The organism is Stenotrophomonas sp. YJH_SMC_94-11 (assembly GCF_059370435.1).
In genome coordinates, this window is the sequence record NZ_JCAFTR010000002.1 from 391,511 (window position 1) to 447,625 (window position 56,115).

At 67.6% G+C, this 56,115-nt stretch carries 49 protein-coding genes and 2 pseudogenes (2 of these 51 only partly in view); 25 read left to right on the plus strand and 26 right to left on the minus strand.

Annotated features, from left to right (window positions below; genetic code table 11):
• Positions 1-2,190: the 3' portion of an Orn/Lys/Arg family decarboxylase gene (locus AC5P74_RS06100; protein ID WP_053499657.1), read on the plus strand. Its footprint begins 99 nt before the window's first position; the window shows 2,190 of its 2,289 coding nt (coding positions 100-2,289); the start codon falls outside the window, past its left edge; its stop codon occupies positions 2,188-2,190.
• A 29-nt stretch (positions 2,191-2,219) separates the two neighbouring features.
• Positions 2,220-3,122, plus strand: a complete 903-nt coding sequence (locus tag AC5P74_RS06105) for a cation diffusion facilitator family transporter (protein ID WP_346607848.1) — start codon at positions 2,220-2,222, stop codon at positions 3,120-3,122.
• Between the two features lie 216 nt (positions 3,123-3,338).
• On the opposite strand, the gene AC5P74_RS06110 is transcribed toward AC5P74_RS06105, so the two are convergent.
• The 7 genes and pseudogenes from AC5P74_RS06110 to AC5P74_RS06140 form a co-directional block, all read right to left on the minus strand.
• A complete protein-coding gene (locus AC5P74_RS06110; protein WP_070490004.1) occupies positions 3,339-4,052 on the minus strand; it encodes an energy transducer TonB family protein in 714 nt (237 codons plus the stop codon).
• A 52-nt stretch (positions 4,053-4,104) separates the two neighbouring features.
• A pseudogene (locus tag AC5P74_RS06115) lies at positions 4,105-4,215 on the minus strand (ChaN family lipoprotein); the annotation flags it as partial.
• A 1-nt stretch (position 4,216) separates the two neighbouring features.
• A pseudogene (locus AC5P74_RS06120) lies at positions 4,217-4,423 on the minus strand (RNA polymerase sigma factor); the annotation flags it as partial.
• A gap of 125 nt (positions 4,424-4,548) precedes the next feature.
• Entirely contained in the window at positions 4,549-5,055 is a 507-nt protein-coding gene (locus AC5P74_RS06125) for a hypothetical protein (protein ID WP_346607849.1), read from the minus strand.
• Between the two features lie 108 nt (positions 5,056-5,163).
• Positions 5,164-5,388 (minus strand): hypothetical protein, encoded by a 225-nt coding sequence (locus tag AC5P74_RS06130; RefSeq protein ID WP_346607710.1) that lies wholly within the window; start codon positions 5,386-5,388, stop codon positions 5,164-5,166.
• On the minus strand, positions 5,385-6,086 hold the full coding sequence (locus tag AC5P74_RS06135) for a glutamine amidotransferase (protein WP_053499654.1): 702 nt from the start codon (positions 6,084-6,086) through the stop codon (positions 5,385-5,387). Before AC5P74_RS06135 ends, AC5P74_RS06130 begins: the two co-directional genes overlap by 4 nt.
• The gene (locus tag AC5P74_RS06140; RefSeq protein WP_053499652.1) at positions 6,083-6,856 is read right to left on the minus strand and encodes a YggS family pyridoxal phosphate-dependent enzyme; all 774 of its coding nucleotides are present in this window, start codon (positions 6,854-6,856) and stop codon (positions 6,083-6,085) included. Before AC5P74_RS06140 ends, AC5P74_RS06135 begins: the two co-directional genes overlap by 4 nt.
• 76 nt (positions 6,857-6,932) lie before the next feature.
• Between AC5P74_RS06140 and ptsJ the strand changes: the two genes are divergently transcribed.
• On the plus strand, positions 6,933-8,219 hold the full coding sequence (gene ptsJ / locus AC5P74_RS06145) for a MocR-like B6 salvage transcription factor PtsJ (RefSeq protein WP_206620953.1): 1,287 nt from the start codon (positions 6,933-6,935) through the stop codon (positions 8,217-8,219).
• A gap of 30 nt (positions 8,220-8,249) precedes the next feature.
• Here ptsJ and AC5P74_RS06150 read toward each other — a convergent pair whose 3' ends face one another.
• From AC5P74_RS06150 to AC5P74_RS06180, 7 genes are all read right to left on the minus strand, one after another.
• Positions 8,250-8,756, minus strand: coding sequence for a hypothetical protein (locus tag AC5P74_RS06150; protein ID WP_053499649.1), 507 nt, complete (start codon positions 8,754-8,756; stop codon positions 8,250-8,252).
• Between the two features lie 81 nt (positions 8,757-8,837).
• Complete coding sequence (locus tag AC5P74_RS06155; protein WP_206620954.1) at positions 8,838-11,948, minus strand: error-prone DNA polymerase; 3,111 nt, start codon at positions 11,946-11,948, stop codon at positions 8,838-8,840.
• Between the two features lie 6 nt (positions 11,949-11,954).
• Complete coding sequence (locus tag AC5P74_RS06160) at positions 11,955-13,364, minus strand: Y-family DNA polymerase (RefSeq protein WP_495204819.1); 1,410 nt, start codon at positions 13,362-13,364, stop codon at positions 11,955-11,957.
• A gap of 9 nt (positions 13,365-13,373) precedes the next feature.
• Positions 13,374-13,988 (minus strand): translesion DNA synthesis-associated protein ImuA, encoded by a 615-nt coding sequence (gene imuA, locus AC5P74_RS06165; RefSeq protein WP_053499642.1) that lies wholly within the window; start codon positions 13,986-13,988, stop codon positions 13,374-13,376.
• A 217-nt stretch (positions 13,989-14,205) separates the two neighbouring features.
• Positions 14,206-15,210, minus strand: a complete 1,005-nt coding sequence (locus AC5P74_RS06170) for a cyclase family protein (protein WP_053499640.1) — start codon at positions 15,208-15,210, stop codon at positions 14,206-14,208.
• A gap of 36 nt (positions 15,211-15,246) precedes the next feature.
• Entirely contained in the window at positions 15,247-15,897 is a 651-nt protein-coding gene (locus AC5P74_RS06175) for a DsbA family oxidoreductase (RefSeq protein ID WP_053499638.1), read from the minus strand.
• Positions 15,898-15,989: 92 nt separating this feature from the next.
• Positions 15,990-16,940, minus strand: a complete 951-nt coding sequence (locus AC5P74_RS06180; protein WP_218086323.1) for a LysR family transcriptional regulator — start codon at positions 16,938-16,940, stop codon at positions 15,990-15,992.
• Between the two features lie 128 nt (positions 16,941-17,068).
• Here AC5P74_RS06180 and AC5P74_RS06185 point away from each other — a divergent pair, with 128 nt between their 5' ends.
• Positions 17,069-17,959: a sterol desaturase family protein gene (locus AC5P74_RS06185; RefSeq protein WP_053499636.1), complete on the plus strand. Its 891-nt coding sequence runs from the start codon at positions 17,069-17,071 to the stop codon at positions 17,957-17,959.
• 9 nt (positions 17,960-17,968) lie between these two features.
• Here AC5P74_RS06185 and AC5P74_RS06190 read toward each other — a convergent pair whose 3' ends face one another.
• Positions 17,969-18,673: an AraC family transcriptional regulator gene (locus tag AC5P74_RS06190; protein WP_053499634.1), complete on the minus strand. Its 705-nt coding sequence runs from the start codon at positions 18,671-18,673 to the stop codon at positions 17,969-17,971.
• Between the two features lie 307 nt (positions 18,674-18,980).
• The gene (locus AC5P74_RS06195; protein ID WP_005417059.1) at positions 18,981-19,415 is read right to left on the minus strand and encodes a VOC family protein; all 435 of its coding nucleotides are present in this window, start codon (positions 19,413-19,415) and stop codon (positions 18,981-18,983) included.
• Positions 19,416-19,752: 337 nt separating this feature from the next.
• On the opposite strand from AC5P74_RS06195, the gene AC5P74_RS06200 reads away from it, so the two are divergent.
• Positions 19,753-22,548 carry a beta-glucosidase family protein gene (locus AC5P74_RS06200; protein WP_080375122.1) on the plus strand — a complete coding sequence of 932 codons (2,796 nt, stop codon included), beginning with the start codon at positions 19,753-19,755 and terminating at the stop codon, positions 22,546-22,548.
• Positions 22,549-22,647: 99 nt separating this feature from the next.
• Here the strand turns inward: AC5P74_RS06200 and AC5P74_RS06205 are convergent, their stop codons facing one another.
• Entirely contained in the window at positions 22,648-23,544 is an 897-nt protein-coding gene (locus AC5P74_RS06205) for a LysR family transcriptional regulator (protein ID WP_346607712.1), read from the minus strand.
• Positions 23,545-23,649: 105 nt separating this feature from the next.
• Between AC5P74_RS06205 and AC5P74_RS06210 the strand changes: the two genes are divergently transcribed.
• The 3 genes from AC5P74_RS06210 to AC5P74_RS06220 all read left to right on the plus strand — a co-directional run bounded on the left by AC5P74_RS06210 (position 23,650) and on the right by AC5P74_RS06220 (position 27,527).
• Positions 23,650-25,011 carry an MFS transporter gene (locus AC5P74_RS06210; protein WP_053499566.1) on the plus strand — a complete coding sequence of 454 codons (1,362 nt, stop codon included), beginning with the start codon at positions 23,650-23,652 and terminating at the stop codon, positions 25,009-25,011.
• On the plus strand, positions 25,008-25,394 hold the full coding sequence (locus AC5P74_RS06215) for a DUF4440 domain-containing protein (protein WP_005417047.1): 387 nt from the start codon (positions 25,008-25,010) through the stop codon (positions 25,392-25,394). Before AC5P74_RS06210 ends, AC5P74_RS06215 begins: the two co-directional genes overlap by 4 nt.
• A gap of 222 nt (positions 25,395-25,616) precedes the next feature.
• Entirely contained in the window at positions 25,617-27,527 is a 1,911-nt protein-coding gene (locus AC5P74_RS06220; protein WP_070489901.1) for a CocE/NonD family hydrolase, read from the plus strand.
• 165 nt (positions 27,528-27,692) lie between these two features.
• Here AC5P74_RS06220 and AC5P74_RS06225 read toward each other — a convergent pair whose 3' ends face one another.
• Positions 27,693-28,646 carry a helix-turn-helix transcriptional regulator gene (locus tag AC5P74_RS06225; RefSeq protein ID WP_346607713.1) on the minus strand — a complete coding sequence of 318 codons (954 nt, stop codon included), beginning with the start codon at positions 28,644-28,646 and terminating at the stop codon, positions 27,693-27,695.
• Positions 28,647-28,966: 320 nt separating this feature from the next.
• Here AC5P74_RS06225 and AC5P74_RS06230 point away from each other — a divergent pair, with 320 nt between their 5' ends.
• From AC5P74_RS06230 to AC5P74_RS06260, 7 genes are all read left to right on the plus strand, one after another.
• Positions 28,967-29,725: an SDR family NAD(P)-dependent oxidoreductase gene (locus AC5P74_RS06230; RefSeq protein WP_346607714.1), complete on the plus strand. Its 759-nt coding sequence runs from the start codon at positions 28,967-28,969 to the stop codon at positions 29,723-29,725.
• 129 nt (positions 29,726-29,854) lie between these two features.
• Positions 29,855-30,307 carry an MgtC/SapB family protein gene (locus AC5P74_RS06235; protein WP_005413774.1) on the plus strand — a complete coding sequence of 151 codons (453 nt, stop codon included), beginning with the start codon at positions 29,855-29,857 and terminating at the stop codon, positions 30,305-30,307.
• A 220-nt stretch (positions 30,308-30,527) separates the two neighbouring features.
• Positions 30,528-32,186, plus strand: coding sequence for an L-lactate permease (lldP, locus tag AC5P74_RS06240; RefSeq protein ID WP_053499572.1), 1,659 nt, complete (start codon positions 30,528-30,530; stop codon positions 32,184-32,186).
• Between the two features lie 53 nt (positions 32,187-32,239).
• On the plus strand, positions 32,240-33,004 hold the full coding sequence (gene lldR, locus AC5P74_RS06245; RefSeq protein WP_005417039.1) for a transcriptional regulator LldR: 765 nt from the start codon (positions 32,240-32,242) through the stop codon (positions 33,002-33,004).
• A gap of 4 nt (positions 33,005-33,008) precedes the next feature.
• Positions 33,009-34,148 (plus strand): FMN-dependent L-lactate dehydrogenase LldD, encoded by a 1,140-nt coding sequence (gene lldD, locus AC5P74_RS06250; RefSeq protein WP_053499557.1) that lies wholly within the window; start codon positions 33,009-33,011, stop codon positions 34,146-34,148.
• Entirely contained in the window at positions 34,145-35,845 is a 1,701-nt protein-coding gene (dld, locus tag AC5P74_RS06255) for a D-lactate dehydrogenase (RefSeq protein ID WP_495204818.1), read from the plus strand. Before lldD ends, dld begins: the two co-directional genes overlap by 4 nt.
• Before the next feature lie 141 nt (positions 35,846-35,986).
• Positions 35,987-36,871, plus strand: coding sequence for a hypothetical protein (locus AC5P74_RS06260; RefSeq protein WP_495204817.1), 885 nt, complete (start codon positions 35,987-35,989; stop codon positions 36,869-36,871).
• A gap of 71 nt (positions 36,872-36,942) precedes the next feature.
• On the opposite strand, the gene AC5P74_RS06265 is transcribed toward AC5P74_RS06260, so the two are convergent.
• The gene (locus tag AC5P74_RS06265; RefSeq protein ID WP_005417035.1) at positions 36,943-37,239 is read right to left on the minus strand and encodes a hypothetical protein; all 297 of its coding nucleotides are present in this window, start codon (positions 37,237-37,239) and stop codon (positions 36,943-36,945) included.
• A 169-nt stretch (positions 37,240-37,408) separates the two neighbouring features.
• Between AC5P74_RS06265 and AC5P74_RS06270 the strand changes: the two genes are divergently transcribed.
• On the plus strand, positions 37,409-38,068 hold the full coding sequence (locus AC5P74_RS06270; protein WP_032954259.1) for a hypothetical protein: 660 nt from the start codon (positions 37,409-37,411) through the stop codon (positions 38,066-38,068).
• Positions 38,069-38,136: 68 nt separating this feature from the next.
• The gene (locus AC5P74_RS06275; protein WP_053499550.1) at positions 38,137-38,916 is read left to right on the plus strand and encodes a CDP-diacylglycerol diphosphatase; all 780 of its coding nucleotides are present in this window, start codon (positions 38,137-38,139) and stop codon (positions 38,914-38,916) included.
• Here the strand turns inward: AC5P74_RS06275 and AC5P74_RS06280 are convergent.
• Positions 38,913-39,512 (minus strand): GNAT family N-acetyltransferase, encoded by a 600-nt coding sequence (locus AC5P74_RS06280; protein ID WP_425520243.1) that lies wholly within the window; start codon positions 39,510-39,512, stop codon positions 38,913-38,915. The genes AC5P74_RS06275 and AC5P74_RS06280 overlap by 4 nt on opposite strands.
• Before the next feature lie 217 nt (positions 39,513-39,729).
• On the opposite strand from AC5P74_RS06280, the gene AC5P74_RS06285 reads away from it, so the two are divergent.
• Entirely contained in the window at positions 39,730-42,456 is a 2,727-nt protein-coding gene (locus tag AC5P74_RS06285) for a TonB-dependent receptor plug domain-containing protein (RefSeq protein ID WP_495204816.1), read from the plus strand.
• A 78-nt stretch (positions 42,457-42,534) separates the two neighbouring features.
• Here the strand turns inward: AC5P74_RS06285 and AC5P74_RS06290 are convergent, their stop codons facing one another.
• Positions 42,535-43,176: a hypothetical protein gene (locus AC5P74_RS06290; protein WP_053499544.1), complete on the minus strand. Its 642-nt coding sequence runs from the start codon at positions 43,174-43,176 to the stop codon at positions 42,535-42,537.
• A gap of 183 nt (positions 43,177-43,359) precedes the next feature.
• Between AC5P74_RS06290 and AC5P74_RS06295 the strand changes: the two genes are divergently transcribed.
• Positions 43,360-44,520, plus strand: coding sequence for an amidohydrolase family protein (locus AC5P74_RS06295; protein WP_495204815.1), 1,161 nt, complete (start codon positions 43,360-43,362; stop codon positions 44,518-44,520).
• 48 nt (positions 44,521-44,568) lie between these two features.
• Here the strand turns inward: AC5P74_RS06295 and AC5P74_RS06300 are convergent, their stop codons facing one another.
• Positions 44,569-45,006, minus strand: a complete 438-nt coding sequence (locus AC5P74_RS06300; RefSeq protein ID WP_329842509.1) for a DUF3806 domain-containing protein — start codon at positions 45,004-45,006, stop codon at positions 44,569-44,571.
• A gap of 131 nt (positions 45,007-45,137) precedes the next feature.
• The gene (locus AC5P74_RS06305; RefSeq protein WP_070489899.1) at positions 45,138-46,019 is read right to left on the minus strand and encodes a LysR substrate-binding domain-containing protein; all 882 of its coding nucleotides are present in this window, start codon (positions 46,017-46,019) and stop codon (positions 45,138-45,140) included.
• 115 nt (positions 46,020-46,134) lie between these two features.
• Here AC5P74_RS06305 and AC5P74_RS06310 point away from each other — a divergent pair, with 115 nt between their 5' ends.
• The gene (locus tag AC5P74_RS06310; protein WP_164262854.1) at positions 46,135-46,836 is read left to right on the plus strand and encodes an ankyrin repeat domain-containing protein; all 702 of its coding nucleotides are present in this window, start codon (positions 46,135-46,137) and stop codon (positions 46,834-46,836) included.
• A 54-nt stretch (positions 46,837-46,890) separates the two neighbouring features.
• Positions 46,891-48,348 (plus strand): amidohydrolase family protein, encoded by a 1,458-nt coding sequence (locus AC5P74_RS06315; protein WP_495204814.1) that lies wholly within the window; start codon positions 46,891-46,893, stop codon positions 48,346-48,348.
• A gap of 93 nt (positions 48,349-48,441) precedes the next feature.
• Here AC5P74_RS06315 and AC5P74_RS06320 read toward each other — a convergent pair whose 3' ends face one another.
• Complete coding sequence (locus AC5P74_RS06320) at positions 48,442-49,371, minus strand: LysR family transcriptional regulator (protein WP_005417015.1); 930 nt, start codon at positions 49,369-49,371, stop codon at positions 48,442-48,444.
• 93 nt (positions 49,372-49,464) lie between these two features.
• Between AC5P74_RS06320 and AC5P74_RS06325 the strand changes: the two genes are divergently transcribed.
• A complete protein-coding gene (locus AC5P74_RS06325; protein ID WP_053499534.1) occupies positions 49,465-50,658 on the plus strand; it encodes an MFS transporter in 1,194 nt (397 codons plus the stop codon).
• 614 nt (positions 50,659-51,272) lie between these two features.
• On the opposite strand, the gene AC5P74_RS06330 is transcribed toward AC5P74_RS06325, so the two are convergent.
• Together AC5P74_RS06330 and AC5P74_RS06335 are read right to left on the minus strand one after the other, a co-directional pair.
• Positions 51,273-51,926: a response regulator gene (locus tag AC5P74_RS06330; protein ID WP_005417012.1), complete on the minus strand. Its 654-nt coding sequence runs from the start codon at positions 51,924-51,926 to the stop codon at positions 51,273-51,275.
• A complete protein-coding gene (locus tag AC5P74_RS06335; protein WP_495204813.1) occupies positions 51,919-54,948 on the minus strand; it encodes a sensor histidine kinase in 3,030 nt (1,009 codons plus the stop codon). Before AC5P74_RS06335 ends, AC5P74_RS06330 begins: the two co-directional genes overlap by 8 nt.
• 96 nt (positions 54,949-55,044) lie before the next feature.
• Between AC5P74_RS06335 and AC5P74_RS06340 the strand changes: the two genes are divergently transcribed.
• The 3 genes in view from AC5P74_RS06340 to AC5P74_RS06350 are tightly spaced (at most 50 nt apart) and all read left to right on the plus strand, a layout consistent with a single transcriptional unit that may run on beyond the window.
• Positions 55,045-55,377 (plus strand): hypothetical protein, encoded by a 333-nt coding sequence (locus AC5P74_RS06340; protein WP_253137295.1) that lies wholly within the window; start codon positions 55,045-55,047, stop codon positions 55,375-55,377.
• Positions 55,378-55,427: 50 nt separating this feature from the next.
• Entirely contained in the window at positions 55,428-55,871 is a 444-nt protein-coding gene (locus tag AC5P74_RS06345) for a helix-turn-helix transcriptional regulator (protein ID WP_050562701.1), read from the plus strand.
• On the plus strand, positions 55,868-56,115 hold the 5' portion of the coding sequence (locus tag AC5P74_RS06350; RefSeq protein ID WP_005417006.1) for a hydrolase. The gene runs 409 nt beyond the window's last position; 248 of the gene's 657 nt are visible here — the first part of the coding sequence; its start codon is at positions 55,868-55,870; the stop codon falls past the right edge of the window. Before AC5P74_RS06345 ends, AC5P74_RS06350 begins: the two co-directional genes overlap by 4 nt.

The window sequence follows — 56,115 nt, forward strand, 5'->3', positions numbered from 1 at the left end:
CTGCGCAGCAACGACCAGCGGGTGCTGTGCGGGCTGAACCTGGATGATGCGCGTGCCGGAGCCCGTACCTATGTGGCGGCCTCGGCGGTGCTGATATCGATCGATGGCAGCGAAGAGGTGGATGGCGAGTTCCAGCGCCTCACCGCCTTCCTGCGCGAGCAGAGTGCGCGCCGCGCCAACCTGCCGGTGTTCCTGTACGGCGAGCGCCGCACCATCGAAAAGGTGCCGAGCAAGCTGCTCAAGTACATCCACGGCTTCATCTTCCTGTTTGAAGACACCAAGAGCTTCATCTCGCGGCAGGTGATGCGCGCGGCCGAAGACTACATGAAGAATCTCCTGCCGCCGTTCTTCAAGGCGCTGATCCATCATGCGGCAGAGTCGAACTACTCCTGGCATACGCCGGGCCATGCAGGCGGCGTGGCATTCACCAAGTCGCCGGTCGGCCGTGCGTTCCACCAGTTCTACGGTGAGAACACCCTGCGCAGCGATCTGTCGATCTCGGTACCGGAGCTGGGCTCACTGCTGGATCACACCGGCCCGATCAAGGATGCCGAGGAAGAGGCGGCGCGCAACTTCGGTGCCGACCATACCTTCTTCGTCACCAATGGCACCTCCACCGCCAACAAGATCGTCTGGCATGGCACGGTGGCCCGCGGCGACGTGGTGTTCGTCGACCGCAACTGCCACAAGTCGCTGCTGCACGCGCTGATCATGACCGGCGCGGTGCCGGTGTACTTCACCCCAAGCCGCAACGCACACGGCATCATCGGCCCGATCAGCCTGGATCAGTTCACACCGGAATCGCTGCAGCAGCGCATCGCCGCCAACCCGCTGGCCAGCCAGGCCTACAAGGCCGGTTCCAAGCCGCGCATTGCGGTGGTGACCAACTCGACCTACGACGGCCTGTGCTACAACGCCGAGAAGATCGCCGACGAAATCGGCAGCGCGGTCGACTTCCTGCACTTCGACGAAGCCTGGTACGCCTACGCCGCGTTCCATCCGTTCTATGAGAACCACTACGGCATGGCCAAGGGCAAGCCGCGCGAGCAGGATGCGATCATCTTCACCACGCATTCCACCCACAAGTTGCTGGCCGCGTTCTCGCAGGCGTCGATGATCCACGTACGCAACTCGGCGCAGCGCGACCTGGATGCCGAGCGCTTCAACGAGTCGTTCATGATGCACACCTCGACCAGCCCGCATTATGGGGTGATCGCGGCCTGTGACGTGGCCTCGAAAATGATGGAGGGCGAGGCCGGCCGTTCGCTGGTGCAGGAAATGCATGACGAGGCGATCGCCTTCCGCCGCGCGATGCTGCACGTGCGTGACGACCTCGGCCGCGACGACTGGTGGTTCAGTGTGTGGCAGCCGACCAAGGTCGAGCGCAGCCTGGACAAGGGCGATACGCCGGCTCCGCTGGTGGCCAAGCGCGAGGAGTGGTACCTGCAGCCGGACGCGCACTGGCACGGCTTCGAGAATCTGGTCGATGACTACGTGCTGATCGACCCGATCAAAGTGACCCTGCTGACCCCGGGCCTGGCGATGGACGGCAGCATGGGCAAGCTGGGCATTCCGGCGGCGGTGCTGAGCAAGTTCCTGTGGGGCCGCGGCATCACTGTGGAGAAGACCAACCTGTATTCGGTGCTGTTCCTGTTCTCGATGGGCATCACCAAGGGCAAGTGGAGCACGCTGGTCACCGAGCTGATGGCCTTCAAGGAGCTGTACGACTGCAACGCGCCGTTGAGCCAGGCATTGCCGACGCTGGCGGCGGACTATCCGATTGCCTACGCCGGCTGGGGACTGCGTGACCTGTGCGATGCATTGCACGCGTTCAACCAGGAATTCGAGGTCGCCAAGGTGATGCGCGAGATGTACGTGGATCTGCCGACGCCGGTGATGACCCCGGCCGATGCCTACAACCACCTGGTGAAGGGCGAGATCGAGCGGGTCGACATCGAGCAGCTCAGTGGTCGCGTCGCGGCGACCATGCTGGTGCCGTATCCGCCGGGCATTCCGACCATCATGCCGGGCGAGCGATTCGGCGACAGCGACGAGCCGATCATCCAGTCACTGCGTATTGCCCGTGAACAGAATGCGCGTTTCCCGGGCTTCGAGTCGGATGTGCACGGGCTCATCATCGAGCACGATGGCGATGTGACCTCGTACAGGGTGGAGGTGCTGAAGGCCTGACCGGGGGACGGTCGGCCCTTCGGCGAGCGATGGATACCGCGCGCGAGCAACGCATCCTGAAGTTCTCCATCGGGGTGACCATCGCGGTGAGCGCGGTCGGCTTCATCGGTGGCCTGCTGGTGGGATCGCAGGCCATCCTGTTCGACGGCGTGTACAGCCTGGTCGACGTTGCCTTGACCCTGGTTTCGTTGTCGGTACTGCGGCTGGTGGCGCGGGAGCAGAGCCCGCGCTTCCAGTATGGCTATTGGCACCTGGAGCCGATGGTCGAAGCACTCGGTGGGGTGGTCCTGTCGCTGGCCTGCGTGTACGCGCTGGCCAACGCGGTCATCGGCTTGACCACGGGCGGGCACGAAGTGAAATTCGGGCCCGCGCTGTGGTGGGCGGCGCTGCTGAGTGCCAGCAACCTGGCAATGGCGACGTTCGTCGCGCAGCGTGCGCGGCGCCTGCGCTCGGCGTTGTTGTGGCTGGATGTAAGAGGCTGGCTGCTGGGTGGATTGATGAGCCTGGCGGTGGTGCTGGCCTTCGTGCTGGCCCTTGTCCTGCATGGCGGCGAGTGGCACCACTGGGTCCCGTACCTGGATTCGATCGTGCTGGCGTTGATCAGCCTGGCGGTACTGCCAGTGCCGGCGCGCAGTGCATGGAAGGCCATGCGCGAAGTGCTGCAGGTGGCGCCGGATGACCTGGACCGGCGCGTGCAGCAGGTAATGCAGGCATTCGTGTCCGAGCGTGGCTATGCCGGTTTCACCAGCCACGTGGCGAAGATGGGGCGGATGCGCTTCATCGAGATCCATGTGCTGGCAGACCCCGGTACGCCATTGGGCTCGGTGGGCGAGGTCGATGCGATGCGCGATGAGATCGCCGTGCGGCTGGATGCGCGGGGCAGCACGTTCTGGTTGACCATCGATTTCACTGCGGATCCGGCGTGGACGTAGCCCTGCCTCTTTCGCGCCGGGGCCTTGCCCGGCCAGGTTCTGTTCGCCTGTAGAGCCGAGCCCATGCTCGGCTGCCGTTCGCATGGAACAGCCGAGCATGGGCCCGGCGATACAGCACGCTGCGATCGTTGCACACGGCGGACTGCTCTGTTGCGCCGGATGTGTTTGACCTGAACCTGGGTTGAGGTCGCAGACTGCGGCACAGTTCCACAACGCTTAGCGCAGGTAGTACTCCACCGGCACCACCAGTTCCTGTGGTGCCTTCAGTTCATCGGGAATGGGCGGCAGCGGCTGCGCGCGGCGGAAGGTCTGCAGTGCGGCGCCGTCAAGCATCGGCTGGCCACTGGACTGCTCCAACCGCAGGGCCAGCAGGCGTCCCTGGCGATCGATGCTGGCCCTGACCCAGGCAGTGCCCTGCTGGCGCCGTGAGCGGGCCGCAGCAGGGTAGTAGCGATAGCGCTCCAGCCGCGCCATCAGGCGGGCTTCCCACTGGTCGCTGGCGGCGCCGGCCTGGAAGTCCGCCGGTGGGGCGTCGGGAGCGGGCGGCGCGGCCGTGATCGATGCCGGTGCGGGACTTGCATCGGTCGCGGCCGCAGGCGGGGCGACCGGCAGGGCTTGCCGGCCAGCGCCACTGCGTTCGCTGGCGGCCACTTCGCCCTCGCGTGCGGCGGTGGGCTTCGGTGGAGGGGGCGACTTCGTGGGTTGGGATTCGCGCGCCTGCTGCGCCTGGCTGGGGGTGTCGGCCTGGCGTTCTTCCACTGGCTGCGGCGGCGTCGCCGGTGCCAGCAGGCGCAGGCTGATGCGCACGTCCTGCTCGGGCGGCGGCAGCAATGGCGGCGCGGCCACCCAGTGCACCAACAGCAGCAGGGGCAACAGGTGAAGCCCGATGCTGATGGCGATCGCCTGCCAGTGTTGGCCGCGCTCACTCATCGTCCAGCACCCATAGCAGGTCGGCGTCGGCCGCCTCGACGGATGCACCGACTTAAGCGAGCGCGATCACCAGCGCTGGTGTGCCCGCTGGCAGGTAGCCCGGCATGCCAGTACCGCGCAGTACATGCCAGCGACCGGCCACCAGCAGCGCGGGTGCCGCGGCTCAGGTTGTGGGCGACGCGGTACAGGTAGGCGCGGCCATTGCTCAGCAGGCCACTGGCGGCGATTCTGACGACGCGCAGCCAGGTCTCCTGGACGACATCATCGGCGTCGCTGCGTTGCGGGAGCTTACGGCGGACATGGGCGTGCAGCGGCTGGTAGTGGGCCGCGCACAGCTGCGCGACATCCTTCGGTTCGACAGGCGTGGACACGGGGCGGGCGACAACTGGGAAAGGGAACAGCCCGCGGCGGCAAGGGCAGCGGCTACACCTTACAGCAAAAGAGAATCATTTGCATCCATGGACGCGAGGCGCGGCATGCGTGGCCGACTGCGAGGTCAGCGCGGACGAAAGTCGCAGTGGATCTGCAGGGCTTCGGTGGGGTTGTGATGCAGCTCGAAACCGCAGTGCTGGAGGCTGCGCTTCACCCGGGCGATCGCTTCGGCATGGCGGGCGGTGCGACGCTGCTGCCAGCGCGGCGGGGTGAACACGCCCAGTGGCAGCAGCCGCAGCCGCTTGCCGTGCAATACCACTGAGACATCGATATGACGGCCATCGATGTCGTGGCCGTTGGCGCCGAAGATGGCACCGACTTCATCATGGCGCTGCGGATAGCAGGCGCGGAACACCGCGATGCCGAGCCAACGCACGCCACGACGGAAGCCGCCGAGCCGGCTGTGGCTGGGTTCGAAGCCGCGCGTGACGAGCAGGCCCAGCCCGGCAGGCAGCAATGCCTGCGCGTCGAGCAAACGTTGCAGCACTTCTTCTTCCAGCTGGATGCGGGTAGAGGGCCAGCGCGGTGCGATGAGCAGTCCGTGGTGGCTGCCGCGTTGCAGGGTCAGCATGGGTGAAGCTTCGCACGCGGGCGAACAGCCGGGGTAGTGCCGGCCGCTGGCCGGCAAATCTGTTGCCCGTCGGGTGCCGGCCAGCGGCCGGCACTACCGTGACGATCGTCAGAGGTCGCGGTACTGGATCTGCGAAGCCAGTACGCGCAGGCCATCGGCATTGCTGGACAGGATGCGCTCTTCGCCGATGCCATTCTGCCGTTTCAGCTGGAAGCCCTGGTCTGCAGGCAGCTGTGCGGCGATGGCGTCCATGCGTTGCATGGCATCGGGGCCGCTGCAGTCGAAGTGGCCCCAGTAGGCGCCATCGCGGTGGATCTGCAATCGGTAGTTCATCGCGGTAGCTCCGGCAGGTCCTGCAGCCAATGGTCGAACATCGCGGTGGCGGCCGCGGCCAGTGGCGCGCCATAGCGACGCGCCTGCGTGCGCAGGTCGTTCGGATCGATGCCGGCCTGCGCCAGTTCCAGGGTGTGACCGATCAGCCAGCGCTCGAACTGGCGCGCGTCCAGCTCCGGATGGCATTGCAGTGCCAACGCATGGTTACCGATGGCAAAGGCCTGGTGGCGGCAGGCCGGCGTGCTGGCCAGGCGGCGTGCACCCGTTGGGAGTTCGAATGCCTCGCCATGCCAATGCAGTACCGGAATGCCCTGCAGGGCCTGCAGTGGCGAGCGCTGACCGTCATCGGTGAGCAGCAGTGGCGCAAAGCCGATCTCCTTGCCACCACTGGCGGCGACGTCGGCACCGAGTGCACGCGCCATCAGCTGCGCGCCCAGGCAGATGCCCAGCGTGGGCCGCTGCTGCTGCAAACGCCCTTGCAACAGCGCGATGCTATCGTTGAGGAACGGGTAAACATCAACATCGTTGACGCTGATCGGGCCACCCAGCACCACCAGCAGGTCAGCCGCTTCGGCCGGATCGAGTGCATCTACACCCGCCTGCAGCACCTGCAGCTGCCAGCTCTGGGCCAGCAGCAACGGTTGCAGGGTGCCAAGGTCCTCGAAGGCAACGTGTTGCAGGACAACCGCGTGCTTCATGCCGGGGCTCCATTGCTGGGCCAGTAGAAACTGTCCGGGGTGGCGCGTGCGCCGAAGATGGCCTGGCCGACACGGACCACGGTGGCGCCTTCCTCGATGGCCACTTCGAAGTCGCCGGACATGCCCATCGACAGCTGCGACAGGTCGATGCCGGGTGGGGCGGTACGCTGCAGCTGGTCGCGCAGTTCGCGCAGGCGCACGAAGCACGCGCGCACACGTTCGACTTCGGGAGTGAAGATGGCCAGAGTCATCAGGCCACGCACGCGTAGCCGGTCGAAGACTGGCAGCTGCTGCACGAATGCCTCGACGGCAGCGGGTTCCAGTCCGTACTTGCTGGGTTCGGCGGAGGTGTTGACCTGCACGAAAACATCCAGCGTGCGGTCTTCCAGCTGCAGGCGCTGCTGCAGCGCTTCGGCCACGCGCAGGCTGTCAAGCGCCTGGAACTCGCTGGCGAAGCGCGCCACGTAGCGCGCCTTGTTGGTCTGCAGATGCCCGATCACCGACCAGTGCACGCCCAGATCGGCCATCGTCTCGGCCTTGCGTTGCGCCTCCTGCACCTTGTTCTCGCCCAGCTCGCGGCAACCGGCGGCCACCGCCATGCGGATGCGGGCGTCATCGACGGTCTTGCTGACCGGCAGCAGGCGCACGCTGGCCGGGTCCCGGCCGACGCGGGCACACGCATCGGCGATGCGCTGGCGCACCGTGCCCAGGTTGGCGGCGATCTGTTCAACAGACTGGGCGACGGGCCAGTCGGCGGCGGCAAGGGGCATGCGGGCACCTCCAATGCAGGGCGGCCAGGGTGGGATACACTGGCACAGGACAAGAATTATTTTGGCATAGGACAAAATGAAAATCACCGGGCATAGCGCCGAGTCGATCTTCGACAGCATCCGCGATGGCATCGGCAAAGGCCGTCTGCCGGCCGGCAGCGTGCTGCCGCCGGTTCGCGATCTGGCCGATCAGCTGGGGGTCAATCGCAACACCGTGGCCGCCGCCTACAAGCGATTGGACGCGGCCGGCCTGGCCAGCACCGCAGGCCGGCGCGGCACGGTGGTGCGTGGCCTGCCGCCGATGCTGGCGCGCGAGGGCAGTACGCCGGGGTTGGCGCTTCAGGACCTGGCCGGTGGCAACCCGGATCCGCGCCTGTTGCCCAGCCTGCGCCTGGCCGCGGCGGCACCGCGGTTGTATGGCGTGGGCACGGTCGACCCGAGGTTGCAGGCGTTGGCACGCGCCTCGCTGGATGCGGATTGCCCCGAGGGGTACGCGCTGGAGCTGACCCATGGCGCGGTCGATGGCATCGAGCGCCTGTTGGCGGCATGGCTGCTGCCGGGCGATCGCATCGCGGTGGAGGATCCATGCTTCCTCGGTAGCCTCAATGTGCTCAATGCCGTCGGCCATGCGCCGTTGCCGGTGACGATGGATGCGCATGGCATGCAGGTCGAATCGCTGCGACAGGCGCTGGAGGCCGGTGCACGCGCGGTGCTGTTGACACCACGGGCGCACAATCCGACCGGGGCCAGCCTGGATGCGAAGCGGGCACGGGCGTTGCGCCAGCTGCTGGCGGCCTATCCGCAGGTGGCGGTGCTGATCGATGACCACTACGCACTGCTCTCGCAGCAGGCCTACCACTCGGTACTGCCGCTGGATGGCCGGCGCTGGGCGCTGCTGCGTTCGCTGTCCAAGCCGCTCGGCCCCGACCTGCGCCTGGCCTGGCTGGCCTGTGATGACGAGACCGCGATGCGGTTGCGGTTGCGGTTGGCGTCCGGCATCGGTTGGGTCAGTCATCTGCTGCAGGATGCCGCCACTTCGGTGCTGGCATCGGCGCCGCAGCGGGCAAAGATCGCCTCGGCAGGCGAGCGGTACCAGCAGCGCCTGCAGTCGCTACAGGAACTGCTGCGCGTGCGTGGCGTGCCGACGCCGTTGCCGATGGAGGGATTGAACCTGTGGCTGCCGTTGCCGGCCGACAGCCATCCACAGGTACTGGCGCTGGCTGCGCGCGGATGGCATGTGCGTGCTGGCGAAGTGTTTGCGGTGGCTGCACCAGCGCATGGCCTGCGCATCACCTGCGCGGCGCTGGGGGTGGCGCAACTGCGGCAGCTGGCCGATGACCTGGCGGCGGTGTGTGGGGTATAGCGCCCAGCCATGCTCGACGCTGGAAGCAGATCAGGGCGCGGCGTTGGCGTTGGGGCGCACGTAGTAGGACTGGCCACTGTCATCGACGAACATCAGCTCCGGCTTGCCCTGCCAGGACGTGAGCATGGCGCCGGTATTGTTCTGGTGCTTGACCATCAGGCTGGCGCCACGGTCCGGATTGGCGACGACCTTGAAGACTTCGGTGGTGCCGGTGGCATCGTCCAGAGTGAGCAGGGCTTCGCCCCCGCGGTCGCTGGTGCCATAACCGCCGCGCTCGGAACCGTCGGGGCCAAGCAGGATCAGGCCGGACAGCGCGGTTGCACGCGGTCCCTGGGTGCGGCCCCTGCTGAGGGGGTCCGGCACCGGCGCACCGAGGATCAGCCGTGGTTGGCCAGTGCCATCGTGGATGACCAGGCCGCGCGCTTCGATGATCCGCTCAGGCGATTGGCTGCGATGCAGGCTCCAGGCGGTCCAGCCGGAAACGAGCAGGGCAAGGGTCGATATCACCAGGGTGGTCAGCAGCAGCACACGGGGCATCGGGTCGTCCTTCCTTGGATAGGCCGACGATAGCGGATGCCGGCGGGCAAAGGCCAGTTCGTTGTGTGACGATCTGTATCGTCAGTGGAAATCGCGGCTGTGGCTGCGCAGTCCCTGCAGCAGCTCATCCAGGCAGTGCATGCGCTGCACGATGACATGCTGCACGCCATCAACGCGCTCCAGGCGGCCATCGATCTGCATCAGCTGGGTGTCGACCAGCACCCGGTGCTGGCGGTCGGCCAGGTGGCGCCAGACCACGGCGTTGACCATCCCGGTCTCGTCTTCAAGGGTGAGGAAGGTAACGCCACTGGCGGTCTGCGGGCGCTGGCGCATGCGCACCAGTCCGGCGATGCGCACGCGGCGGCCATGGCCGTGCCCGGCCAGCTGCGCGGCATCCAGGCAGCCGCGGCTGCGCAGCTGCGCGCGCAGGAACGAGATCGGGTGGCGGCCGAGGGTGGTGCCGGTGCTGCGGTAGTCGGCCTGCATGTCCTCCCAGGCGCTGGGCAGTGGCAGGGGCACGCGGGCTTCGGCAGTGGCACGGGCCTGGTCGAACAGCGGCAGCCGGTTCTCTACGCCCGAGATATCCCAGCGTGCACGATGGCGATGGCCACTGAGCCCGCGCAGTGCGCCAGCATCGGCCAGCAGGCCCTGCTGGCGGCGGTCCAGCGCGGTGCGCTGGCACAGGTCGCCGACGTCGTCGAACGGGCGCCGCGCGCGCTCGCGCATGATGGCCTGTACGGCATCTTCGTTGCAGCCGTCGATCAGACGCAGGCCCAGACGGATCGCCGCCGGCCCCCTGCTGAAGTCCAGCGTGCAGTCCCAGTCGCTGTGGCGTACGTCCACGGGAAGAACGGTAATGCCATGCCGCCGCGCGTCCTGCAGCAGCTGGTCAGGGCTGTAGAAACCCAGCGGCTGGCTGTTGATCAGGCTGGCAGTGAACGCGGCGGGATGATGGCACTTCAGCCAGCAGCTGGCATAGGTCAGCAGGGCGAAGCTGGCGGCATGACTTTCCGGGAAACCGTAATCGCCGAATCCCTTGATCTGCTCGAACAGGTGCTCGCCGTATTCGCGGCTGAAGTTGTTTCTCAGCATGCCGGCCAGCAGTTTCTCGCGATGTGGTTCCAGCCCGCCGCGGCGCTTCCAGGCCGCCATCGAACGGCGCAGGGCATCGGCCTCGCCCGGGGTGTAGCCGGCCGCATCCACCGCCAGCTGCATCACCTGCTCCTGGAACAGCGGCACGCCCAGGGTACGTGCGAACACGCGTTCCAGCTGCGGTGGGTAGAGCGGGTTGTCCGGGTCGTTCAACGCGTCCGGGCCTTGTTCGCGCAGGATCCGGCGCCGCTCCAGGTAGGGATGCACCATGTCGCCCTGGATCGGGCCGGGACGCACGATCGCCACTTCGATCACCAGATCGTAGAAGTTGCGTGGCTGCATGCGCGGCAGCATCGCCATCTGTGCGCGCGACTCGATCTGGAACACGCCGATGGTGTCGGCGGCGCTGATCATGTCGTAGGTGGGGGTGTCTTCGTCGGGGATGGCATCCATGCGTCCTTCGTGCAGGCCATGCTGTTTCAGCATCGCCAGGCATTTGCGGATGGCCGTGAGCATGCCCAATGCCAGGCAGTCGACCTTCATCAGGCCGGTGGCATCCAGGTCATCCTTGTCCCACTGGATGACGGTGCGGTCGGCCATCGCCGCGTTCTCCACCGGTACCAGGGTCGACAGTGGATGCTCGGAAATCACGAAACCGCCCGGGTGCTGCGACAGGTGGCGCGGAAAATCGATCAGCTCTGCGGTGAGTGCCAGCAGGCGCCGCATCAACGGCGTGTCCGGATCGAAGCCACGCTCGCGCAGGGTTTCCGGCAGCGGGATGTTGCCGCCCCAGTGGTCCATCGCCGCGCCCAGTTCGTTGACCTGGTCCATCGGCAGGCCCAGCGCGCGGGCCACGTCGCGGATCGCGCTGCGGCCACGGTAGCTGATCGCCACCGCGGTCAGTGCGGCGCGCTCGCGGCCGTAGCGCTTGAACACGTACTGCAGCACCTCCTCGCGCCGCTCGTGCTCGAAGTCGATGTCGATATCCGGTGGTTCGTCGCGCTCGGCGGAGATGAAGCGCTCGAACAGCAGGTTGCTGCGTGCCGGGTCGATCTCGGTCACGCCCAGCACGAAGCACACCGCTGAGTTGGCCGCTGAGCCACGGCCCTGGCAGAGGATGTCCTGGCTGCGCGCAAAGCGCACGATGTCCTGCACGGTGAGGAAGTAGGAGGCGTAGTTCTTCTGCTTGATCAGCGCCAGTTCGTGCTCGATCTGCGTGCGTTGCTTCGCTTCGATGCCGCCTTTCCAGCGCCACTGGATGCCGCGCTCGACCAGCACGCGCAGCCAGCTGTCCGGATCGTGTCCTTCGGGCACCAGCTCGCGCGGATAGGTGTACTGCAGCTGTTCCAGGGTGAAGTGGCAGCGCTCGGCGATGCGCAGGGTTTCAGCCAGCAGTTCGGGCGGATACAGCTGGGCCAGCGCGGTACGCGGGCGCAGGTGGCGCTCGCCATTGGGAAACAGGCGCCAGCCGGCCTCGGCCACGCTGCAGCGGTGGCGGATCGCGGTCAGCGTGTCCTGCAGGGCGCGGCGGCGTCGCACGTGCATGTGCACGTCGCCACTGGCGACCAGGGGCAGGCGGTGGCGTTCGCCGAAGGCCTGCAGCTGCTGCAGGCGGCGTGCGTCATCGTGTTCGCGGTGCAGTTCCACCGCCAGCCACAGCCGATCATTGAAGCCGGTGCGCAGCAGTTCCAGGTCGGTAGCGGCCGGTTGCCGGTCCAGCCATAGACAGAGCAGGCCGTTGGGCAGGCCGAGCAGGTCCTCGCGCAGGCAGAGGTACTCGCCCTTGGCAGCCCGCCGCCGGCAGGTCGTGATCAACTGGCAGAGTCCGGCATAGGCGGCCTGGTCGGTGCACAGCAGGGCCAGCTTCGGCCCGTCCTCGACCTGGAATTCGGCACCGACGATCAGCGCCACGCCATGCGCCTTCGCCGCTTGCCAGGCACGCACGATGCCGGCCAGCGAGCATTCGTCGGTGATCGCCAACGCGCGGTAGCCCTGGCCAGCGGCGCGCGCGAACAACTCTTCGGCGATCGAAGCACCGCGCTGGAAACTGAAGGCCGACAGGCAGTGCAGTTCGGCGTAGCCGGGCAGTTCGCTGCGCATGGCGGCTCAGCCGAACCAGCCGTGCAGCATCCACGGCGCATGCGGATCGTTGCGCGCGCGGAAGGCCCAGCCGCGCTGGCCATGCGCGGTTTCCACCACGTAGTAGTCGCGGCGCGCGTCAGCCTGGTCCCACCAGCCCGATTCGATCCGCTCCGGCCCGGCGATGATGCGCAGGCGCGGGTCACGCAGCGGCTGTGGGGTGTCCAGCAGCCAACCGGGGCGCAGTGGCCAGTATGCCGGCGGCCTGGCCGCTGGCTGGATGCCGCTGGCGCGTTCGGGGCGATGGTCGGCCTGCACCGCCAGCGGCTGCACGGCGTCATCGCCCAGCCGCGCGCGCAGGCGCTCGCGCAGCTGGTTCCAGGGCATCGCCTGTGCCGGCCGGGTGTCGAACAGGTCGCGTGCGGCCGGCACGAACGGTGGCAGCTGTTCGGCCTGCAGGCGCAGTGCGCGGCTGCCGGCCGGCAGGGCGAACGCTTCCATGCGGTTGCGCGCGATCTCGAACAGCAACGCGGGATCGCGTTCGGGCGCCAACAGGCCGATGGTCAGCACGCTGGCCGGCAACAGGTCATGCTCGAAATGCAGGTCGAAGCGCTGCACGCCGCCATCGCGCGAACACAGGAACGCGGCCAGGTCGAGCAGCAGGCGGCGCAGCGGGAACAGCAGGGCCTGGCTGGATTCGATCTCGTATTCGAATTCGATGCGCGCATCGAAACGGTCCGGTGGCTGGTAGTAGCGCAATGGCGCGGTGGGCAGCCCGCGCAATGCATCCAGCTGCTGCAGGACCTCGGGGGCGAAGCGCCGGGCCAGGCTGTCGCGCGGCAGCTTGAGCACCGCGCCCAACGTGCGCAGGCCGGAACGGCCAAGCACCGTCACCGCCTCGCTGGGCAGGCCGCAGCGCGCCAGGGGCAGCTGCGCCAGCGCCGCCGGCAGCTGCTGCGCATCAAGGCCGAGGCCATCGTGGACGTTGGCCAGCACGCGCGCGGCATGTGGGGTAGGCGCGGCCACCAGGCGGTGGCGGAAGCCGAGTTCGTGCAGTTCGTTGCGCAGGCGCTGCTGGATCGTCAGCCAGTCACCGAACAGGGCACGGCTGGCACCGATTTCCAGCACCAGTGCATGCGGAAAATCGAGGCTGACCTGCGAGCTGTAGGCATAGGCCCAGCTGGCCAGCAGCTGGCGGGTGTGCTGTTCGGCATTGGGGTCGTAATCGTGCAGGTGCAGGTCCTGCACCAATACCTGCGCAGCCGACAGCAGCATGCCCGGGCGCAACCCCGCGGCGCGTGCCGGCGGGCTGACTGCACGCACTACGCGTCGCTGCGCCGGCCCCTGCAGCAGCACCAAGGGCCGCTGCGGGTCGGGTTGCAGGCGCAGCACGCTGTCCAGCGCCAACTGCGGCAACAACAGGCAGGCCCAGTGCATGGCGCGTCCTCAGTGGGCGATGGCCAGCGGCAACGGTTGTGCCGGCGGCAGGCCGCCACGGCACTTCAGCACCCGCACCTGGCCGTGGTCGAGCTGCAGGCGCAGGCTGGCCGGGGAGGGATTGCGCGCGGCCTGCGCCTCGCGGAACACGAAGCCCAGGCACTGGCCGCTGTCGGCGGCCACCTGCAGGCGGCGCAGGGCGCGGTCGTCGGCTTGATGCGGCCAGCACAGTACCGCCGCGCAGGCCGCAGAGCGCAGGCACTGTTCGGCGGCCCACAGTGCCTGCTTCGGCGTGGCCTGGATGACCTGCAGCTGGGCCAGTTCCAGCCCGGCCGCTGCCCAGGCCGGAGCGTGCGGGCGATAGGGCGGAGCGACCAGCACGATCGGGCGGTCGCGCTGGCTCAGCCTGGCCAGTGCCGGCCAGACCAGCGCCAGTTCGCCAACGCCGGGCGCCGCCTGCAGTACCTCGCACAGCCCGCTGGCCGGCCAGCCGCCGCCGGGCAGGCGTGCATCCAGTGCCGGATGGCCGCTGGCCAGATGGTCGCTGGCGGGGCCCTGGCGGGCCGGGCCACGCCACAGCTGGCGCCCGTCCAGCAGCCGGTCGAGGGCGACGACGGCACCCATCAGTCAGCCCTCCAGGGGAGGCGCCGGGCGGGCTGGAAGCGGCAGGAACGGGCGGAAACGGCGGGCATGGCGCGAGTATCGACGGGCCGGTATCAGGGGCTGAGACCAGACATGCTACTCGCGTTGTGAGTAGAATTACTAATGAAATCGGAAGGCCGGGTTTCAGGTTGCTGAAGGGGTAGGAGTGCCGACCAGGGTCGGCACCCACAGGATGCGGTTACGGGCGGACCGGCAGCGCCACCGGGCGCAGCGGCGCGGCATCGCCGCCACGGATCTTCAGCGGGCCGCCGATGAAGGCGAATTCGTAGACCTTGTCGCGCGCCAGTTCGTCCAGCGCCACCAGCTCGATGATCGGCGCACCCTGCTGAGCCAGCAGGTAGGTGTGCAGCGGTACGTAATCGTCGGGCACCTCCGAGGGGAAGGTCTCGAAGCTGAGGTTGTCGGCACCGACGATCATCGCGCCGCCGTCCTCGACCAGGAAGCGTGCCGCGTCCAGGCCCATGCCCGGCGGGTTGGCCATGTAGGCCCTGGGCTGCTCGAACAGGCGCATGCGGCCGGTGCGGATCAGCACCACGTCACCCTGCTGCAGTTTCACCTTCTGGCGTGCCAGCGCATCCTTCAGGTCCTGGCGGGTGACGCGGTAGCTGTCCGGCAGCATGTCCACGCCCTTGGCGCCGGCCACGTCGATCAGCACGCCACGCGCGATCAGCGGCGGGAATTTCTCGATGCCGGTGACATTCCAGCCGCGGTCGCCGAGGTGCTTGTCGGCCTCGAAGCCGTTCCAGATCTTCCCGTGGATGCCGAAGTGGTTCAGCGCATCGATGTGGGTGCCGGTGTGGCTGTACATCGAGAACGCGGTGCCGGTGTAGCTGCGGGTGAGGTTCATGGCCTCGCCCACGCCCATCGGATCGTCCATCACTGTGCCGCGCGGGGTGTGGGTCATCCAGAACTGGTAGTGCGGGTCGCCGGCATCCTGCCAGCTGGGCATGCCGACGTAGTATTCGGTGGCCAGGTCATAGGCCTTGCCGCCGCTGACCCGCGACAGGATCGCCGCACGCGAGGCTTCGGTGATCAGGTTGAGGCGGCCAATCTCGTCCTTCGGCCCCCACGGGCTGGTGCCGACCTGCTGGCCGGAGGGAACGCGTTCGTGCGCGGACACGGTGGACGCGGCGGTGGCGGCCAGCAGCAGGGCCAGCGCGGTGGACAGGGTACGTGGGGTCATGGGGAAATCTCCTTGCAGGGTGGGGGAGGGGGCGGCTCAGGCCGCGACCAGGGGCGCCAGGGCCTGGCGCAGGTGTGGGAGCGGCAGGGTCTGCAGGCGCAGGCCGTTGCCACCGATCACGGTGGGGATGGAGCGGATGCCGAGCGCGGCAGCTTCGGCGCGATCGGCCTGCACGCGCTGGCGCACCGCGTCGCTGCGCATGTGGTCAGCGAAGGCGCCACGTGGATGGCCCAGCGATTCGGCAATATCCAGCAGCACTTCGGCATCGCCGATGTTGCGGTGCTGATGCAGGTGCGCCCATTGCACCGCGTCGAACATCGCGCCATGGGCATCATTGCCACCGATCAGCCCTGCGGTCTGGCAGGCCAGTGCGCCGAGCCAGCCGGACGGATACTCGAAGTCCTGTGCGCGCATGCCTTCGATATCGATGCGCGCGATGTCTTCATGCGCGGCGCAGTCGGTCCAGTGGCGCAGGATGATCGCCTTGGCGCGCGCCATCGAGCCGAACACCTCGACCATCTGCGCGCGCGAGTCCTGCAGCACGAAGCTGCGGTGGCGCACCTGGATGCCGAGTTCGGCGGAGACCTGCTGCAGGCGCGGGGCCAGCACGAAGCACCAGCCGCAGACCACGTCGTGGAAGAAATCGACCACCGGCGCTGCGGTGGCGGGGGAAGGAACGGGAGACATCTGCCTGCCATCGGTGAGAGGAGAGGCGGCAGAGTAGGCAGCGCGGCGTGGCCGAAACAGCACGCTGCGGGCAGCTCAGTTTTCGCTGGCGGTTACGAATCCAGGCCGGCGCAGCCGGGCAGCTCGGCGTGCAGGAAGTCGATGAAGGCACGCACCTTGGGCTGCAGGTGGCGCGAGGTGGGGTAGACCGCATGCACGAAGCGCGGCGGATAGCGGTGGTCGGGCAGCACCTGCTGCAGTTCGCCCCGCGCCAATGCCGGCGCGGCCAGGAACGAAGGCAGGGCGCCGATGCCCATGCCCGCCACCAGCAGGTCACGCAGCAGCAGGCTGTTGTTGACGGTCACGCGTGCCGGAAGGGTGATCGTCACCTGGCCATCCGGGCCGAGCAGCGGCCAACTGCCCGGTGAGTCGGACAGGCTGTAGGCCAGCACGCTATGGGCCTGCAGATCCCCTACTGCCTGCGGTGCCGGATGCTGCCGCAGGTAGGACGGCGCCGCGCACAGCACCTGCTGCAGCGAGGCCAGCCGGCGTGCCACCAAGCGTGAATCATCCAGCTCGGCACGCAGTCGTAGCGACACATCGAAACCTTCGCCGACCGCGTCGAGCAGGCGATCTTCCATCACCAGATCCAGCGACAGCTGCGGATGCTGCTGCAGGAAGCGGGGCAGCAGCGGCGACAGCGTGCTCAGCGCGAACGACTGCGGCACATTGATGCGCAGGCGCCCGGTCACCTCGCCACGCTGCTCGGCGATGCCACGTTCCAATGCGTCCAGTTCGTCGAGCAGGCGGCAGCATTCACGGTAATAGGCGTGGCCGGTTTCGGTCAGGCTCATGCGCCGCGTGGTCCGCTGCAGCAGTACCACGCCCAGATGCGCTTCCAGCGTGCGCAGCTGTTTGCTGAGCCCGGCGGGCGACATGCCCAGGTCTTCGGCGGCACGAGCGAGCCCGCCGCGTTCGACGATGCGGCGGAAGGCACGCATCAGGTTGAAGGAATCCATGCCGGTCCCGGGCGCGATGAGGGCGCCATTGTAGATCCACGCCATGCGTGGATGTGGGAAACGCGGTGCCGACCAGGGCGACCTCTCTGCGGGGGCGCGGGTTGCGCCGTTTGTTCAAGCCGGCAACCCGCACGTGGCGCCAGCATGCAGGCCTCTCATTTCCCGGGTTGCCCATGAAGCACTGGATCCTGCGCCTGTATGCCCCGTTGTTCCTGCTGGGGTTCGTTGCCCCTGCCGTCGTCTGGGTCGGCCACTGCCATGGCGATCCGTTGTGGCTGCTGGCCCTGCTGGCGATCGCCATTGCGGTTTCGTTCGTCGCCGAGCGCGCCTGGCCGTATGACCCTGCGTTCAACCGCGACCACGGCGACCGTGTGCGTGATGCCCTGCACGCGCTGGTCAACGAAGGCCTGAACCTGTTGTCGATCGCGGCGGTGCCGCTGCTGGCGGCGATCATTCCGTGGCAGGTCTGGCCGCTGCAGTGGCCGTTCGCGCTGCAGGTACTGGTGGCGATAATCGCTGCCGATCTCGGCGTCACCCTGGTGCACTACGCAAGCCATCGCATCGGCTGGTTGTGGCGCCTGCATGCGGTGCATCACAGCGTGGCCCGCATGTACGGTTTCAACGGGCTGATGAAACACCCGCTGCACCAGGCGGCCGAAGCGGTGGGCGGCGTGCTGCCATTGTTGCTGCTGGGCCTGCCGATGCCGGTAGCTGCGGTGCTGGCGTTTGCCATCGCCATCCAGCTGCTGCTGCAGCACTCCAACGTGGACATGCGCCCGGGTGTGCTGGGCCGGGTGATGGCGTGGGCACCGCTGCATCGCTTCCATCACATACGTTACTGCACCGCCGGCGACGTCAACTTCGGCCTGTTCCTGACCGTCTGGGATCACCTGCTGGGGACCGCCTTCGATGCGCCGGGCTATCGACTGCAGCAACGCGACCTCGGCATCGGCAGCCAACCGGACTATCCACGCGATTACGCGGGGCAGCTGCTGGCGCCGTTTCGTGAACTGCCGCATGGCGAGGTGCCGGAGCTGCCTGCAGGCCTGCGCAGGCGCGAATGATCGAAGATGTCAGGCCGCGTGCAGCTGCAGGCCCTGCAGTTGCGCGGCACCGATGCCGAACATGCGGCGCAGGCTGCGTGACAGATGGGCCAGGTCGGCGAAGCCGGCGGCATGCGCGCTGGCGGTCAGGCTGTGCCCCTGCAGGTGGTGCGCGAGCGCGGTACGCAAACGCTGCCACAGCACCCAGCCGCGCAGGGTCACCGCCAGGTCGGACTGGAAACGCCGGTGCAGCTGGCTGGTCGACAGGTGCGCCGCCTCGGCGATGTCGGCGGCCGGCACCGGGCCGGGCAGGTACTGGGCGATACGGGCCAACGCCGCCTGCACGCGGCGGTCCAGCGGTTGCGGGCGGCTCAGCCGTGGCAACCAATCGCGCAGCTCCAGCGCGTTGCCCGGCAGCGCGTGCAGATGCTGCTGGATCTGGGTGGGATCGGCGTGGGCCGGCTCAAGGAACACCGTGCAGCCTGCTTCCGGTGCCGACAGGATCGCGTGCGGCTGGAACGAAGGCAGCCATAGCCGCTGGCCCTGCTGCTGTACGCCATCGATCTCGACGTGCCAGGGCGTACCGTCGCTCAGCAGCAATTGATGGGCGTAGTGCGCATGCAAAGCGCTGTCACCAGCATGGCCGTGCAGCACGGCGGCGTGCGCATCCAGCAGCAACGTGCCGTTCCAGGGCAGGGCGGGGGAGGACATGGAGGGATTGTAGATCCACGCCATGCGTGGATGAATCTCCATCGAAATCGAATATTTCGAGAGTTGAACGAAGAGCAGCCGAGCATGGGCTCGGCTCTACAGCAGGCCGTGCGGGGAATTGTCGAAGGCGGGGTGGGTCCGTTTGCGGGGGTGTCCGCGGCAGGGATGCCGCGGCCAAGGCCCCATGGATGGGTTTACGGCGTCCCCCGCCAACGGGCCCACCCCGCCACCCCACAGGAGCCCAGCTTTTGCTTCTGCTGTTGCTTCTGAGGTTGCCGGCCAGCGGCCGGCACTACCGCGGGGGCCGGGCGCAGCCTGGCCGTGCGTCACCTCACCGCCCCTGCGGATCCGGCCGGTGATGCACGTACTCGACCACCGTGCCATCGGGATGTACCGCATTGAACGCCGCCCCGGTCGGGACCACCTGCAACGGGAAGATGATCTCGGCGCCGGCGGCAACCAGTTTGTCGTGATAAGGCCGAACGTCATCGACCAGCAGTGTCCCCGTGGTCGAGGTGAACGGCGCCAGCGCCGCCTCGCTGCCCTCGATCAACAGGAACGCACCGACCATGGCCAGGCGCAGACCGGCCTCCGGAAACGGAAAGCCCGCATCGGCCACCACGCCCTGCAGCTGCTCGTAGAAGGACACGCTGCGTTCCAGCTCACCGGGGGCCACGAACACCCGGATCAGCACGCGCGGTGCGCGCTGGCTGGACGTATCGCAGCGGTCGCGCCAGAGATGGTCGAAGTCGCGGTGGACGGTCATGGGCTCGGTTCGTGGCCAGGGATCTCCATTATCGGCAGCCCCGCGCGGCGCGCTGATGACCGCCGGTGATGGCCTGATAACTACAGGCTGGATCGCCCCTGTGACTTAGGTCCTGTTGACAGGTGTGAACGCCCTCGCACAATCTTCACAGGATTGGGTCGCCCTGCGCGGCCCGGGCAGGCAGGTTGTCACGGCGGGAGGAGGGTCCCGCGCGCAGACCGGCCCGTCCTTCGGCCTGCGGGAGGTTGCCTGGCAACCCCTGCGCGGCATGAACGCTGCACCCTTCGGCGGCACTTTCCCTGGACCGATTGCCTTGGCAACGGAATTACGCCTGTCGATGAAAACGTTTACAAAGCAGCTTGTACTGCCCCTGGCCCTGTCCGCTGCACTGGCCGCTCCGGCCTGGGCCGACCCTGCCGCGTTCACCGTGCTGACCCTGGAACAGGCCCCGACCGCCGAGGCGATGCCGGCCCTGGCCGCCCAGCTGAAGACCCTGCAGGTGGACGCGGTGAGCGTGCGCCAGGTGCAGCGCGGCATCGGCCAGGTCGATCCGCTGCAGGTGCTGGCCGACGGACTGGGTTACGAATACCGCTTCATTGCTGCGGGCAGGGATGATGGCCAGACCCAGCGCGGCCAGGCCGTACTGACCCGGCTGCCGATCGCCGCTGAATCCGGCCCGGACCAGCCGGGCCTGAACTACCTGCGCCTGGACGATGGCCGCCACACCGTGGCGGTCTATACCGATGCCGGTGCAGGTGCCGCGCAGCTGCCAGCGCTGGTCACCCGTTCGCGGCTGGGTGCACCGGCGGTGCTGCTCGGCGCGGTGGCCGGTGAATCGGCCAAGGCCGCCGGCTTCGATCCGGCGCGTGTGGCGCTGGAAGCCGATGCCAGCTATTTCAGCGATGGTTTCCAGGCCGCCAGCAGCGCGCCGTTCAAGGTGGAAGGCAGCGCCTTGCGCGCCACCCTGCTGACACTGGCCTATGCCGCCGACACGCATGGCGACAGGCCGTGGATGGACACCACCCTCAACGCCGATGCGCGCGCCGCGCTGCTGCTGAAGGCGATGACCGAGGATGAGAAGTTCCAGATGCTGCACAGCTACTTCGGGCTGGGCAAGGATGGTGGCCCACTGCCGGAAGGCGCGGTCGGTTCGGCCGGTTTCGTGCCGGGCGTGGCGCGGCTGGGCATTCCGTCGCAGCAGTCGGCCGATGCCGGCGTCGGCGTGACCAATCCGGGCGGCATCCGCCCGGGTGATTTCGCCACGGCGATGCCATCGGGCCCATCCACCGCGTCCAGCTGGAACCGCGAAGTGGCTTTCGCCGGTGGCGCGACCATGGGCCGCGAGGCGTGGCAGCAGCGCTTCAACATCCTGCTGTCGGGCAGCGTCAACCTGCAGCGCGATCCACGCAACGGCCGCAACTTCGAATATGCCGGTGAGGACCCGCTGCTGGCCGGTTCGATGGTCGGCGCGCTGATCCAGGGCGTGCAGAGCCAGCACGTGATCTCCTCGATGAAGCACTTCGCGCTGAACGACATGGAGACCCGGCGCAACTTCCACGACGTGCGCATCGGCGAACAGGCCATGCACGAGTCGGACCTGCTGGCGTTCGAGATTGCGCTGGAGGCTGGCCGCCCGGGCGTGGCGATGTGCTCGTACAACAAGATCAACGGCACCTACGGCTGCGAGAACGGCTACCTGATGAACCAGGTGCTGAAGCAGGAATGGAAGTTCCCCGGTTTCGTGATGTCCGATTGGGGCGGCGTGCACAGCGGTTCGAAGGCGGCGCTGGCCGGCCTGGACCAGCAGTCGGCCGGTGAAGTGTTCGACGCAGCGGTGTTCTTCGACGAACCGCTGCGTCTGGCCGTGCATGGCGGCGTGGTGCCGCAGGCGCGCCTGAATGACATGGTCACGCGCATCCTGCGCACGATGTTCCTGCACGGCAACTTCGACAACCCGCCGCAGCACCAGAAGGTGGATGCCGAGGCCGGCTTTGCCGTGGCCCAGCGCACGGTGGAAGAGGGTAGCGTGCTGCTGCGCAATGAAGGCAACCTGCTGCCGCTGGCCGACAGCGTGAAGCGCATTGTCATCATCGGTGGCCACGCCGACAAGGGCGTGATCGGTGGCGGTGGTTCCTCGATGGTGGGCGTGACCGCCAAGGGCACCAACGCGGTGCCGGGCGTGCTGCCGACCACCTGGCCGGGCCCGGTGATCTTCCACCCGTCCTCGCCGCTGGAATCGCTGCGTGCGGCGCGCCCTGACGCAACCATCGAGTATGTGGACGGGACCAATGCCGCCGCTGCGGCCAGGGCCGCCGCGCAGGCCGATGTGGCCATTGTGTTTGCCACGCAGTGGGCCGCCGAATCGGTGGACCTGCCGGACATGCAGCTGCCGGACAACCAGGACGCACTGATCTCGGCGGTGGCCGCGGCAAACCCGAAGACCGTGCTGGTGCTGGAAACCAACGGCCCGGTGCGCACCCCTTGGCTGGCGCAGGTGCCAGCGATGCTGCAGGCCTGGTACCCGGGCATCCGCGGCGGCGAAGGCATCGCCGCGCTGCTGACCGGTCAGGTCAATCCGTCGGGCCGCCTGCCGGTGACCTGGGTGACGGACGAATCGCAGCTGCCGCGCCCGCATATCGATGGCCTCGGCTTCAAGCCGGCCAAGCCGTTCGGTGATGTGTTCGATTTCGATATCGAAGGCGCCAACGTCGGCTACAAGTGGATGGCGGTCCAGGGCCTGACCCCGACCTTCGCCTTTGGTCATGGCCTGTCCTACACCTCGTTCGCCTATGACAACCTGAAGGTGAGCGTGGAAGGCTCGCGCCTGGTCGCCAGCGTCGATATCCGCAATACCGGCAAGCGCGCCGGCGCCGATGTGGCCCAGCTGTACCTGAAGCTGCCGGCAGGCAGCACCACGCCGATCCGCCTGATCGGCTACGACAAGGTGAACCTGCAGCCGGGCGAACAGCGCCGCATCCGCATCGAAGCCGAGCCGAAGACCCTGGCCCACTACGATGCACAGGCGCGCCAGTGGAAGATCGACGGTGGCACCTACCAGGTGCAGCTGTCGCGCAATGCCGCCGAGCCGCTGCAGACCGTGGACGTGCAGCTGGTGGAGCAGGTGCTGCGCTGATGCCTGACGACACGGCCCGCACAGGGCCGTGTCTGAAAAAGGGGACGGAGGGGATTAAGTCGTTTATGCATAAACGACTTAATCCCCTCCGTCCCCTTTTTATGTGGCGAACCGGTCGCGCAGGAAATCAATCAGCTGCCGTACCTTCGGTGAGGGCTGCGTGCTGTGCGGGTAGACCGCGTAGACACTCTGCTGCGGGAAGCGGTGCTGGCGCAGCACCGGGCGCAGCCGGTCCTGGGCCAGGTCGTCCTCGATCAGCCAGCGTGGCAGCACGGTGACCCCGGCGCCGGCCAGGGCGAACGCGCGCAGGCTGCTGGCACCATCCACGCGTACCACCGCGTTGCCCGGGTTGGTGGCAAACAGGGCGCCGCTGCCATCAGGCGCGATCACCTGCACATCGGCCAGGCGCGGATAGCCCAGGCGGGGCAGGGTGCCCAGCTGTGCCGGCTCATCGGCAGCCTCGGCAGAGGGCAGGCGCGCCAGCAGCGAGGGAGCGGCCACCGCGCACAGTGGGTGGCGCTCCAGTTCACTGGCGTGAAGGCCCGAATCCGGCAGGCGGCCGAGGCGGATCGCCAGGTCGAAGCGTTCGGGAATGAGGTCCGCTGGCGCTGGAGAAGTTGAAAGGTGCAGCTGCAGGGCCGGGTGCTGCGCGCGGAACGCCTCCAACGCGGGAATCAGGCGTAGCTGGGCGTACTCCGGCGTGGTGGTCAGGCGCAGCACGCCCTGCAGCTGGTGCTGGTCGCGGCGCGCGGCATCGATCGCCGCCTGCGCAGCATCCAGTGCCTGCACGCAATGTTGCAGGAACTGCTCGCCGGCCTCGGTCAGGGACAGGTGGCGGGTACTGCGCAACAGCAGGGTCACGCCCAGCTCCTGCTCCAGCCGCTTCAGGTTGAAGCTGACCACCGCGCGGCTGAGGCCGAGCCGATCGGCCGCAGCGGTCAGGCTGCCGGCTTCGACCACGGCACGGAAGATATCGAAGCGATCAAGGCTGACCATGGCGATCCATTGTCAAAACAGATTTGACAGTGTTGCAGCTGCCGTCGTGTTTTTCCAATGGGGTCCGGACGGCATGCTGGCTGCTTCCTCGCTGGAGCGCCGCCGATGCCGTCCCCCCGCCTGCGCCATGAGGCGATCTTCCTGCTGGTATTCGCCCTGGATCTGGTCAACATGTTCATCGCGACGGTGGCCTATCCGGCATTGGCAGTGGAGCTGCACGCCGACGTCAGCACCCTGGCCTGGGTCGGCACAGCGTACATGCTGGGCCTGAGCGTGGTGATTCCGCTGGCGCCGTGGCTGGCCGCGCGCTGTGGCGAGCGTCGCTTGCTGCTGGTGGCGTTGCTGTTGTTCGCGGTTGCCGCTGCGCTGGCAGGTTCCGCATCGGGGATCGGCTGGCTGCTGGGATGGCGCCTGCTGCAGGGGTTGGCCGGCGGTCTGCTGATTCCCGTGGCGCAAGCCGCGGCGTACCGGCAATGCACGGCCGGGCAACGTGGCGCGCTGACCCGTCGCATCCTGCTGGTGGCGCTTCTGGTGCCGGCCCTGGCACCGGCACTGGGCGGGCTGCTGGTGCAGTGGCTGTCCTGGCGCGGCGTGCTCTGGGCCAGCCTGCCATTGGCGGTGGTGGCCATCGGTCTGGTGCTGGCCTGGATGCCGGCCGACTGCGTGCGCAGTGCGCCGCGCCTGCAGGCCTATGCCCTGTCCACCGCGATGCTGGCGCTGGGCGCGCTGCTGCTGGCGCTGACCTGGCTGGGCGAATCGGGACATCGCGGTGCAGGTGCCGTGTTGCTGCTGGCCGCGCTGTTGCTGGCGGCGACGCACCTGCGGCATGCACGTCGGCAGGCGCAGCCACTGCTGCGCTGGTCGTTGCTGTCCCATCGCGGGCTGCGGCTGGCGATGCTGGTGTATCTCGCCGTACCCGGTGTGTTCATCGGCAGCCAACTGGTCAGTACCCTGCAATTGCACCACGCCGGTTACAGCGCGGCACGCATCGGCGCGCTGATGCTGCCCTGGGCGCTGGCTGCGGCCATCGCGATCATGGCCAGCAAGCGCCTGCTGGCTCGCTTCGGTCCGGCCGCGGTACTGCGCGCCGGCATGCTCCTGCAGGCCAGCGGCCTGTTGTTGATGGCGCTGCTGCCGCAGCCGGCCTTCGTGCTGGCCGGATTGTTGTTCGCGCTGATGGGCGCCGGCGGCAGCCTGTGCAGCAGCACCGCGCAGACGCTGGCCTTCCATGGCGTGGAAGGTGAGGCGTTGGGCGATGCCAGTGCACTCTGGAACCTCAACCGCCAGCTCAGCTTCTGCCTCGGCACCGCCGCCATCGCACTGCTGCTGGCATTGGCCATGCAATGGCTGCCGGCACGCGCCACCAGCGTGGCGCTGGGCTTGGCCGCTGCAATGACGCTGCTGCCGATGGCGCTGCTGCGCCGTTCGCAATCGATCTCTCTTTCCCAACCCGAGACAATGCAATGACGATGACCGCAGAGAACGAGTTCCATGATCTGATTGCCAAGCTGCAGGCCTGGTTCCGTGCGGAAGCAGCCGCCAGTACGCTGGATGCGCTGATGGATCATTTCTGCACCGACTTCAGCATGGTCGGTATTGCTGGGCAGCGCCTGGACCGCGAAGCACTGGCCGGCATGTTCGCTGGCGGCCACGGTGCCCGCCCGGGCCTGTGTATCGAAATCGATGCCCTGCAGTTCATTGCGGTGCCGGCACCGTTGGCAATGCTGCGCTACCGTGAAGGGCAGGGCGTTGCTGAAGGTGGGATGGCCTGGCGTGAAGCACTGGCCGTGCTGCGGCAGGAAGACGGCCGTTGGCGTTGGCTGGCGTTGCATGAAGTAACGGCAGCCTGATCGGGTAGTGCCGGCCGCTGGCCGGCAACTTCATGATCCTGGGGCGCGTTACGCGGTTGCCGGCCAGCGGCCGGCACTACCTTTCGCCGACGAGCGCAGCGGCACCGCAGGCACATGTGCCATCAGTCCTGCCTGCATCGACCGCAGAATGCAAAGCCTGCACACACTTCACGGCGCCAGGCAGGAGTAGGCTTGGGGCTTTCCTGCCGGGAGGGGTTGTCCATGCGTGTGCGTGCCGTCGCTGTAGCCATTGCCCTTTGCCTGTCCAGCACCGTGCTGGCCGCCGATACCCCGCCGATGACCCCGGATATCAGCGGCAAGCCGTTCGTTGCCCCCGATGTCGGTCGCGACTACGACAAGCGCGTGGTGATGGTGCCGATGCGTGATGGCACCAGGCTGTATACGGTGATCGTGGTGCCCAAGGGCGCCCACAATGCGCCGATCCTGCTGACCCGGACTCCCTATGATGCTGCCGGTCGCGCCAGCCGCAGTGATTCGCCGCGCATGCGCGACCTGTTGCCGCAGGGTGACGAGGTGTTTGTCGACGGCGGCTACATCCGCGTGTTCCAGGATATCCGCGGCAAGTATGGTTCCGAGGGCGATTACGTGATGACCCGGCCGCTGCGCGGGCCGTTGAACAACACCAAAGTCGACCATTCCACCGACGCCTGGGACACCATCGACTGGCTGGTGAAGAACGTACCGGAGAGCAATGGCAAGGTCGGCATGCTCGGCTCGTCGTACGAGGGCTTCACCGTGGTGATGGCGCTGACCGACCCGCACCCGGCACTGAAGGTGGCCGCACCACAGAGCCCGATGGTCGATGGCTGGATGGGCGACGACTGGCTCAACTACGGTGCGTTCCGCCAGGTCAACTTCAACTACTTCGCCATGCAGACCGAGAAGCGCGGCAAGGGTACGCCGCTGCCCAGCCTCGGCTACGACGACTACAGCACCTTCCTGCGCATCGGTTCGGCCGGTGACTATGCGCGCTTCACCGGCGTGGACCAGCTGACCTGGTGGAAGAAGCTGGTCGAGCATCCGGCCTATGACGGCTTCTGGCAGGGCCAGGCGCTGGACGCGGTGATGGCAAGGACACCGCTGAAGGTGCCGACCATGTGGCTGCAGGGCCTGTGGGACCAGGAGGACATGTGGGGTGCCAACCACGCCTATCAGGCGATGGAAGGACGCGATAGCGGCAACAACCGCAATTACCTGGTGATGGGCCCGTGGCGACACAGCCAGGTGAACTACAGCGGCAGCGAACTGGGTGCGCTGAAGTTCGACGGCGATACCGCGCTGCAGTTCCGCCGCGACGTGCTCAAGCCCTTCTTCGACCAGTACCTGGTGGATGGCGCGCCGAAGGCCGATACGCCACCGGTGCTGATCTACAACACCGGCGAAAACCACTGGGACCGCTTGAAGGGTTGGCCGCGCAGCTGCGACAAGGGGTGTGCCGCCAGCAGCAAGCCGCTGTACCTGCGCGCCGGCGGCAAGCTGGCGTTCCAGGCACCGGCGGCGGGCGAGGGCGACTTCGAGGAATACGTGTCCGACCCGGCCAAGCCGGTGCCGTTCGTGCCGCGCCCGGTCCGCTTCGGTGACCGCGACATGTGGACCACCTGGCTGGTCAAGGACCAGCGCTTTGTCGATGGTCGTCCGGATGTGCTGACCTTCATCACCGAACCGCTGACCGCGCCGTTGCGCATCGGCGGCGCGCCGGTGGTGCACCTGCAGGCCTCGACCAGCGGCACCGACAGCGACTGGGTGGTGAAGCTGATCGACGTGTATCCGGACCAGGAAGCGTCGACGCCGGAAATGGGGGGCTATGAGTTGCCGGTGTCGCTGGCGATCTTCCGTGGCCGCTACCGCGAGAGCTTCAGCGATCCGAAGCCGCTGGCCGCCAACCAGGTGCTGCCGTACCGTTTCGACCTGCCCAACGCCAACCACACGTTCCAGAAGGGCCACCGGGTGATGGTGCAGGTGCAGTCCAGCCTGTTCCCGTTGTACGACCGCAACCCGCAGACCTACGTGCCGAACATTTACCTGGCCAAGCCGGGCGATTACCAGAAGGCCACGCAGCGCGTGTGGCACAGCGCGGCGCAGGCCAGCTACATCGATCTACCGGTGTATTGAGGCCCGCAGGGTGACGCCGGGCCGTGCCTGGTAGCACGTGGTAGTGCCGGCCGCTGGCCGGCATCGGCGATGGCGCGAGAGCGTGTCGACCAAGGTCGACACCTACCAAAGCTGGGCCATGGCATGCCGATCGACCAAGGTCGACACCTAACAGGGCCCGGGCCTTCAGCCGACCTTCGAGGGGCCCGTACGCCAGCGGCTGGGGACCAGGCCGAAGCGCTTGCGGAACGCGGCGGCGAAGTTGCTGGGGTGGCGGTAGCCGCTGGCGGCGGCAGCCTGCTCGACGGTCCATCCGTTTTCGCGCAGGCCCTGTTCGGCATGGCGCATGCGCTGCTCATGCAGGTAGTCGAACACCGAGCTTCCATATTGCTGGGCAAAATGGCGGCGCAAGGAGCTGGGGCTCATGCAGGCCAGCTGGGCCAGTTCGATCAGGCTGTGGGCATGGCTGGGGTCGTCATGCAGATAGCTGCGCACTCGCTCCAGCCGCTCGCGCTGGCCGGCGCGCAGCGTGCGTATATGCTCGGTCTGCATATCCTCGGCCTGCAGGCCGACGGCCAACACCTGCAGGGCCACGCCTTCGCGCCACAGCGCATCGATGTCGTCCTGCCAGGGGCTGTCGAACAATTGGGCGAGCGTCGGCAGCAAGGCATGCGGAATGGCCCAGTGGCGGCACTGCAGAGGGGAATGAAGGACCCGTCGCAGTGCCGGCAGGCGCAGCATGTCCACGTCCAGATCGGCCGGTACGCTCAAGCTGACCCCACGCAGGTGGCTGCCACCGGGATGCAGCCCGGCCATCGACACAGGTTCATGGTGGCTGGTGGTCATGCCTGTGCCGGCGCGCAGGGTGAACCCCTTGCGACGAGGAAACTGGACATCCACTTCGCCCTGAAGCATCAGGCGGATGGTCAGGCCGGCACCGTGCACAGCGGTGGCCGTGTAGGTGAACCGGTTGTGCACGTCCGAGGCGATCAGGCCCAGGCCACCGCGCAGTGACTGTTCGTGGACGTCGCCACGCCCTGCCCATTGGTCGTCGCGCAGTTCACTCCCTTCGATCCGGTAGTCGTAGCCATGGCGTTCGCCGAACTGGCGGTAATCAGCAAAAGTGAAATATCGGGACATCGCTCTGCGCAAACACAGGTTGAATTGAATGTGTCGAAGAATCTGGAAGCGTTTCCCATTGTCGCCGCGATTCGCGCGCTTTTGACTTCGATAAGGTCAAAACGATTGGCGATTACGGCCAAAGTGAAAATGCCGAAGAACATACGCCGGCGTTTTGCACGCATATCCGTACGTAGTTCCATACATAAACTTCAGTTGAGGTTTCATGGCTGGAACGATCTGGAGATGCGATGTCAGCCCGACCATCACGGGCGTGCGCGTAGGGTGGGTGGGTTGGCTGTTGCAGGCCACTTTGATACCCCCACCGATGGAGAATGGAGATGATTGATTACCAGTTGACCGGCAAGACCGCGATCGTGACCGGCGGCGTGTCGGGCATCGGCCTGGCCGTGGCCCAGACACTGGCCACATCCGGTGCCTGTATCTCGGTCTGGGACCTGAAGCAGGATGCGGTGGATGCCACCGTGGCGCAGTTGCGCGATTCGGGTGCACAGGCCATCGGCATCGCGCTGGACGTCACCGACGAGGCGGCGGTGGAGGCAGCGGTGCAGCGCACGATCAAGGAACTCGACGGCCTGCACGTGGCGGTCAACAACGCCGGCATCAGCGGGCCGGCGGCCAGCAGCGGCGACTATCCGATTGATGGCTGGCAGCGCGTGATCGATGTCAACCTCACCAGCGTGTTCCTGTGCCAGCGTGCGCAGATCCAGGCCATGCGCGCTGCAGGCACGGGCGGCAGCATCATCAACATGGCCTCGATCCTGGGCCAGGTGGGCTATGCCGGCTCCACCGCGTATGTGGCGGCCAAGCACGGCGTGGTCGGGCTGACCCAGACCGCAGCGTGGGAACATGCGGCTGACGGCATCCGTGTCAACGCGGTGGGTCCGGGCTTCATCAGCACGCCACTGCTGGAGAAGATGGACCCGAAGGTGCGCGCCACGCTGGAAGGGCGGCACGCGTTGAAGCGGCTGGGTACGCCGCAGGAAGTGGCCGCGTTGGTAGCCTGGCTGGCCAGCGACGATGCCTCGTTCGCGACCGGCACGTACTACGCCATCGATGGTGGCTACCTCGCGCAGTGATGCGCTGAACGCGGGTTGCGGCGTCGCCGGGCATCGCCCGGCGCTACCGGGTGAACGCACTGTGGGGTGGTCTTCACCTCTGTGCCACGCATGCCACGCGACGCTCGGGGAAATACCCGGAGCCTGCCCATGGAACTCACCCAGGATGTCTCGATCCTGCTGCGCGTAGCCGCAGCGATGCTGTTCGGCGGTGTGCTCGGTGTCGAGCGGGAAATGGGCAAGCACGCCGCCGGCCTGCGTACGCACATGCTCATTGCCGGAGCGGCGGCATTGATCGTCGGTCTTGGCGACTCGGTGGCCGAGCATTTCCAGCAGGAGCGTTACCGCGATCTGCTGCAGGTTGATCCGGTGCGCCTGATCGAAGCGGTGGTGGCCTGTGTCGGCTTCGTGGCCGCTGGCACCATTCTGCGCGGCTCACGCGAGGACCAGGTCAGCGGCTTGACCACGGCCAGTTCGCTGATCATGGCGGCGGCGATCGGGATTGCGGTGGGGATCAGCAAGTACGTGATCGCGATCGGGGTCAGCGTGCTGTGCGTGCTGGTGCTGGCGGTGATGCGGCGGTTGGAGAAACGGATCTCGTAGGGAAGGTCGAGTTGTCGGCCAGCGGCCGGCACCATAAGGGCTCTAATGGTCGGACCAATATGAAGGCTAGCCCTATGGTCTAATAGGCTCTTCGTCGGAGTAGCGGTTAAATCCGCTGCAAGTGGTCTGATCGCGATCATTAATGGTAATACCAATGATCAACGGCCACGGCGACCCACCGCCTGCGGTGGGCTCCTTCCGTTTCCAGTCGAGAGTCTTCATGCAGCCCTGGCAACACCTGTACGACCCCGCCGGCAACCTGTGGTTGTCGAGCCTGATCGCGCTGCTGCCGATCGCGTTCTTCTTCGTTGCCCTGGCCGTGCTGCGCATGAAGGGCTGGCTGGCCGGCACGATCACCGTGGCCATCGCACTCAGCGTGGCCCTGTTGTTCTACCGCATGCCGGTGCCCCAGGCGCTGGGCGCGGCTGGCTTCGGCTTCGTCTACGGCCTGTGGCCCATCGCGTGGATCATCATCGGCGCGGTGTTCCTCTACAAGGTCTCGGTCAAGACCGGGCAGTTCGACATCATCCGCGCCTCGATCCTGTCGGTGACCGAAGACCAGCGCCTGCAGATGCTGATGGTCGGTTTCGCGTTTGGTGCCTTTCTGGAAGGGGCGGCCGGTTTCGGTGCGCCGGTGGCGATCACCGCAGCGTTGCTGGTCGGGCTGGGCTTCAAGCCGCTGTATGCCGCCGGCCTGTGCCTGATCGTCAACACCGCGCCGGTAGCGTTCGGCGCGATGGGCATTCCGATCATCGTGGCCGGGCAGGTCACCGGCCTGGACGCATTCGAGATCGGCCAGATGGCCGGCCGCCAGTTGCCGTTCCTGACCATCATCGTGCTGTTCTGGATCATGGCGATCATGGATGGTTGGCGCGGTATCAAGGAGACCTGGCCGGCGGTGCTGGTTGCGGGTGGTTCGTTCGCCATCGCGCAGTACCTGACCTCCAATTTCATCGGCCCGGAACTACCGGACATCACCGCGTCGTTGGCGTCGCTGGTGTGCCTGACCCTGTTCCTGCGCCGCTGGAAGCCGGTGCGGATCTTCCGTTTCGACACCGAAACCAGCGCCGAGGCGGCCGCACAGGCACTGGAGGCACCGCGCCACAGCGTCGGCCAGATCGCCAGGGCATGGTCGCCGTTCCTGATCCTCACCGCGATGGTCACGCTGTGGAGCATCAAGCCGTTCAAGTCGCTGTTCGCGGCGGGCGGTCCGCTGGAAGGCTGGGTGCTGAAGATCCCGGTGCCGGGCCTGGACCAGCTGGTGCAGAAGATGCCACCGATCGTGGATGCGCCGCTGAGCTATGACGCCATCTACAAGTTCGACTGGTTCTCGGCCACCGGTACCTCGATCATCCTGGCTGGGGTGATTGCCATCATCGTGCTGCGCATGCCTGCACGTTCGGCGCTGCAGACCTTCGGCGAGACCGTGCGTGAGCTGCGCATGCCGATCTACTCGATTGGCATGGTGCTGGCGTTCGCCTTCATCGCCAACTACTCGGGACTGTCTGCCACGTTGGCCCTGGCACTGGCGCATACCGGCGACGCGTTCCCGTTCTTCTCACCGTTCCTGGGCTGGCTGGGCGTGTTCCTGACCGGTTCGGACACCTCGTCCAACGCCTTGTTCTCGGCACTGCAGGCCACCACCGCACAGCAGATCGGCGTGTCCGACGTGCTGCTGGTAGCGGCCAACACCACCGGCGGTGTCACCGGCAAGATGATCTCACCGCAGTCGATCGCCATTGCCTGCGCGGCGGTCGGCCTGGCCGGCAAGGAGTCGGATCTGTTCCGCTTCACGGTCAAGCACAGCCTGATCTTCACCACGATGGTCGGCCTGATCACCCTGGCCCAGGCTTACTGGCTGACCTGGATGATTCCCTGAGCCATGCGCGGCTGGCCGACCACCCGCTGCGCGCTTCGGGCCACAATGGCGCCATGAGCACGCAACGTATTTCGGACAAGGTGGCTGCGCAGCTGCGCGGCCTGGTGCAGGAACAACAGCTGCGGCCGGGCGACCGGCTGCCGGCCGAGCGCACCCTGGCGGTGCAGCTGGGGGTCTCGCGCACCGCGCTGCGCGAGGCCATCGCGCAGCTGGCCAGCCAGGGCCTGTTGACCGCACGGGTCGGTGGCGGCACCTACGTGGCCGAGCCTGCGGCACGCGCGCGGCAGGCGCTGGATGAACCGCTGGCGCCGTACCTGCCGCTGTTCCAGGGCGACCCGGAATACCGCTTCGACGTGCTGGAGATCCGCCACGCGCTGGAAGGTGCCACCGCCTGGCATGCGGCGCTGCGTGCCACCGACGAGGACCGCGCGCGCATCGCACAGGCCTTCCAGACCATGATGGACGCGCACGGCAAGGACGACCCCACTGGCGAGGCGGAGGCCGACGCGGCCTTCCACCTGTCCATCGCCGAGGCCTCGCACAACCTGGTGCTGCTGCAGGTGATGCGCGGGCTGTTCGAACTGCTGCAGACCAACATCTCGCAGAGCCGCGAAAAGCTCTACACCTCGGCGAGGACCTTCTCGCCGCTGTCCGACCAGCACCGCGAGATGATGGATGCGGTGCTGGCCGGCGACCCCGAACGCGCGCGCGCCGCCGCGCATGCCCACCTCGAGTTCGTGCACACCACGCTGCGCACCCTCGATGACAACGAAGCCCGGCGTGCGCGGGCCTCGCGCCTGCCTTCCCCCCACGGTTGACCCCATGATCATTTCCGCCTCCACCGATTACCGTGCTGCTGCCGAACGCCGGCTGCCGCCGTTCCTGTTCCACTACATCGATGGCGGCGCGTATGCCGAGCACACGCTGAAGCGCAACGTTTCCGACCTGTCCGACATCGCGCTGCGCCAGCGCATCCTGCGCAACATGTCCGACCTGAGCCTGGAAACCGAGCTGTTCGGCGAAAAACTGGCGATGCCGGTGGCGCTGGCGCCGGTCGGCCTGACCGGAATGTATGCGCGGCGCGGCGAGGTACAGGCGGCGCGCGCGGCCGACAGCCGCGGCATTCCGTTCACCCTGTCCACGGTGTCGGTGTGCCCGATCGAGGAAGTGGCACCGGCCATCCAGCGGCCGATGTGGTTCCAGCTGTACGTGCTGCGCGACCGTGGCTTCATGCGCAACGCGCTGGAGCGGGCGCAGGCCGCCGGCGTGACCACGCTGGTGTTCACCGTGGACATGCCGGTGCCGGGCGCGCGCTACCGCGATGCACACTCGGGCATGAGCGGCCCGAATGCCTCGCTGCGCCGTATCGGCCAGGCCATCACCCATCCGCACTGGGCGTGGGACGTGGGCCTGTTCGGCCGCCCGCATGACCTGGGCAACATCTCCACCTACCGCGGCAACCCGACCGGGCTGGAGGATTACATCGGTTGGCTGGGCAGCAACTTCGATCCCTCCATTTCGTGGAAGGACCTGGAGTGGATCCGCGAATTCTGGAAGGGCCCGATGGTGATCAAGGGCATCCTCGACCCGGATGACGCGCGTGATGCGGTGAAGTTCGGTGCCGATGGCATCGTGGTCTCCAATCACGGTGGCCGCCAGCTGGACGGCGTGCTGTCCACCGCACGTGCGTTGCCGGCCATCGCCGATGCGGTGCAGGGCGACCTGAAGATCCTCGCCGATTCCGGCATCCGCACTGGCCTGGACGTGGTGCGCATGCTGGCGCTGGGGGCCGATACCGTGCTGCTGGGCCGCGCCTTCATCTATGCGCTGGCCGCGCAGGGCGAGGCCGGCGTGGCCAACCTGCTGGACCTGATCGCCAAGGAAATGCGCGTGGCGATGACCCTGACCGGTGCGCGCCGCATCGCCGACATCGGCCGCGACTCGCTGGTCAGCCTGCCATGAGCGGCCACGACGCCGTGCTGGCACAGTTGCGCGATGCGGTCGGCAATCGCCATGTAATGACCGGCGACAAGGCTACGCGCCGCTTCCGCCGCGGCTACCGTTTTGGCGATGGCCCAGTGCTGGCGGTGGTGCGCCCGGGGACGCTGCTGGAACTGTGGCGCGTGCTGCAGGCAGCGGTGCAGGGCGGTGCGGCGATCATCCTGCAGGCGGCCAACACCGGCCTGACCGGCGGCTCGACCCCGGACGGCGATGACTATGGCCGGCCGATCGTGCTGGTCAACACGCTGCGCCTGACCGGCATCCAGTTGTTGAACGAAGGCCGCCAGGTGCTGTGCCTGCCCGGTGCCACGCTGGACCGCCTGGAGCAGACGCTGGCCCCGCTGGGTCGCGAACCGCATTCGGTGATCGGCTCGTCCTGCATCGGTGCCTCGGTGCTGGGCGGCATCTGCAACAACTCCGGTGGCGCGCTGGTGCGACGTGGCCCGGCCTACACCGAGCTGGCGCTGTATGCGCAGGTCGATGCGCAGGGCCAGTTGCAGCTGGTCAACCATCTGGGCATCGCGCTGGGTGATACGCCCGAGCAGATCCTGCAGCGCCTGCAGGCCGGTGACTACACGGCCGCCGACGTGGGCGATGGCGACGGCCGTGCGGCTTCCGATCCACGCTATGCCGAGGAAGTACGCAAAGTCGATGCCGATACTCCCGCACGCTTCAATGCGGATCCCAGCCGCCACTTCGAGGCAGCGGGATCTGCCGGCAAGCTGGCAGTGTTCGCGGTGCGCCTGGACACCTTCGAGAAGGAGGCTGCCGAGGTCTTCTATATCGGCAGCAATCGCACCGACAGCCTCACCGCGATCCGTCGCCAGCTGCTGACCGGCTTCGAGCGCCTGCCGATCGCCGGCGAGTACATTCACCGCGATGCCTATGACATCGGCGAGCGCTACGGCAAGGACAGCTTCCTGCTGATCGATCGCCTCGGTACCTCCCGTGTGCCCGCGGCGTTCGCATTGAAGAGCCGCGTCGATGGCTGGTTCGAACGGCTGGGCCTGCGCGGGGTGACCGACCGGGTGATGCAGGTGCTGACCGGCCTGCTGCCCTCGCACCTGCCAAAGCGCATGGGCGAGTTCCGGCAGCGCTACGAGCATCACCTGTTGCTGAAGGTCTCTGCCCAGGACGCTGCGGAAACCGAGGGCTGGTTGCGCGGGTTCTTCGCCGGGCACGAAGGCGGCTATTTCCACTGCACGGCCGAGGAGGGACGCAAGGCGTTCCTGCATCGCTTCGCGGTGGCCGGTGCGGCAGTCCGCTATCGCGAAGTGCATCGTGAGCAGGTGCAGGACATCGTCGCGCTGGATATCGCATTGCGCCGCGACGATACGGATTGGTTCGAGCAGTTGCCGGCCGATATCGACGGCCGCCTGCTGCACAAGCTGTACTACGGCCACTTCCTGTGCCACGTGTTCCACCAGGACTACATCGCGCGCAAGGGCGAAGACCCGGTGGCGATCGAGCATGCGATGTGGGCGCTGCTGGACCAGCGTGGCGCCGAGTATCCGGCCGAGCACAACGTCGGCCACCTGTACCCGGCCAAGCCGGCGCTGGCAGGTTTCTACCGGCAGCTGGACCCGAGCAATACCTTCAACCCGGGTATTGGCCAGACGTCGAAGGCGAAGGGGTGGGGCAGCTGCGACTGCGGATGATGTAGAGCCGAGCCTATGCTCGGCTGCTCTTCCCGACAGACAGCAGTCGAGCATGGCTCGACGCTACAAGGGCGATGCCGGGCAGGTCCGCCGCCGTCCGGGTAACGGTTACCATCGGAATCCCAGCCACAGGAGCCGCCCATGCCTTCCATTGCCATCCGCGCCGCCCTGTGCGCTGCATTGCTGGCGACCCCGCTGCTGGTGCTGGCGCAGTCTTCTATCCTGCCGCAGCAGCGCGATGCCGCCGGCAACGTGATGGAACCGCTGGGGCAGGTGCTGGAACAGGGCGGGCAGGGCGAAGTACGCACGCAGTACTGCACGCTTGATCGTGTCTGGTGCGTGCGTGTGCAACCGGTGGCCGAGGACGGTGATCGGCCAACGACGCTGGAAGTCTCTGAACGGGTGGCCGGCGAAAGCGAAGCGCATACCTACCACGTCAGCATCGACGTGCCGCAGGAAAGCGAGCTGTCGCTGTGGCCGTGGATCGTGCGCCTGGCACCGGGTATCGGCAGCGATCAGCCGGTGACCGACCCGCAGCAGCGCGCCCACCAGAATGTGCTGGTAGGCGGCATCGTCAAGTTCAGCACCATGTACTCCGGTGGAGGTGCCGACGCGTCCACGCTGCAGTTGGCACGCGTGCGCCACCTGCAGGACGACATCCAGGTGGACGACGACGTGCTGACGGTGCCATGGCTGGGCAATGCGATGATCCGTGCGTGTTTCAGCGAGCAGGACATGAAGCAGCGCGCAGGCGCCTGCCACGACGAATACGGGTTCTCGGCCAGGCTCGGGCTGGATCCGGTGGCCGAGGGCATGCCGGTGCTGCGCTACCAGACGGTGGCAACCCGCTTTCCGGCGGGCGTTTCGCGTTTCGAGGATTCGCTGGCCAAGGGCCCGCTGAAGAAGAAGGACCTGCGCACCGAGCAGGACCCGGCATGCAGCTACACGCGGCTGTTCCGCTTCAATGATGGGGTGTTCCACCCCGACCAGGCGCTGCCGGACTGCGCGGGGTATACCGAACCCTGAGCCCGGGAGAGCCGAGCCTGCGCTCGGCTGTCACGGAAGCGCAGCCGAGCATGGGCTCGGCTCTACAGCGCTTACTCGCAGCGGGTAGCGGTGATGATGTTGTCCTTGTCCACGTACACGCGCAGGCGATCCTGGCGGATGTCCTTCGTGGTGATGGTGCTGGGGCCGATCGGGTTGACCAGGCCGGCGCCGCTCTCGCTGGACAGGCGGCGGATGTTGGGTTCGTTGGCCGGCTGGCCGATTGCCCAGCCCAGCTGGCTGGCATCGCAGTGTCCGGTACCCTTGACCTGCGGGCCAGGGGTGCTGACGCAGGCCGACAGCAGCAGGGCCGACGCAGGCAGTAACAGGGACAGACGGAAGGCGGACATGCGAGCGCTCCTGCGCAGGGAAGATGGCGGAACGATAGCACCCGTCGCGCGAAAGGCGTCAGCACTCCGGTCATTGCCGGCACAGCGTGGTCATTGCATAGTGGGAGGGATGGCTGGCAGCACGCCAGCGGGCAGGCCGGGCCATTCCGGTGCAGGTGTTGGATACGCTATGACGGCAGGCAGTTTGCGCGACAAGCGCAGGGCGAGAAGAGTACTGGCAGTGTCGGTGCTGGGCGTGGCGTTTGCCGCCTCTGCCATCGAGCCGACGCCGGACGCCGCTGCGGAAGCGCCGGTGTTCGGTGCCTGGCGCAACCTGCAGACCGAGGCAGGCTACGCACCCGCCCAGCGCAACCTGGCGTTCGCGATGCTGCCGCAGGCCGCCACCCGCGGCGATCGATTCGCCATTGTCGATCGTGAGGGCAAGCGCGCGGTGTGCTGCCTGCAGGTGGCCAGCCCGTCGCTGGGCGTGGCCGCACTGCGCGAGCAATACCACCTGCCACAGGCCTGGGTGACCGACCTCAGCAATGGCCGCAGCCCGGCACGCCCCTACCTGCCGCACGTCTATGCGATGCAGCGCGTGGATGAACTGGCTGACTATGGTTTCACCGATGTGCCGGGGGCCTACAGCGACCTGGGGGGGCTGCTGATTCCCGAAGGTGCCGCGCTGGAGGCCGATGGCAGCGCCGTGCGCCTGGGTGATGACCGTTATCCCCTGCATTTCCAGCGCCAGCCGCACGCCGAAGATGATGGCGCACTGGACCGCTACACCCTGCAGGCGGGCGAGGGCGTGGCTCCGATCGTGGTTGAAGTGCCGTTCGGCACCTACTGATTGCAGCACCGCGCTGGCTAGAATGCAGTGCGGCGCCGCCTGCCGTGCCTGTTCCGTGAGTCGCCGCCGTGTCCCTGCGCTCGTTGCTGCTGTCGCCCCTGCTGCTGTTGTCCGCCTGTGCGAGCGCGCCGCCTCCGCCTCCCGTCCATTCCGATGCGCTGTGGCGCCTGATCGAGCGTGACTGCCAGGCAGCTGACGGCCCGCGCGGCAGCTGCCTGCGGGTGGAGACGGCGGCCGGCCGCCGTGACGTGCTGGTCAAGGATGCACACGGTGACTACCAGTTCCTGCTGATGCCGCTGGACAAGGTAAGTGGCATCGAGAACCGCGGTCTTTACCAGCGTGGGGCGCCCAACTATTTCGCGGCCGCCTGGCAGGCGCGCGCGCACACCGAACAGGCCCTGGGCCAGCCATTACCGCGCAACGTAGCCAGCCTGGCGCTGAATTCACCGCACGGACGGTCGCAGCACCAGTTGCATATCCATGTCGATTGCCTGCGCACGGACGTGCTGCAGGCCCTGGATGCACACGCCGGCGCCCTGGGGCCACGCTGGTCACCGTTGCCTGTGCTTCTGCGCGGGCATCAGTACCAGGCCTATCTGTTGCCCGGTGCGGAAATGACCGCCAATCCGCTCAACCTGCTGGCCTATGGCCTGAGCGGCGTGGGCGATGTGGGCCAGTGGAGCCTGGTGGTGGCCGGACGCGATGACGTGCAGGGTGGCCCCGGCTTCATCCTGCTGGCCACCCGCGTGGATGCCGCCAGCGGCAACGATGCCAGCGGCGAAGAACTGCAGGATCACGCCTGCACGGTGCTGACCGGCGCGGGTGCGGCACTGGAGCGGGTGCGCTAGCCGATCCGCTGCAGGTGGCTGCGCCACGCTGGCGCGGTAAGCGCCAGCAACTGGCGGTCATGCCATCCCTCGGCGTCCAGGTGGTAGTCGCGCAGGATGCCTTCACGCATGAAGCCCAGGGCCTGCAGTGCCTGGGCGAAAGGGGTGGTGCAACCCGGTGGCAGCAGTACGAAGATGCGATGCAGGCCGACATTGTCGAACAGGAACGGGCACAGCGCGCGCAGTGCGGCCTGTGGATGGGCGTTGCGGTGCTGCAGCGACTGCAGTTCTGCGCAGCGCGAATGCAGTGACTGCAGGCGGACATGCAGTTGGTCGTGCAGGATGCCCTGCGCGTCGTCGAACACGCCCAGTACCAGCAGATCGTTGTCTTCCTGTAGGCGTGAACGATGGACGCTGGCGAGGAAGCGGGCCTCTTCATCAATGCCGTAGGAAGGCCGTTGGCCGCGCTGGCGACGGTCGTCGAAGGTGCGCCAGCGCGGCAGATCGGTGCGCTGGAAGGAACGCAGGGTGATGGGCGTTGCCTGGAGGTGCAGCAGGTGGCGGCGCAGGACGGGGCGCAGCGGGGCGAGGTGAGTGTAGGTGGCGCGGTTGGTCATCCATGCACGATGCGTATCGGAAACGCGCCAGACCATGCAATTCATTGCAAAAGTGTGGCGGTGCCGTGGGTCCGTCTGATTCGGTTCAGGCATAAGCCCATCAGGGCTGGTCATTTCCGTTGAAACCACCCATTCAGGACACTTTCGTTACGGGATCGTTATGTGCCGCACAGGCCACGGCTCCCCCGTACCACCCGCCCACTCCCCCAGGAAGCCCATGTCCGCCTCCCACAAGGCGTTGCGCCCGCGTCCGCTGGTGCTCGCGCTGTCGTCCCTGATGCTGGTCTCGCTGCCGGCCTTCGCGCAGGAAAGCGCACCCACCACATTGCAGGAAGTGAAGGTCACCGGCTCGCGCATTCCCCGTGCCAGTGTCGAGGGGCCCTCGCCAGTGACGGTGATCAGCCGCGAGCAGATCGATGCGCAGGGCTACCGCAATGCCTTCGACGCGCTGAGCGCGCTGACCGAGAACACGGGCAACGTGCAGGGCGAGGACTTCGGCAATACGTTCACGCCGGCCGCCAACACCATCAACCTGCGTGGACTGGGTCCGAACCGCACGCTGGTGCTGGTCAACGGCCGCCGCCAGGCCGACTACCCGCTGGCCTACGAGGGCTCGGTGAACGTGGTCAACCTCGCCAACATTCCCAGCGCCCTGATCGAGCGCATCGAGGTGCTCGCCGCGGGTGCGTCGGCGGTGTATGGCTCCGATGCCATCGCCGGCGTGGTCAACATCATCCTCAAGGACCGCTTTGAAGGCGTGGACGTGAACGTGCGCGCCGGCGGCACCCAGCAGGGCGGGGGGGACAACCAGCGCGCGCAGGTGGTCGGTGGCAGTTCCGGCGAGCGTTGGGATGCGCTGTTCGGCTTCGAGTTCGACGTGCGCAAGGCGATCCACGCGCGCCAACGCGACTTCATGGATTCACTGGACGATGATCCGGCCGGCAAGGCGCCGCAGGCGACCGCGATCGCCTATCGCCGCAATGCTGCCACCGGCCGCAACATCGATCCGGGCGTGAGCGGCTGCGACGCAGCGTCGGGCATTTATGGCGGCAGCGTGTTCCGTGCCAACAACCCGCGCCAGGGCTGGTACTGCGGCAGCAACGAGGCCGCCGCCAGCTACTGGACCGTGCAGACCCAGAAGCGCAACCTCAATGGCTATGGCCTGTTGACCCTCCACGTCAACGACACCACCGACCTGTTCGCCGATGTCGCCGTGGGCAGCGCGCGCATCTACAACAACACGCGCGCGCCGACCTGGACGTCCTCACGCAACTACTTCTACAACCAGAACAGCGGGAACCTGGAGAGCTGGTACCGCCGCTTCGCGCCGGAAGAAATCGGTGGCCTGCCGCGCAATGCCAATCGGTTCCTGGAGAACTCGTGGTCGTTCAACGTGGGCGCACGCGGCCAGATCGGCGACAGCGGCTGGGACTACGAGGCGGTCTACAGCCGGTCGCGCTACGAGAACCGGACCCGTCGCCCGGTGCTGCTGGCCGGCATCAACGAGTACCTGCTGGGCCCGAAGCTGGGCGTGCGCAATGGCGTGGAGGTCTATGCGCCGGACCCGGTGCGCCTGTTCAAGCCTTTGACTCCGAACGAGTATGCGGGCCTGTCCGACTATCAGGAAAGTCGCAACGCGGCGTGGCTGCAGACCTTCAGTGCCAGTGTCAATGGCCGCCTGTTCGCACTGCCGGGCGGCGATGCTGCGCTGGCCGCAGTGGTCGAGGCCGGCAGCCAGGGCTACCGCAACCGCCCGGACCCGCGGCTGGGCACCGGCGAGTTCTGGAACACCAGCGCCGGTATCGGTGCCGGCGGTGATCGCGATCGCTATGCGGCCGGCGTTGAACTGCAGTTGCCGTTGCTGCAATCGCTGACCACCACGCTGGCCGGCCGCTACGACCAGTACCGCGCAGGCGGCGAGCACATCGGCAAGGCGACCTGGAGCTTCGGCGTCGAGTTCCGCCCGATCGAGAGCCTGTTGATCCGCGGCTCTGCCGCGACCAGCTTCCGTGCGCCGGACATGAACTACGTGTTCGCCACCGAGACCCGCGGCTACAACCCGGGCATGACCGATTACTGGCGCTGCCGTACTGCAGGCCAGTCGTACGACAACTGCGACTACAACGGCCTGTCGATCGACTACAGCAACCGCGCCAACGCACAGTTGCAGCCGGAAACCGCAAAGTCGTACGGCTTCGGCGTGGTCTGGTCGCCGCTGTCCGGGCTGGATTTCAGCGCCGACTACTACGACATCCGCATCGACAACGAGGTGACCAGCCTCGATACCAGCCGTATCCTGCGTGACGAGGCCGATTGCCGCCTGGGCCGCACGCTGGGCGGCGAAGCGCGCGATATCGGTTCACCGCTGTGCCAGGACGCACTGTCGCGGGTGATCCGCAATCCGTCCAATGCCACGGTGCAGCCGGACCAGGTGACCCGCGTGCTGATCAATCCGATCAACGCGGCCTCCGAATCGGTGCGTGGCCTGGACCTGAAGGGCAACTGGCGTTTCGATGCCGGCCGCTATGGCCGCTTCACCACGCGCCTGGCCTACACCGTGGTGCTGGAGCACAAGTACCGGCAGTTCTCCGATGATCCGGAGCGTGACATCCGCAATTCGCTGGATGATTACCAGTGGCGCAGCAAGGCCAATGGCAGCATCACCTGGAACCAGGGTGACTGGACCACCACGCTGTACGGCAATCGTTTCGGTTCACTGCCGAAGACCGATGGCAGTGGCCGCATCGCGCCGTACATGACCTACAACGCCAGCGTGTTCCGCCAGTTCGGCGAGAACCTGTCGGTGGGCGTGATCGTCAACAACCTGCGTGACAGCCGCCCGCCGGCAGACAGGAACGGGGGCGGCTGGCCGTTCTACCCGGTCGGCAACTACGACCCGTATGGCCGCCAGTACTGGCTGCAGCTGGACTACCGGTTCCGCTGACCGGGCGGGCAGACAGAAGGCCCGGCAATGCCGGGCCTTCTGCTGTCTAGACACCGCGGTGATGGCGCGCGCGGTCGCCTAGGGCAGCGCCTGTTGCAGGTACGACTCGATGACGTAGCTGAAAGGCTGCTGCTGGCGGTCGCGCAACAAGGCACGCACCTCGAGGATCACGCCGTGATCGCCTTCGCCCCGCGGCGGCCAGAACGTCTGGTCAGCCAGGGTCTGGCGCTGGAAACCGAGCGGGCCGACCACGCGACCGAACGGTTCGTCGGTGCTGTCCAGCACCTGGTTCATGGCCGGGCTGAGGTGGCCAGGCAGGTACCAGTTGTCGGCCTCGGACAGCACGCGGCTGCCGCAGACCAGCTGTACGCGGCGATAGCGCAGTTCGGTACCCGGCGTCGCGCCCAGCGCCTGCAGAACTTCGGCGGGGGCAGGCTTGTCCTGGCCGTGCACGCGCACCGCGCGCACCCGGGCTTGTTCGGCCAGCCCATGTTCGGCGCACCAGTGTTCCAGCGTGGCGGTGGCGCTCTGCCCGGACAGCACGCGCTGGTGCAGGCGCTCGACCAGTGCAGCCGGTGCGATGCGCTGCTGGCCCGGCGGCGACTGCAGCGGTGCAGCGGCCGCAGCATCAGTGGCGGACAGGCTGGCGATCGGGGCGGCGGCAAGCAGGGATGCGGCCTGCCAGCGGCGGAGACGATCGTGGCGGTCGGACGGGCCCATGCGGCATCACAGCGGAAACAGGTGCCTATGGTACCCGTTCAGGCGTGTGCACGGCGTGGCTGCGAGCTCCGTCGCAACCGCATTCATCGGATTAGTGAATATGTGGCATCCAGATATTTCGTTGGCCGATGGCAGCGCGGGCGCGCAGGATGGCGTCATGACTTGGCTTTCCGGGAGTTTCCGATGACGCTTCAGTTCGTCCATGGCGGTGTAGACCGCTACGGCGCGCCACTGCATTTCCATATCCGTGACGGCCGCATCAGTGGCCTCAATGGCGAGGCCTCGCCGGCCGACGGGGCGGAATGCGTCGACCTGCAGGGCTTCGCGGTCCTGCCCGGGCTGGTCGACGGCCACATCCATCTGGACAAGAGTTTTGTCGGCGACCGCTGGCACCCGCATCAGCCGGTGAACAGCCTGCGTGAGCGGCTGGCGGTGGAGAAGGCCGCGGTAGCGGGTGCCGCGCCGATGGTGGACCGTGCCGAGGCATTGATCCGCCAGTGCAGCAGCTTCGGCACGGTGGCCATGCGCTGCCACGTCGACATCGACGGCAGCACGGGCCTGCGTCATCTCGAGGCGGTACGCGAGGCCTCGCTCCGCTGTGCCGGCCTCATGCGCATCCAGCTGGTAGCGTTCCCGCAGGCCGGGGTGATGTCCTGTCCGGGTACCGCCGCCGTGCTTGAGCAGGCCCTTGCAGCGGGCGTGGAGGTGCTGGGAGGTATCGACCCGACCACGCTGGATGGCGATGCCGAAGGCCAGCTGGCACTGCTGTTCGGCCTGGCCGAGCGCTATGGCGTGCGCCTGGACATCCACCTGCACGAGCCCGGCGAAACCGGACTGGCCCAGTTACTGCGCATTGCCGCGCGGACCCGGGCCGCTGGCCTGCAGGGGCGGGTGGCGGTCAGTCATGCCTACTCGCTGGGCGAAGTGCCGCTGGCGCGCGCGTTGCAGGTGGGCGAGGCGCTGGCGACGGCGGGCGTAGCGATCATGAGCAACGCGCCGGGGGATCATCCGTTCCCGCCGCTGCGTGCGCTGCATGATGCCGGCGTGCGCGTGTTCGGCGGCAACGACAATATCCGCGACTGCTGGTGGCCTTACGGCAACGGCGATCTGCTGCAGCGGGCGATGCTGCTGGGCTACCGCTCGGGCTTCTACACCGATGCCGACCTGATGCTGGCGCTGGACATGGTCACAACCCATGCTGCACAGGCGATCGGGCTGCCGCAGCACGGCATTGCCGAAGGCCTGCCGGCCACCTTCGTGGCGGTGCGCGCCGATCACGGTCCGGCGGCCGTGGCCGCAGTGCCGGTGGAGCGACGCGTGGTGGTGGACGGCCGCTGGCTGTAGATCCAGGCCGCGCCACCCTCTGTAGCGCCGAGCCATGCCCGGCGGCTTTCAGGCGTAATCGTCGGCGCGGGTAGCGACGAATTCTTCCAGCCACGCCAGCAGATGGGCGATGTCGATGACCTCGCCCTGCTCCACGCGCTTGAGCAGCAGGGTGCTGGCGCCGATCTGCAGGCTGCTGTCGGCATAGCGCAGCACCGCATCGATGCCCCAGGCATCGGTGACCTGCATCCAGGCCAGGCCCGGCACGCGCTGGGCCAGAGTGTCACCGAACGCCACGCCCAGCGCTTCCCAGCCGCCGCAGTCGTCACGATCGATCAGTTCGGCATCGACCACGCGCTGCAATGTGCTGGCGGCCAGCGGCCATTGCACCGGCAACGTCGGGAAGCTGGCGGCCACGCGTGAGGCGATCCGTGCACGCTGGTGCTGCAGGTGCGTCTGCAGGGCTGCAGGCAGGGGATCGAATCGCGTCGGGGGTTGGTCGGACATGGCGAGACGCCGTGGAGCACGGAAGCAGGGGGCACTGTACGAGGCGATGATGCCCGCCGTGCGGCAAGATTGATCAGATATCGATGATCAATGCGCGAAAGGCATCCACGCGTGGCGTGGATCCACTGTGGTCAGTCCGGTTCGCGCTGTACCTGCCGCCACAGCTCGCTGGCCAGTGCCCGCACCGCATCATCGGCATCGGCACGATGCAGCAGACCGATTTCGTAGTTGTCGATCACCGGCAGCCCGCGCTCGCCATCGATGATGCGGTGCTCGCGCGTGACCGCGCGGCGCGGCAGCAGGCTGACGCCGATGCCATCAGCCACCGCGCCCTGGATGCCACTCAGCGACGAACTGGTGAAGGCAATGCGCCAGCGCAGGCCCAGCGCTTCCACGGCGTGGATCATCTCGTCGCGGTACAGCCCTCGCGGCGGGAAGGTGACCAGCGGCAGCGGGTCCTGCTGCAGGCAACTGCTGCGCAGGCTGTCGATCCAGTGCATCGGCTCGCGCCGGCAATGCACCGCCTGGCGGCTGTTGCGGCGCTGCTTGACCAGCACCAGGTCCAGCTCGCCGTGGTCGAAGCCCTGGGCCAGGTCACGGCTCAGGCCGCTGCTGATCTCCAGCTTCACCTGCGGGTGGCGGCGGCTGAAGGCGGCCAGCATGCGCGTGGTCTGCGGGTTGACGAAGTCTTCGGGTACGCCGATGCGGACCGCAGTTTCCACCGTCGCGCCGGCCAGCGCCTGTGCCATTTCCTCGTTCAGGTCGAGCATGCGCCGCGCATAGCCGAGCAGGGTGTGGCCGGCGTCGGTGGGGTGTACATCGCGGTGGCCGCGCTCGAGCAGGCGATGCCCGGCCAGTTCCTCCAGCCGCCGTACCTTCTGGCTGACCGTGGACTGCGTCGAATGCAGGCGCGTGGCCGCCGTGGTGAAGCTGCCGCAGTCGGCCACCATCACCAGCGCCCGCAGCAGGTCCAGTTCGAACAGGGTTCTATTCGATTTGGCACTGTCTTGCATTTGAACATTTCACTTCTGGATACCCAGGCCGACTTCTACCATGCGGGGCAGGGGCCGGCAATGCGCGGCCCCTGCGACCATCGCCCTGCGGCGATGGAGAAAAGGAGACACCGTGATGCGCTTCCATTGCCCTGCTGGCTGGCCTGCACCGTTCACGCGCGTGCTGTTGTTGTGTCTGCTGGCCATGGTCACCCCTGCCTGCACTGCCACCTCCAGAGCCGACGCAGACGCGCGCCTGCGTGATGCCGCCAGCCGCGGCGATGCCGAGGCGGTGCGCGGCGCGCTGGCCGAAGGTGCTGATCTGGAGGCGCACGATGGCCAGGGCCGCACGGCGCTGCTGCTGGCCACGCAGGGCAACAACGTGGATGCCGCGCGCGAACTGATCGAGGCCGGGGCGGACGTCAATGCCAAGGATGCGCTGCAGGACAGTGCCTACCTGTATGCCGGCGCGCGCGGCCTGGATGAGATCCTGGCGATGACCCTGGCGCACGGCGCCGATCTGCGCAGCACCAACCGCTATGGGGGCACTGCGTTGATTCCGGCCGCCGAGCGCGGCCACGTCAGCACCGTGCGCATGCTGCTGCGTGCAGGTGTGGCGGTGGACCACGTCAACCGCCTGCACTGGACCGCGCTGCTGGAAGCGATCCTGCTTGGCGACGGTGGTGAACGCCATGTGCAGATCGTGCAGCTGCTGCTGGAGGCCGGTGCCGACCCGGAGCTGGCCGATGGCGATGGCGTAACGCCACTGGCGCACGCGCGCCAGCGTGGCTATGCCGGCATTGAAACCCTGCTGCGCCAGCACGGCGCGGCGCGCTGAACCGCTACTCCTTCCACCCGCACGCTGGCCGTGCCTACCAGGATGCTGTCCATCATGTTCCGTTCCCGCCCGTTGTCCCTTGCCATCCTTCTTGCGGTGGCGCCGCTGTCGGTACGTGCTGCCGAGCGCGCCGACCTGCTGATCCGCAATGCCATCGTGGTCGACGTCGAGCACGCCAGCACGCGGGCCGGGCAGAGCGTGGTGATCCGCGGCGAGGACATCGTCGCGGTGGGCCCGGACGCGCAGCTGCGCGGCCAGTGGAGCGCGGCCCGCCAGATCGATGCCAAGGGCAAATACCTGATCCCGGGCCTGTGGGACATGCATGTGCACTTCGGTGGCGGCCCGGCGCTGATCGAAGAGAACAAGGCGCTGCTGCCGCTGTACATCGCGCACGGCATCACCACCGTGCGTGACTGCTCGGGCGATCTGCCCGAGCAGGTGCTGCAGTGGCGTGGTGAGATCGCCAGGGGCACGCTGTTCGGCCCGCGCCTGCTCAGCTCGGGCGCGAAGATCGAAGGCATCAAGCCGGTCTGGAAGGGCACGATCGAAGTGGGCAGCGAGGCCGACGTCGACAAGGCGATCACCCGCCTGCAGCACGACAGGGTCGACTTCGTGAAGATCACCGACAGCACGCTGAAGCCGGATCTGTTCCTGTATTCGGCCAGCGCAGCGCGCAAGGCCGGCTTCAAGGCCTCGGGCCACATTCCGATGGCGCTGACGGTGGAGCAGGCGGTCGATGCCGGCCTGGCCTCGATCGAGCACCTGGACTACGCATTCAAGGCCGGCAGCAAGGACGAAGCGAAGATCGCCGCCGACTTCGGCGCCGGCCGCATCGACCGCGCGGAAGCCAATCGCCGCCTCGACGCCAGCTTCGACCGTGACACCGCGATGCACGCCTACCGTGATTTCGCCAAGCGCGGCGTATTCGTGACCCCGACCCTCAACGGTGGCCGTATCCTCGATTTCCTGGACCAGGATGACCACGCCAACGATCCGTACCTGGCCTACATCGGCCCGGGCCTGCGCGCGACCTATCAGTGGCGCGTGGACCGCGCGGCGAAGGCGACGCCGGCACAGATCGAGGCGCGCCACGCGCAGTACCACCAGGTGGCTGCCGTGCTGCCGTTGCTGCAGGAGGCGGGCGTGACGATCATTGCCGGCACCGATGCGGGCTTCCTCAACTCGTTCAACTTCCCGGGCATCGCCCTGCACCAGGAACTGCAGCTGTTCGTGAAGGAGGGCCTGAGCGCGCCGCAGGCGCTGTCGGCCGCAACCCGTTCCGGCCCGGCCTGGTTTGGCCAGATGGACCGTTACGGTGATGTCGCGCGGGGCAAGGCCGCCGACCTGGTGCTGCTGACCGCCAACCCACTGCAGGACATCGCCGCCACCGAGAAGATCGACAGCGTGATCCTGCGCGGCAACGTGTATGACCGCGCCGCGCTGGACAAGATGCTGGCCGACACCAAGGCCAAGGTCGCGGCGTGGAATGCCGAGGCTGCGAAGGCGCAATGATCGACAGGGTCGGATCCCTTCTCAACGGGAAGGGCTCTGACCCTGTGGTCTTGAACGAAATCCACGCCATGCGTGGATGATGGGGCCGGTGACCTAGCGCGGTGCCGGCCGCATGCCGTGCAACTGCGGCAGTGCGGCCTTCATCGCATCGATGAAGGCGCGCAGCCGTGGCGGCTGCTGGCGCGCGGCAGGAAACACGACGTGTACCGGCAGTGCCGGTGCCTGCCAGTCCGGCAGCAGCTGCACCAGCCGCCCTTGTGCGAGGTCGTCGGCCACCAGCCAGGCCGAGACCACCGCTGCGCCCAGCCCGGCGCGTGCAGCCTGCTGTACCACGAACAGGTTATCGCTGAGCAGGCGCGGGCTGATTGACAGCGTATGCGCCCGGCCCTGCGCATCATGCAGCAGCAGGCGTTCGCGGTAGTAGGTGACCAGCGAGATCCACGGCAGTGACTGTGCCTGTTCCGGCGTACTGACCGCCGTGGCGTCCACCAGCGAGGGCGCTGCCACGACGATGCGCGGCACTTCGGCGAGCGGCAGTGCAACCATGCGCGGTTCGTCGACAGGGCCCACCCGCACCGCGCAGTCGATGCCTTCTGCGATGAAATCCGGGCGACGATCTTCAAGGATCCACTCCAGGCTCAGCTGCGGGTGCTGGGCGAGGAATGCGAGCATGGTAGGCAGCAGCTGCGCCTGGCCAAAGGCGTGCGGCACCATCACCCGCAGGCGTCCGCGCAGCGTTTCCGGTTCGCCGTTCAGCTCGGCCTGCAGCGACTCCCATTCGTCGACCACGCGCTGCGCATGACGCTGGCAGCGCAGGCCGTCCTCGGTCAGTTGCAGGCCATGGGTGGAGCGCTGCAGCAGGCGCAGGCCGAGCTGCCGCTCCAGTGCCTGCAGGCGTCGGCTGACCGTCGGCTGGGTGGTGCCCAGCTGCAGGGCCGCAGCAGACAGGCTGCCGGCATCGACGATGCGCAGGAAGGTGCGCAGCAGATCCAGGCGATCAGCGCCGGTGGCGAGGTCATTCATGCGTGTGGCGTATGAAATATATGTGCCAGAGCCTACTACAGACGTATGGCGAATACAGGCAGGATACGCCCACTTCCTCTACGGGGCTCCCCCATGTCTACCCCCTCGCTGTCTGTTGCGGCCGCACCGGCGACCGTGCCTTCCGCCCCATTGGTGCTGGCAATGGCGGCCGGTGCCGGCTTCTCGGTCGCGTCGCTGTATTACAGCCAGCCCATGCTGGGCCTGATCGCCCAGGACCTGGGCGCCGGTGAGCGCGCCGCCGGCCTGGTGCCAACCTTGACCCAGCTCGGCTACGCACTGGGCATCCTGCTGCTGGCACCGCTGGGCGATCGCTTCGACCGCCGCCATCTGATCCTGTTGAAGTCCGCGCTGCTGGCGCTGGCACTGGGCGCCGCCGCGATGGCCGGGCACCTGCCGGGCCTGCTGATGGCCAGCCTGCTGGTCGGGCTGATGGCAACGCTGGCGCAGGACATCGTTCCCGCCGCTGCGGTGCTGGCACCGGATGCGCAGCGCGGCCAGATCGTCGGCCGGGTGATGACCGGCCTGCTGCTCGGCATCCTGTTGTCAAGGGTGGTCAGTGGCGTGGTGGCTGAAGCGTGGGGCTGGCGCACGCAGTTCGTGCTGGCGGCGGTATCCGTGGCGGCGATGGGCGCGGTGATGGCGCGTGCACTGCCGCGTTTCGCGCCGACCAGCACGCTGCGCTATCCGGCGTTGCTGGGTTCGTTGCTGGCGTTGTGGCGCGAGCAGCCGCAGCTGCGCCGTGCGGTGGCCAGCCAGTCGCTGCTGGCCGTGGGATTCAGCGCGTTCTGGTCGACCCTGGCGCTGATGCTGCATGCACGTCTGGGCCTCGGCAGTGCGGCGGCGGGTGCGTTCGGTATCGCCGGTGCGGCCGGTGCATTGGCCGCGCCGTTTGCCGGCCGTTTCGCTGATCGACTGGGGTGCCATGCGGTGGCACGGCTGGCGATTGCGGTGGCGCTGCTGGGCTTCGGCCTGCTGCTGGCCGAAGCCTGGTTGCCGGCCGCCGCGCTGTTGCCGTTGCTGGTGGTGAGTGCGCTGCTGTTCGACTTCGGCTTCCAGTCGGCGCTGGTGGCGCACCAGACCCTGGTCTACGGGCTGGTGCCGCCGGCACGCAGCCGGCTCAATGCGCTGTTGTTCACCGGCATGTTCATCGGCATGGCCGCCGGTGGTGCGCTGGGCAGCCTGGCGCTGGCGCAGTGGGGGTGGCACGGCGTGGCCTGGCTGGCGGTGGTGTGTGCGGGCGGCAGCCTGCTGCTGCGTTTGAAGTAGGGGTGGTGTTCGGCAGGGCTTGCAGCCCTGCACCTGCTGGAGGCAACAGCAACAGCAACAGCAACAGCAACAGCGGGGTTCCTGTAGGGAGGCGGGGTGGGTCCGGTTGCGGGGGACGCCGTGAATCCATCCCTGAAGGCTCGGTCGCGCCTTGCTCGTGTGCGCTGTCCTGCGCACACGGCAAGACCGGGGTTGGGCGTCCTGCCCAACCCGCCCGAGGCATGCCTCGGGCCCATGGCGCTCACGCCCCCGCAACCGGACCCACCCCGCCTTCGACAGGTTCCTGCGGTCTGTTGGAATGGCTCTTGGGGTCAGATCCGTTTTCCGAAGGAAAACGGATCTGACCCCTGATTGATTTCGATATCTGACAGAAGTGTCGACCAAGATCGACACCTACCAACCGCTATCGGAATCTGTCAGGGGTGGGGCGGTGTCGGAGTGCGGGGTGTCAGCCGCATGGATGCGGCTGCCAAGCTTACAGGGACGTACTTGCAGCGTCCCCGCACTCCGACACCGCCCCGCCATCCCACGGAAAGCCCGCTTTTGCTGTTGAGGTTGCCGGCCAGCGGCCGGCACTACCGTGGGTGCAGGGCGCAGCCCTGCCGGACAACCCTCTAATCGTGCCCGCTGTCGTCCAGGCTGATGATGCCGCGCCGCAGCGCCTGGGTTACCGCATGCGTGCGATCACCCACGCCGAGCTTGTCCATCAGGCTCTTCATGTGCGCCTTCACCGTCTGCTCGGAAATCTGCATGCGCTCGCCGATGCGCTTGTTCGACAGCCCTCCGGCCACGTGCCGCAGTACCTCGGTCTCGCGCGGCGACAAGCGATCTTCCACTACATGCGCGGCGATGCTGGCCGCCACGGCCGGGGGAATCGGTGCGCGCCGGCCGCCGGCGACCATGCGGATGGTGTCGACCAGTTCATGGCGCAGCATGTCCTTCAGCAGGTACGCGCTGGCGCCGGCCTGCAGCGCCCGCACCGCACGTACGTCACCACGGTAGGTGGTCAGCACGATGATGCGCGCGCGCGGATCCATCGCGCGGATCCGCACGATGGCTTCCACACCATCCAGGCGTGGCATCTGCAGGTCCATCAGTACCACGTCTGGCTGCAGCTGCTGATAGCGCGCGATGGCTTCCTCGCCATCGGCGGCCTCGCCGAGCAGGCGCAGGTCGGAATGGGCGCCCAGCAGCGCAGCCAGGCCGTCACGCAGCAACGGGTGATCATCGACCACCAGTACGCCGATCGGGGTAGGGGATTCAGTCATGGCTCGTTCTACTCCAGGGCCAGCGCCAACGCGATGGGCGGCGGTGATACAGGCGACGGGCGGGAACCGCCAGCGCGACCTCGGTACCCAGCCCGGGGCGGGTCCACAGCTGCAGTTCCGCGCCGAGGCGCTGGGCGCGCTCACGCATGCCCTGCAGGCCCCAATGGCCATGGCCGGCGTTCTCGTCGGCAATGCCGGCGCCGTCGTCGCGCACGTGCAGCAGAAAACAACGCGTGCCATAGGACAGTTCCACTTCAATGGCACTGGCATTGGCATGGCGCAACGCATTGCGGATGGCCTCGCGCCCGATCAGGAACACCTCTTCGGCCGCGTCGGCCTGCAGCGGTGGCGTCGCGCCTTCCACGGTCAGGCGCAGGGGATTGATGCCATGCCCGGCGTATTCGGCGTGCACGTCGGCCAGCGCCGAAGCGAGGTCGCGGCCCGCGAACGGCGCCTCGCGCAGCGCATTGACCCGCTCGCGACCCTCGGCCAGGTTGCGCTCGGCCAGCTGCATCGCTGACTCAAGCTGACTGCGCACAGGCTCCGGTGTCTGCGCTGACTGGCTGATCGCGTGCAGGCGCAGGATCAGGCCCTGGCTACCCTGCAGCAGGGTGTCGTGCAGGTCGCGCGCGATGCGTTCGCGCTCGCCGTTGCGTTCCTGCAGTCGGGCGCGGAACAGTGCGGCCAGCTGCCCGCTGCGGATGCGTACCGCCAGCACCAGCAGTGCAAGCACGGCGGCGGTGCACAGCAGCTTGAACCACACGGTCTGCATGAAGGTGGGAGCGATGCGGAAGCTGCGGCTGGCCGGTGCGGTGCTCCAGATGCCGTCCTCGTTGGCGGCTTCCACCTCGAACCGGTAGCTGCCGGGCGCGAGGTTGGTGTAGTACGCACGTGTGCTGCTGCCAGCGTCCTGCCAGCCGTCATCCACGCCCGACAGGCGGTAGCGGTAGCGGTTGCGCTCCGGACGTGCCAACGACAGCGCCACGTAGTCAATCTGCAGCTGGCTGGTGCCGGCCGGGAGGCGCAGGCCATCGCGTAGCGGCGCGTGCTCGCTGCCATACAGCACCTCGCCGATGCGCACGCTGGGAGCCATCGTATTGACGTGCGATTGGGTGGTGTCCAGCCAGGCCAGGCCCTGGTTGGTGGCCAGCCACAGCAGGCCGTCCTCGGCCAGGGCGGCGGTAGCGATCGGTCCGCTCTGCAGGGCGATGCCGGGCATGCCGTCGATGGCATCGAACAGGCGTGGCGTCACTGGCAGACCGGTGCGCAGGGCACGGCGCAGCAACCCGCTTTCCATCCGTACCAGGCCACGGCTGCCGTTTAGCCACAGGTGTCCATTGGCATCGGCGACCATGCCGGTGATGCCCTCCAGGACACCGGCCATGTCGGTGCGCACCGGAACGAACCGGCCGTTGCCCAGCCGTGCCGCCAGCCCCGCTTCGCCGGCGACCAGCAGAAGGTCCCGGTGGTGCAGCATCGCGGTGATCGGCCCTACCGACAGGCCGTTCCCGGCGTCGAAGGTCTCGGTGCCATTCGCACCCAGGCGGCGCAGGCGGCCATCGGCATAGCCGAGCAGCAGCTGGCCATCGGCATCCAGCGCCAGCGATGAGCAGGCCTGCTCGGGCAGGCGGATTTCACGCTGCCACTGGTCATGCTGGTAGTGCAGTACCCCGCGTTCGCCGGTGCAGACCCAGGCCTGTCCGTCATCGGGGAACAACAGGGCATGCAGCGGCTGCCCGGTGAACGGCGCCGGCAGCGGGATCAGTGTGGTGTGGCCGGCGACCGTGCGCGCGAGGTTGACCCAGTCGAACTGCCAGATCGGCGTGGGTGCCTGGCGCGCGGCGGCCTGCAGCTGTGTGGCGCTGCCATCGAGCAGGGTGCGCCGCAGGTCGTAGGGCTTGAGGTCTTCGCCATAGCCATACACGCGGCCATCACTGGCCCGCACCAGCGAGCGGTACGGATCGCTTGGGCCCACCGCCAGGGTGTGGACGCTGCGTGCGCGGAAGCGGTTGAGGCCGAGATTGGTGCCAATCCAGAGATTGCCTTCGCGATCGACGATGATCGGCACTGCTGATGTGGCGGTCAGTCCTTGCGGCGAATCGAAGCGTTCCATGCGCACGGCCCGGGTGCCGTCGAAGGTGATGCGGGCGACGCCGCCGTGCGGGCTCATCGTGGCCCACAGCGCGCCATCGGCAGTGAACTGCAGGCGCGCAGCAACCAGTTCCGGCAACCGCCGCGCCTCACGTTCGCTGTCTGCCAGCAGACCCTGCGCGTTGGCCAGCGGCGAGGTGCCTCTCACCCGGTCGGCCAGCCACACTTCACCCTGCGGGCTTTCGGCCAGCGTCGCCATCTGCGAGACCGCGATGCCGGTGTCCTCGAACGCGGTCTGGCCCGCCGCACGCATCCAGATCTTCAGGTCGGCCAGCACCCAGAACCTGCCCCGGCTGTCGTGCAGCACCCCCTGCACACGGCGCTCTGGCAGGCCGGCAGCGGCCGGCAGTGGCTGCCAGCGATGTCCGTCAAAGCGGCGCAGCCCGCCATTGATCGCCGCCCAGAGCTGGCCCTGGCGATCCTGGCTGAAGCGTGGGACCACGCCGACCGGCACCCCCTGCTCGCGGCCGTAGCTGCGCAGCTGCCCATGCGTGAACTGGCTGATGCCGGCCTGGAAGTAGCCGATCCATAGCGCACCGCCGGCGGCATGCGCCAGCGTGACCATGTTGGTGGACGGGAACTGGCTGCCGGCGGGCGCCGCCTGCCGTTCGAAGCGACGGCCATCGAAGCGGTACAGGCCCGAGCCGGTAGCCAGCCACAACAGGCCCTCACGGTCCTGGGCAATGTCCCAGATATCGCCCGGCGCGCCCTGGCCGACACGCCAGGCGGTGTGTTCGTAATCGGGCAGCCCGCCGCTCACCGGAGGGCGCTGCACGGCAAAGGCGGGCAGGGAGGTCAACAGCAGCAGGCACGTCAGCAGCGTCGGCAGGCGACGCACGGACGGGAAGGGGCGGCCACGCATGGCGCGCATTCTGGCAGGTGTGGGGCAGTCCGGGGTGACCCGAACGGGGTAGGCGGCGTGCGCCGGCGTCGGCTATCACGCCGGCATGCCCTCCGGAGCCCCGCCATGCAGCGCCTGTTCGTGATGTTCCCCGACCGCGGTCCGGGCATCGGCCTGCTGTGGTTGCGGTTGTGCCTGTCCGCTGCGCTGTTCACGCCCGGCATGCAGGCGGGCGGGTGGTCGGCGTTGTGCCTGCTGGCAGTGCTGATGCTCGTGCTGGGTGCGTTGACGCCGCTGGCGGCGCTGATGGCGGCCGTGGGCATGTTCGCGCAGCAGGCGCCGTGGCCGCAGGCGGCGCTGCCATTGGCGCTGTTGATGCTGGGCCCTGGCGCCTATTCATTGGATGCGCGGTTGTTCGGGCGCCGCCTGCTCGGCCGTCGGCCTCCCCCATTCGGGTAGGTGCTGGCCTCGACCGACGGGGGTAGGGCATCACGCAGGGGTCACGCACCATGGGGCACCCCTTCGCGGCGTCCCGCATGGCCACCCTCTTCCCGCCTGATCCGCCCGCCGCTTCACTGGCACCGCAACAGGCCGCCGCGTTGCAGCGCGCCCTGCGCTATGTCGATGAGCATCTGTCGCAGCCGCTGCGGGTGACCGAGCTGGCGGCGGCCGCCTGCGTCAGCCGCTTCCATCTGGTACGCCTTTTCCGCGCCGGTACCGGCGCCAGCCCGCTGCGCTATGTCCGCCGCCGTCGCATCGAGCGCGCGCGCCAGTTGCTGCCGGGCGCGCAGCTGCCGATGGCCTGCCTGGCCCAGCAGCTGGGCTTCTTCGACCAGAGCCATTTCGTCCGCAGCTTCCGCGCGGAGACCGGCTGCAGCCCCGGCCAGTACGTTGCCGGCGATGCCGCCCTGTTGCATCCCCTTGATCGTGTTTCCAACGGAGTCCACCCATGAGCCTTGCCACCGCCACTCCCGCCCCGGCGCTGCTGTCGCCGACCGACCACGCCCTGGTGCTGATCGACTTCCAGTCGCAGATGGCGTTCGCCACCCACACCATCGACATCTCCGCGCTGCGCAACAACGTGTCGCTGATCGGCAAGGGCGCCAAGGGCTTCAATGTACCGGTCGTGCTGACCACGGTCGCCGAAGCATCGTTCTCCGGGCCGATGTTCCCGGAACTGCCGCAGATCTTTCCGGG

What these genes read in the sequence shown, in the direction of transcription:
- AC5P74_RS06160 (WP_495204819.1), bottom strand. Translation starts at nt 13,364, where the DNA reads ATGCACTGGGCCTGCCTGTTGTTGCCGCAGTTGGCGCTGGACAGCGTG.
- AC5P74_RS06170 (WP_053499640.1), bottom strand. Translation starts at nt 15,210, where the DNA reads ATGACCCCACGTACCCTGTCCACCGCGCTGGCCCTGCTGCTGGCCGCC.
- AC5P74_RS06340 (WP_253137295.1), top strand. Translation starts at nt 55,045, where the DNA reads ATGCAGCGCCTGTTCGTGATGTTCCCCGACCGCGGTCCGGGCATCGGC.
- AC5P74_RS06335 (WP_495204813.1), bottom strand. Translation starts at nt 54,948, where the DNA reads ATGCGCGCCATGCGTGGCCGCCCCTTCCCGTCCGTGCGTCGCCTGCCG.
- AC5P74_RS06105 (WP_346607848.1), top strand. Translation starts at nt 2,220, where the DNA reads ATGGATACCGCGCGCGAGCAACGCATCCTGAAGTTCTCCATCGGGGTG.
- AC5P74_RS06265 (WP_005417035.1), bottom strand. Translation starts at nt 37,239, where the DNA reads ATGTCCGCCTTCCGTCTGTCCCTGTTACTGCCTGCGTCGGCCCTGCTG.
- AC5P74_RS06195 (WP_005417059.1), bottom strand. Translation starts at nt 19,415, where the DNA reads ATGACCGTCCACCGCGACTTCGACCATCTCTGGCGCGACCGCTGCGAT.
- AC5P74_RS06200 (WP_080375122.1), top strand. Translation starts at nt 19,753, where the DNA reads ATGAAAACGTTTACAAAGCAGCTTGTACTGCCCCTGGCCCTGTCCGCT.
- imuA (WP_053499642.1), bottom strand. Translation starts at nt 13,988, where the DNA reads ATGGGTGCCGTCGTCGCCCTCGACCGGCTGCTGGACGGGCGCCAGCTG.
- AC5P74_RS06180 (WP_218086323.1), bottom strand. Translation starts at nt 16,940, where the DNA reads ATGGCGTGGATCTACAATGGCGCCCTCATCGCGCCCGGGACCGGCATG.
- dld (WP_495204818.1), top strand. Translation starts at nt 34,145, where the DNA reads ATGAGCGGCCACGACGCCGTGCTGGCACAGTTGCGCGATGCGGTCGGC.
- AC5P74_RS06185 (WP_053499636.1), top strand. Translation starts at nt 17,069, where the DNA reads ATGAAGCACTGGATCCTGCGCCTGTATGCCCCGTTGTTCCTGCTGGGG.
- AC5P74_RS06175 (WP_053499638.1), bottom strand. Translation starts at nt 15,897, where the DNA reads ATGTCTCCCGTTCCTTCCCCCGCCACCGCAGCGCCGGTGGTCGATTTC.
- AC5P74_RS06130 (WP_346607710.1), bottom strand. Translation starts at nt 5,388, where the DNA reads ATGAACTACCGATTGCAGATCCACCGCGATGGCGCCTACTGGGGCCAC.
- AC5P74_RS06235 (WP_005413774.1), top strand. Translation starts at nt 29,855, where the DNA reads ATGGAACTCACCCAGGATGTCTCGATCCTGCTGCGCGTAGCCGCAGCG.
- lldR (WP_005417039.1), top strand. Translation starts at nt 32,240, where the DNA reads ATGAGCACGCAACGTATTTCGGACAAGGTGGCTGCGCAGCTGCGCGGC.
- AC5P74_RS06135 (WP_053499654.1), bottom strand. Translation starts at nt 6,086, where the DNA reads ATGAAGCACGCGGTTGTCCTGCAACACGTTGCCTTCGAGGACCTTGGC.
- lldP (WP_053499572.1), top strand. Translation starts at nt 30,528, where the DNA reads ATGCAGCCCTGGCAACACCTGTACGACCCCGCCGGCAACCTGTGGTTG.
- AC5P74_RS06215 (WP_005417047.1), top strand. Translation starts at nt 25,008, where the DNA reads ATGACGATGACCGCAGAGAACGAGTTCCATGATCTGATTGCCAAGCTG.
- AC5P74_RS06330 (WP_005417012.1), bottom strand. Translation starts at nt 51,926, where the DNA reads ATGACTGAATCCCCTACCCCGATCGGCGTACTGGTGGTCGATGATCAC.
- AC5P74_RS06150 (WP_053499649.1), bottom strand. Translation starts at nt 8,756, where the DNA reads ATGCCCCGTGTGCTGCTGCTGACCACCCTGGTGATATCGACCCTTGCC.
- AC5P74_RS06295 (WP_495204815.1), top strand. Translation starts at nt 43,360, where the DNA reads ATGACGCTTCAGTTCGTCCATGGCGGTGTAGACCGCTACGGCGCGCCA.
- AC5P74_RS06110 (WP_070490004.1), bottom strand. Translation starts at nt 4,052, where the DNA reads ATGAGTGAGCGCGGCCAACACTGGCAGGCGATCGCCATCAGCATCGGG.
- AC5P74_RS06270 (WP_032954259.1), top strand. Translation starts at nt 37,409, where the DNA reads ATGACGGCAGGCAGTTTGCGCGACAAGCGCAGGGCGAGAAGAGTACTG.
- AC5P74_RS06305 (WP_070489899.1), bottom strand. Translation starts at nt 46,019, where the DNA reads ATGCAAGACAGTGCCAAATCGAATAGAACCCTGTTCGAACTGGACCTG.
- AC5P74_RS06205 (WP_346607712.1), bottom strand. Translation starts at nt 23,544, where the DNA reads ATGGTCAGCCTTGATCGCTTCGATATCTTCCGTGCCGTGGTCGAAGCC.
- AC5P74_RS06315 (WP_495204814.1), top strand. Translation starts at nt 46,891, where the DNA reads ATGTTCCGTTCCCGCCCGTTGTCCCTTGCCATCCTTCTTGCGGTGGCG.
- AC5P74_RS06190 (WP_053499634.1), bottom strand. Translation starts at nt 18,673, where the DNA reads ATGGCGTGGATCTACAATCCCTCCATGTCCTCCCCCGCCCTGCCCTGG.
- AC5P74_RS06155 (WP_206620954.1), bottom strand. Translation starts at nt 11,948, where the DNA reads ATGCGCAGCGAACTGCCCGGCTACGCCGAACTGCACTGCCTGTCGGCC.
- AC5P74_RS06140 (WP_053499652.1), bottom strand. Translation starts at nt 6,856, where the DNA reads ATGCCCCTTGCCGCCGCCGACTGGCCCGTCGCCCAGTCTGTTGAACAG.
- AC5P74_RS06300 (WP_329842509.1), bottom strand. Translation starts at nt 45,006, where the DNA reads ATGTCCGACCAACCCCCGACGCGATTCGATCCCCTGCCTGCAGCCCTG.
- AC5P74_RS06290 (WP_053499544.1), bottom strand. Translation starts at nt 43,176, where the DNA reads ATGGGCCCGTCCGACCGCCACGATCGTCTCCGCCGCTGGCAGGCCGCA.
- AC5P74_RS06220 (WP_070489901.1), top strand. Translation starts at nt 25,617, where the DNA reads ATGCGTGTGCGTGCCGTCGCTGTAGCCATTGCCCTTTGCCTGTCCAGC.
- AC5P74_RS06320 (WP_005417015.1), bottom strand. Translation starts at nt 49,371, where the DNA reads ATGAATGACCTCGCCACCGGCGCTGATCGCCTGGATCTGCTGCGCACC.
- AC5P74_RS06280 (WP_425520243.1), bottom strand. Translation starts at nt 39,512, where the DNA reads ATGACCAACCGCGCCACCTACACTCACCTCGCCCCGCTGCGCCCCGTC.
- lldD (WP_053499557.1), top strand. Translation starts at nt 33,009, where the DNA reads ATGATCATTTCCGCCTCCACCGATTACCGTGCTGCTGCCGAACGCCGG.
- AC5P74_RS06125 (WP_346607849.1), bottom strand. Translation starts at nt 5,055, where the DNA reads ATGCTGACCCTGCAACGCGGCAGCCACCACGGACTGCTCATCGCACCG.
- AC5P74_RS06310 (WP_164262854.1), top strand. Translation starts at nt 46,135, where the DNA reads ATGCGCTTCCATTGCCCTGCTGGCTGGCCTGCACCGTTCACGCGCGTG.
- AC5P74_RS06260 (WP_495204817.1), top strand. Translation starts at nt 35,987, where the DNA reads ATGCCTTCCATTGCCATCCGCGCCGCCCTGTGCGCTGCATTGCTGGCG.
- AC5P74_RS06230 (WP_346607714.1), top strand. Translation starts at nt 28,967, where the DNA reads ATGATTGATTACCAGTTGACCGGCAAGACCGCGATCGTGACCGGCGGC.
- ptsJ (WP_206620953.1), top strand. Translation starts at nt 6,933, where the DNA reads ATGAAAATCACCGGGCATAGCGCCGAGTCGATCTTCGACAGCATCCGC.
- AC5P74_RS06225 (WP_346607713.1), bottom strand. Translation starts at nt 28,646, where the DNA reads ATGTCCCGATATTTCACTTTTGCTGATTACCGCCAGTTCGGCGAACGC.
- AC5P74_RS06285 (WP_495204816.1), top strand. Translation starts at nt 39,730, where the DNA reads ATGTCCGCCTCCCACAAGGCGTTGCGCCCGCGTCCGCTGGTGCTCGCG.
- AC5P74_RS06210 (WP_053499566.1), top strand. Translation starts at nt 23,650, where the DNA reads ATGCCGTCCCCCCGCCTGCGCCATGAGGCGATCTTCCTGCTGGTATTC.
- AC5P74_RS06325 (WP_053499534.1), top strand. Translation starts at nt 49,465, where the DNA reads ATGTCTACCCCCTCGCTGTCTGTTGCGGCCGCACCGGCGACCGTGCCT.
- AC5P74_RS06345 (WP_050562701.1), top strand. Translation starts at nt 55,428, where the DNA reads ATGGGGCACCCCTTCGCGGCGTCCCGCATGGCCACCCTCTTCCCGCCT.